This window comes from Actinobacillus porcitonsillarum, from assembly GCF_003101015.1.
GTDB lineage: Bacteria > Pseudomonadota > Gammaproteobacteria > Enterobacterales > Pasteurellaceae > Haemophilus_A > Haemophilus_A porcitonsillarum.
On sequence record NZ_CP029206.1, the window covers coordinates 230,687 to 288,357 of the forward strand.

Genomic DNA, 57,671 nt, shown 5'->3' on the forward strand with positions numbered 1-57,671 from the left:
TCACAATACGCTCTTGTGCCATGGCTACGGTTGATAGTATTACTGTTGAAGAAACGAGAAATAATTTTTTTACGAATTTCATATCAACCTCCTTTTTGTTGATAATAATTCGTAATTAGATTTAGATCAAGTATTTTATGTTATCGATTTGTTAAAAATAAACGGATAAAGAGGAATGAGAGCCAAATAAAATAGCTATAAAACCCATAAAAAAATCCTGATAAAGCCAATAGCCTTATCAGGATTAGAAACATTGAATCGGAAAAATTACGCTTTCGCTTTTTCTGCCGCTTTCACGATAACTGCAAATGCAGGTGCTTTTAATGATGCACCACCAACTAATGCGCCATCAATATCCGGTTGGGTGAATAATTCTGCCGCATTCGCATCGTTCACAGAACCGCCGTATTGGATAATGACTTGATCCGCAACCGCTTGTGATTTTGCAGCGATATGACCACGGATAAATGCGTGAACTGCTTGTGCTTGCGCTGGAGTTGCAGATTTACCTGTACCGATTGCCCAGATTGGCTCGTATGCAATTACCGCACCGTTAAATGCTTCAACGCCTAAAGCATTGATTACTGCATCAATTTGTTTTGCACATACAGCTTCTGTTTGACCCGCTTCGTTTTCAGCTTCAGATTCACCGATACATAATACCGGCACTAAACCAGCTTTTTTGATTGCTTCAAATTTTTTTGCAATAAATTCATCGCTTTCTTTGTGGTAAGTACGGCGTTCAGAGTGACCGATAATGATATATTTCGCACCAAAATCTTTTAACATTTCAGTTGAAATGTCGCCAGTAAATGCACCTTGCACGTTAATATCAACGTTTTGTGCACCTAAAGAGATGATTTTTTTCGTGCCACAATCGCAACCACAGCTTGCTAATGCTGCTTCCGCTTCTGCTAAATACATTACCGGTGGTGCAATTGCAACATCACAGCCAGTTACGCCATCTAATTCACGTTTTAAGCCTTCAACTAATTCTTTAGTGAATGCTTTGCTACCGTTTAATTTCCAGTTACCCATTACAAGTGGACGACGTGCCATTTTGGTTTCTCCTATTAGATATAAAAAATTAAGCCAATCAAGTGTACCAAATTTTATAAGGTTTCGCATAGCGATTGCGAGTGTTATCTATGATTTATTTGATTTAGCTAAAATTCTCTGGATAAAAACACTTTACTGTATATTAAATCAATAGTAGTATATATACAGTAAATTTTTATTCAGGTGTTTTTTATGCTTACTCAACTGACTATCAATAATTTTGCGATTGTCCGCCATCTTAATCTTGAACTCAACGAAGGCATGTCTGTTATCACTGGGGAAACAGGGGCTGGTAAATCTATCGGAATTGATGCATTAGGATTGTGTCTTGGCTATCGTTCCGAAAGTAGTATGATCCGAAATGGGGCAGATAAAGCGGATATTACGGCAACATTCCAAATGCAGCCTGATAGTCCCGCTTATTTATGGCTTAAAGAACAAGAGTTATTGGATGAAGATAATCCTCACGAGTGCATTTTACGCCGCATGATTAACCTTGAGGGGCGTTCAAAAGCCTTTGTAAATAATCGTCCATTACCCGTTTCTCAGCTACGAGAACTCGGGCAATACCTTATTCACTTAAACGGGCAACATGCGCCACAACTATTACTAAAAAGTGAATACCAGCTAGAAATTGTTGATAACTATGCAAGCATTCAGCCTTATTTAGCTCAAATGCAAACCCAATATCAACAATGGCGCAAACTTCATCAACAGGTTAAAAATTTCCGCCAGCAATGCCAAGAAAATGAAGCGCGCCGACAATTGCTTCAATATCAAGTTGATGAGCTCGATGAATTTGCCATTAAAGAAGGCGAATTTGAAGAAATGGAAGAAACGCATAATCGTTTATCTAATGCAGAATCCCTAACCGAGCTCTCACAATCTGTACTGGATTTATTAAGCGAAGATAGTGTTAATGCTGATTCTCTAATTTATAAAGCCATTCGTCATTTAGAAGATTTAGTTGAAGTGGACACACAGTATCAGTCAGCCTTGGATATGCTCAATGAAGCATTGATTCAAGTGCAAGAAGCGAGCTCTGAAGTACATCAATTAGCTAATCATATCGAACAAGATCCTGAGTTACTCAGCGAGTTAGATGAACGTATAGCCAAAGCAATGAGCCTAGCGAAAAAACATTATGTCTCGCCTCATGAACTTTGGCAACATCATCAAGTTTTACAGCAAGAGCTACAAGCTTTAGTGGATTTTGAAGAGAATGAAGAAAAACTCATTGAAGACGAGCAAAAAGCACATCAGGCTTGTTTAACTCTAGCGGAACAGATTTATCAGCAACGTTTAGCTGCCGCACAGAAACTGGCGGAACAAGTCACCCAGCAAATCAAACAGCTTTCTATGGAAAATGGTGAATTTTTTATTGATGTACAACATGATCCGAAAAAATTAACACCTCACGGCGCCGATTTTGTCGAGTTTAATTTGCGCAGCAATCTTGGGCAAACGGCTCAACCCTTAGCCAAAATTGCTTCGGGAGGGGAGCTTTCTCGCATTTCTTTAGCAGTTCAAGTTTTAACGGCTAATAAACTTTCAACACCAACCATTATCTTTGATGAAGTGGATGTCGGTATTAGCGGTGCCGTTGCAACTACGGTCGGCAAATTGCTCCGCCAGCTTGGTAATAAATGTCAGGTGTTATGTGTAACGCACTTACCTCAAGTGGCAAGCTATGGGCATCACCATTTTAATGTTCAAAAATATGTGCAAGATAACCAAACAGAAACGCAAATGAGCTTACTGTCTGAGAAAGAGCGTGTACACGCCCTTGCTCGTTTACTTGGAGGAAGCAAAATTACCGATGCGGTTTTAGCTAATGCTCAAGAGATGTTAGATTTAGCGACAGCTGAATAATCAAGCGGTTAAGCGATATCCGCTTCAGCTAAGTAATGACCAAAATCAACGGGAATCTTCCATGTTTGCAACAATTTGTTGTCATGTTGCTCTAATTCGGCTAATAACGTAATGGCATCAGCCATACTCCAAGCGGTTGGTTTTTGATAAAATTTTGCAAAAAAATCGGCTAATCCAACCGCTTGTTTGCCGTCCTGTCTTGAGTGCGTAGTAGCGCAAGTTTGAAGAAGCATCAAGAGCAACTGTTGTAAATTTTGTTCACGTAACCCTTTTGGTACGGCACTCATAGAAAGTCTTACTTTACCTTGCCAATTTTTTTCACTGATTTGGAAGCCCCATTTCGCTAGCTCCTCTTTGAGCTGGAACCAAACTGCGCTTTGCTCTTCTTCCAAAGTAAGCGTGAGTGGAATCAGCAATGATTGACTTTCGCCTGATTTAAGTCGCTCTAACCAATGCCACTGCCCCAATTTGGCTAAAGGGAGGAGAAAAAAGCTTTCATGCTCTTTTAATAATGCCGCTTGTTGTTGCACAATCGCTAAAACAGTTGCATGTGAATGAGGAACAGATATCGTTTCCGAATTTAATGGTAACGTTCGTTCAACATGGGTAGATAAGCTTTCGGGCTCCCCCTGCTTTGCCGTATCTTGGTAAAAAATTGCACTGGGCTGATGAAAATCCTCTTTCTCACGCTTTTCTGTTGTGATGAGCTCGTTATACCAACGTTGTGCCGAAGGCGAAGATGATTTTGTTGGAATATGCGATGAAAATGTTGTTCGTCCGCCATTCCTAACAGAATGTCCGTGGTATTTGGTGGAGGAAGTCAGTTGCCCGGCAAAAATATTTTCGCCGGCGGCAGCTCGGTTTGTATCTTGTGAATAAGCAGGAACCGCCTCATGAATTTCATCAACTCGGTTTTCTAGCGTCAAGGCAAGTGGCGCTTGCTGCTGTAATGCTTGATGTACACCTTGCAAAATAAAATCATGCACTAAACGTCCTTGATGAAAACGCACTTCGTGTTTTGCCGGATGAACATTCACATCCACATGGCTTGGGTCTAAATCTAAAAAAATAACAAATGCCGGATAATCGCCTTGTGCAATGCTGTCGCCATACGCTTGACGAATGGCGTGGTTAATGGTTTTATCCCGCATCATTCGCCCATTCACATAGCTATAACATAAATCATTTTGCGTACGAGCAAGCGTTGGCATGCCAATCCAGCCATGCAAATGTAAATCGCCATGTTGCCAATCAATATGAGTAGCTTGCTGAATAAATGCATCGCCACAAATCGCTGCTATACGTTTTTGTTGCTGCTCGACCGAATTATCTAATACCTTACGATATTGTCGAACCACTTTGCCATTATGAGACAAAATAAAGGTAACATGCGGTTTAGCTAATGCAATTCGGCGAATCACCTCATCAATATGCTGAAATTCCGTTTTATCAGTACGTAAAAATTTACGGCGTGCCGGTGTATTAAAAAATAAATTGGCAACCGATACCGTTGTCCCTACGGGATGAGAAGCCGGCTGAATTTCTACCGTCATCTCTCGCCCCTGTGCATAAGCTTGCCACGCCTCAGTCTGACCTTCAGGACGTGAAGTTAATGTTAAACGAGAAACAGAGCTGATACTTGCCAAGGCTTCGCCACGAAAGCCCAAACTCAAAATACATTCTAAATCTTCTAAGGTTGCAATCTTACTGGTTGCATGGCGAGCCAATGCTAAAGCAAGATCTTGCTTAGCAATGCCACAACCGTTATCTCGAATCTTAATCAGCTGAGCACCACCTTTTTCAATCTCAATGTGAATTTGGTTTGCGCCGGCATCTAAACTATTTTCAACAAGCTCTTTAACCACTGATGCAGGGCGTTCGACCACTTCTCCTGCAGCGATTTGGTTAGCTAATTGTGGTGGCAAGATATGAATAAGATTTTTCGTCATATTTTATTGAGAGAATGATTGCAATTTCAAAGATTTTAGCATAATTTGCGAATAATTTATGTTTAGTCAGAAATAGGATCACTTAATGAGTTCACTCACATCAGATATTCTCCAAATCGCACAGCAAGCCAAACTTGCTAGCGTTGAAATGGCTCAATTTGGCAACGTGCAAAAAAATCACGCACTTTTAACCATTGCAGATACTCTAGAAGCACGATCTGCGGAAATTTTGGCTGCCAATGCTAAAGATATTGAGTTTGCTCAATCGCAAAGCATCTCCGCAGCCATTATTGATCGCCTATTACTCACAGAAAGCCGCTTACAAGGCATTGCAAATGATGTACGCCATGTTGCCAAACTTGCCGATCCTGTGGGGCAAATTATTGATGGCGGCGTACTGAATTCAGGCTTAAAAATTGAACGCCAACGCGTTCCTCTCGGGGTTATTCTAACCATTTACGAAGCTCGCCCAAATGTTACCATTGATGTCGCTTCGCTCTGCTTAAAAACAGGTAACGCAGTCATCTTACGTGGTGGAAAAGAGACCAAATTTACCAACGCAATTTTAGTTGAAGTCGTACAACAAGCCTTAGAAACAGCCGGACTTCCTAAATTCGCCGTACAAGCCATTACAAATCCGGATCGAGCATTACTCCTTGAGCTGCTCAAACTCGATCGCTACATTGATATGGTTATTCCTCGTGGTGGTGCCGGTTTACATCAATTCTGTAAAGAAAATTCAACCATTCCGGTAATTGTCGGCGGAATCGGGGTTTGTCACTTATTTGTGGAAAAAAGCGCAGACCAAGACAAAGCGCTTGATGTGATCGCCAATGCGAAAACACAGCGACCTAGCACGTGTAATACACTCGAAACTCTCTTAGTTGATAAAGCGATTGCTGATAGCTTCTTACCAAAATTGGTTGAACGCATGAAATCTCTCGGAGTAACACTGCATACGGATGATTTGCAAAAAAGCGAAGGAATTGAACCGCTTGATCCAGCAAAACTGCGCCAAGAATGGCTCTCGCTGGATTTAAATCTTGTTGTTGTAGAAGGCTTGAGTGCTGCAGTGGAACATATCCGAGAGTATGGTTCCCAACATTCTGAATCCATTTTAACCTCTGACTATCAGCTCGCCCGTCAATTTGTCGCACAAGTGGATGCAGCAGCGGTATACATCAATGCAAGTACACGCTTTACCGATGGTGGCGAATTTGGTTTAGGGGCAGAAGTCGCAGTAAGCACCCAAAAACTCCACGCCCGAGGTCCAATGGGCTTAGAAGCACTTACCACATATAAATGGGTATGTGAGGGAGATTATCTTTCAAGAGCCTAGACGCATACCATTAAAAACGCTTTCCGGAATTAGCTTAAAGTGACTTAAAACCATCTAAAGCTGACGAAAAACCCGACATTTCTGTCGGGTTTACTCTACTTAGCAAACTGTTCCCATTTATCTAAAACAATTGCTTTGGCTTGTTCCGGTGCTAAGCTGTCTAACCACGTTAATTCACTCTGCCAGCTTCGTAGCCACGTAATTTGGCGTTTGGCTAATTGACGGGTAGCACAGATACCTTTGAAAATCGCTTCGTCTAATGAAATTTCGCCTTGTAAATACTCCCATATTTGACGATAACCAACACAACGGATAGAAGGCAGATCAATATGCAGATCCGGACGCTCATATAACTTTTTCACTTCCTCCTCAAAGCCAAGTGCTATCATTTTATGAAAACGTTGTTCAATGCGTTCGTGTAAAACAGCTCGTTCTTGTGGTGCAATGGCAAATTGTAGAACATCATAAGGCAAACTTTCCCCTTGCTCTGCGGTCAATTCCGTCATTGTTTTACCGGTAATGTAAAACACTTCAAGCGCCCGATTGATCCGCTGGCTGTCATTTGGGTTGATCCGTGTTCCTGCCACAGGATCAATTTTTAACAATTCCTGATGAAGTGCTGCCCAACCTTGTTGTTCTGCACGTTGTTCAATTTCTGTCCGAATATTTGGATCTGCTGAAGGCAATGGCGAAAGCCCTTCAATAAGAGCTTTGTAATATAGCATTGTGCCGCCAACTAATAACGGAATTCGACCGCTTGCCGTAATATCCGCCATTTCTTTTAGCGCATCGGCTCGAAAGTTCATGGCCGAATAACTTTCTGCCGGATCTAAAATATCAATTAAACGATGAGGAGCAAGTGCTAACTCAGCTTGGCTCGGTTTAGCCGTGCCAATATCCATGCCTTTATAAATTAACGCTGAATCGACACTGATAACTTCGACTGGCAAGGTTTGACGCAAAGCAATTGCCAAATCGGTTTTCCCCGAGGCAGTCGGCCCCATTAAAAAAATAGCTTGAGGTTTTTTATGCATATTTTGTTGTTCAATTTTCTGTTTGAGTATTGGGTCTTAGTGACATTTCGCCAATCCCAAAAGCATTTATCTCATTGCCCTGTTTCAGCAGTAGCTCTCCCTGTTCGTTTATACCTTGGGAGATACCGTGGATTTCTTGCCCTTCCGTCACTAATTTAACCGCTTGACCGTGAAAAATATCAAAGGATTGCCAACGTTCAACGTAATGAGCAAAGCCTACAAGCGGGTAGATTTTAAGATTTTTTTGCAATTCATAAGCAAGACGACATACCAAGGCATTGCGGTCAAAATGGTAAGCGGAAAGATCAGCCCACGCTTGATTGACAATCTTCTCATCAACCTTTGTCATTCCTAAATTCAAGCCAATACCAATGACCAAATGTACGCCATTTTTATCCACCTTCGTTTCAATCAAAATGCCGCCCATTTTTTTACTTTGGAAATACACATCATTCGGCCATTTAATTTGAATATCCTTTACCCCTTGCGCTTGTAAGCTTTCGGCAATAATCAATGCGACCACAAGACTTAAAGAAGAAACCTGTTCCACTTCTTCCTTAGGATAGTGCCACAAAATCGAAAAATAGACATTTTCACTTTGCGGCGAATACCAAGTTCGCCCCCGTCTTCCTCGCCCGGAAGTTTGACTTTCTGCTAGGCAAACTGAACCTTGTTCTAATTCTTGATAATGATTGAGTAAAAAAGCATTGGTGGAGTCAATTTCCTCAAAAACGAGGGCTTGACCACATAATAATGCCTCTTGAATTTGGGATTGGTTGAGTTTCATTTGCCACCTTAGCGCGTTATCGCTTCGCTATCAATTTCGCCATTTCTGCCCATAAAGCGAACTTCTGGGTGTAATTCCACACCAAATTTTTCACGCACACGTTGGCGAACCGCTTTTGCTAAATGCACAATATCCATCCCCGTTGCATTTTCTTTGTTGATTAAAACCAACGCTTGCTGGGTATGCACCGCGGCGCCTCCCACTTGAAAGCCTTTCAGATCGCATTGATCAATCAACCAACCTGCGGCTAATTTTACACTACCATCAGCTTGTGGATAGTGAGGGATATGAGGGAAACTTGCCTGTAATTGCGCAAAATCTTCCGCACTAATCACCGGATTTTTGAAGAAGCTCCCTGCGTTGCCAAATTCATCAGGGTTTGGTAGCTTGCTTGAACGCACAGCACAAACTTCATCGAAAACTTGTTGTGCCGTTACGCTTTGGGGATCAAATTGGGTTAAAGAACCGTAAGTCAGCACAGGTTTCCAAACTTTAGGTAATTTTAATCCCACCGAAATAATCGCAAAACCCTCTTTATATTCGTGCTTAAAAATACTTTCACGATAACCAAATTGGCACTCATCTTTTGTTAGTCGAGAGACTTCGCCTGTTTGCAAATTTACCACTTCGACAAAATCACACACTTGAGCAAATTCCACGCCATAAGCCCCGATATTTTGGATTGGCGCAGAGCCTGCTACACCGGGAATTAGAGCCAGATTTTCTAGCCCATAAATGCCCTGTTTAAGCGCCGATTGCACTAATGCGTGCCAATTTTGACCGCCTTGAACGTGTAAATAATGGAAATCTTGGTCTTGATGATGAACAAAACCAGTCATTTTATTGATCAATACCACACCAGCAAAATCTTCCGTGAACAATACGTTAGAGCCTTGTCCTAGAAGCAAAATCGGTTGTTTGGCTTGTTTTGCGCTTTGCCACGCCGTTAATAATTGCTCAACGTTCTGATACTCAATAATGCTGTTTGCATTGACCGGCAAATGAAATGTGTGAAAAGGGGTTAAACTTTGCATAATAATTAATTGATTTGTTAAAAACGGCTGCTATCTTAGCATAAATAAGCGGTCGAATTTGCAAGCTGTTTTACAAAACCGACCGCTTGTGAAAATGGAAAAGGCTTATGCTTTCAGAAGTTTATCGTGATAAATCACAATGGTTTTGCCGTGGGCTGAAATTAAACCATCATCTTCTAACATTTTTAAAATGCGCCCTACGGTTTCTCGAGAGCAGCCCACCATTTGCCCGATTTCCTGACGGGTAATTTTAATTTGCATACCATCAGGGTGTGTCATCGCATCAGGCTGTTTGGCTAAATTCATCAATGTTTGTGCAATTCGTCCTGCCACATCTAAAAAGGCTAAATTGCTCACTTGGCTTGATGTTTGGCGTAAACGGCGTGCCATTTGAGCTGCAAGATACATTAAAATATCCGGATTTAAATGCACGATTTGCTTAAATTTTTTGTAAGAAATCTCGGCAATTTCACAGGTTTCTTTGGTTTTTACCCACGCTGTTCTCGGCTGCACTTTTTCTTCAAACAAGCTAATTTCGCCTAAAAATTCACCTTGCCCCAAATGGGTTAAAAGCATCTCTTTATGCTCATCATCTTTCACAAAGACAGAAACCGAACCGCTTACAATGTAATACAATGATTCCGCATTTTCGCCTGCGTGAATTAAGGTATATTTTGCCGGATAGCGATGCACGTGGCATTGCGTTAAAAACCACTCAACCACAGGATCGTGAATTGAAGGAGAAGGCGTTAAATCCCCAAGAGGTGGGGTACTCAGCGTCATATCTTGCATAAAAATCCTTTCTATCAAACTTATCTAACTATTCTAGTTTGATTGTACTATATACGCTCAAACTAACCTAAAAACGAGTTTTTGTCTTTTATATCAAGGCTCTCGTGTAGCTCCGACCACACAATGACCACCTTATCAGCCTTGAGTTGTGCTAATAAACGCTCTCGTTTTTCTTCCAGAGAAAGCTCTCTTGTTCCATAATCCGTGCCTTCTCTTAAAATAAAGGAATCCAGCACATTATAAAGCGTGCTTTCTTCCAATTCTTGCCAAGGAATAATCATATCGCCTCTAATCAAATAAAGGTTTAATCATTGCCCACTGTTTATCAAAATGTTGGTGCTGATTATAACTAAAGTTTGAACGAACTAAACGTAAAAACTGCCCTTCGCAGAAATTTACTAAATAGCCTGCCAATGCACGTTCATCTTCAAACGATTTACCGTCTTTTAATTTGCTCATTTGCAAAATATTGGCAAATTGAAATTCCAAACCATCAAAGAATTTTGACACTCGGGCTTTTAGCGTGTCATCTTCAAACATAAGTGCATGACCGGTTAAAATACGAGTAACTCCCGGGTTTTTGCGGGCAAACTCAATCACGGTATAAAGGATAGATTTTATCGCTAAAGCAGTCGTATTTTCTTTGCGTTTACTAGCGGCAATATAACTCGTTAAGGTTTGTTCGATCCGTTCAATCAATGCTTCAAACATCTTGGTTTTACTCGGGAAATAGCGATATAACGCCCCTTCCGACACCCCAACTGCTTTGGCAAGGCGCTCCGTAGTAACACGTTGCATTCCTTCTTCCGAATTCAGTAAACCAATTAAGACTTCAAGCACTTGCTGCTGTCGCTCTTTTACCGACTTTTTCGGCATCTTGATTACAGGTTCTGTCATTTTCTACCCTATTGTTTACCTGAATGACCAAAACCACCTTCGCCACGATCGGTGGCGGTAAATTCTTCTACGATATTAAATTGTGCTTGCACCACAGGCACGAAAACGAGCTGGGCGATACGATCACCCACTTCAATCGTAAACGGTTTATCACTACGGTTCCAAAGGGAAACCATTAGCGGACCTTGATAATCGCTGTCGATTAAGCCAACCAAGTTACCCAATACGATCCCGTTTTTATGTCCAAGCCCTGAACGAGGCAAAATTACCGCTGCTAAGTTTGGATCGGCAATATAAACCGAAATCCCCGTTGGAATTAACACCGTCTGACCTGCTTCTACGGTTAAAGGTTGCTCAATCAATGCACGTAAATCTAATCCTGCTGAACCTGTTGTTGCATAAGTTGGCAAAGGGAATTCTGTACCGATACGTTTATCTAAAATTTTTAAGTCGATTTGTTTCATTTTTATCCTTTTTAATTAAAGCGTTAATTTGATACTCCCAAGTGGGAGATTGACAATATTGTCCCAAGATAGTTGATGATAAGCTCGAAATAGCGCTATCACAGCCATTACATTCTCATCAGAGGACGAAACATTCCCAAGCGGTTTATTTGGGCCGGTAAAATGCAAAATATAAGGAGCTGTTTTACCCCTCCCATCTGTCTGTTTTTTATACAAAATATGATCAAACTGAAAATTTGATAAATTATCTAACTTCAACCAATTGTCCTGAAAATACACATTCAAAATATCTTGATCGCCAAAGATAATTTGATTTTTTAAGTGCTCTGTTAATTTAATCAAGTCTGTTTTTATGCCTCGACATCGATTTGCCTCAAAATAAAGAATGCCGGCATTAAAATAATCTTGATGCTTATAAGGGTGATCGGCAATGCTGTTTACATACGGATCAGACACCGCAGCCAGTGCACATTTAGAGGCTTTAAGCGACTTAAATGGCAATGTAATGTCGCCGTTAATTGCAATATCGCAATCTAAATATATCCAATAAGGTGTTGAAGCATATTGGAAAAGATCCTCAATATAATACCTTAAATAAGTCGCCCTACTGATATAACCGTTATCTTCAAAATGATTTAAGGAGGCTTGATTTAAATAACAAAGTTTTAGTTCTGAACGGCGTTGTGCAAAATAAGGTTGTAAATTTTCCGCCCAATCAAGCGGAATATCTCCCGTATTTAACACAAAGACGGATAAATTTTCATTATGTGCTAATAAAGATTTTAATGAACATTCCAAATAGGGAAGATAATTTTTATCTGTAGCAAATAATACATTAACTTTATCCATTCAGCCCTTTTTCCTTATAGCGTAGCTGTATTTCTTCGACCAACCCTTCCGCCAATTTCCCTTTCTCTGCAAGCGGTAAAATTTTCTCACCATTTTGCCAAAAGAGATGAAGTGTATTTTGATCTTGCCCGAACACCTGTCCGCCAGATACATCATTGGCACAGATTAAATCCAAATTTTTACGTTGTAGCTTATCTTTCGCATAATCAGCCACATTTTGCGTTTCGGCAGCAAAACCTACGACGAAAGGACGATTTTGAGTAAGATGGGCTACTGTTGCAATAATATCGGGATTTTTTACCAATTTTAAAATGAGTTCATCATTATCGCCTGTTTTTTTGATTTTTTGCTCCGCAATCTGTTCGACACGGTAATCTGCGACCGCCGCACAGCCAATAAAAATCGCATTTTTCTGTGCCAAATTGACCGCTTGTTCTGCCATCTGCTGTGCGGAAATCACATCAATACGGCTAACATTTTGCGGTGTAGCCAAATTAACAGGGCCAGCGATCAAGGTAACTTTTGCCCCTCGTTTAGCAAAGGCTTCTGCTATCGCAAAGCCCATTTTACCTGAGCTGTGATTGCTGATATAACGCACAGGATCGATCGCTTCACGCGTTGGGCCTGCGGTAATTACCACACTTAAATCAGCAAGATCTTGCGATTGCGAAAAATGATCTTCAATCGCTTGGAAAATCTCACTCGGCTCAGACATTCTGCCTTTGCCAACATCGCCACAGGCTTGGAAGCCAGCGTTAGGCCCAATGATCGAAACACCTTGCTCAGCCAAACTTTGCAAATTTTCCTGCACAATCGACCGCTTGTACATCTGCTGGTTCATTGCAGGTGCAAGTAAGATCGGCGAAGCGGTCGCAAGACAAATGGTCGAAAGAAGATCATTGCCCATTCCGATACGCAACCGTGCAATAAAGTCTGCTGTCGCAGGGGCAATCACCACTAAATCTGCCCATTTCGCCAATTCAATATGCCCCATCGCTAATTCTGCTTGGGGATCGAGTAAAGAGGTTGAAACCGCATTACCTGAAATAGCTTGTAACGTCAGCGGTGTGACAAAAGCATCTGCCGCAGGGGTCATTGCCACTCGCACTTCTGCCCCAGCCGTTTTTAATAAACGGATAAGTTCAATGGTTTTGTAAGCAGCGATACCACCGGTAATACCAATCAGGACTTTTTTATTGGTTAGCATTTTCTATCCTAATTCCATAATAAGTGGCTTGATATTTTACGCAACTAGGCACTCACTCACAACAAAAACTTTTTTAATTTGTTTTGCGACACGCTTCGAAAATTTTGATTTTGGCTTTTGATTCTTTCTCCGTTTTTTCTTACCCTTGCGCTGGTTAAAAAAGGAGTAATTAAATATGCATAAAACAATGATGCCACGTGAAAAATTATTGCAGCAAGGTGTTGAATCATTAAACGATCAAGAACTGCTTGCGATTTTCTTACGTACGGGAATTAAAGGAACGCCGGTCATGGAACTTTCTGCAAATGTACTTACCGAATTTGGTTCACTACGGGGGCTTTTAACGGCTCCTTTAGAGGAGTTTTGCCAAGTGAGAGGGCTGGGGCAAACGCAATACATTCAACTACAGGCGACCAAGGAAATGACCAAACGCTATCTTTCTCAACAAATGCAAGCGAATGAAACTATTAATGATCCTTATGTCGCTATCATGTATTTCCAATCTGAGCTCGAACACTGGGAAAGAGAAGTTTTTATGGTGCTCTTTTTAGATAACCAAAACCGCCTCATTCGGACTGAAAAAATGTTTTTTGGCACCATCAACCAAGCGAGCGTTCATCCAAGAGAAGTGATTAAAGCAGCGCTAAAATGTAATGCGGCTGCCATCATTATTGCGCATAATCATCCCTCTGGCGAATGTACGCCGAGCGAAGCGGATCGCCATTTAACTCGCCGCATCGAAATGGCATGTGGTTTAGTGGATATTCGTTTTGTGGATCACATTATTGTCGGGAAAGGCGATTATTTTTCCTTTGAAGAAGAAAAGCTTGAGACACTCTAATATTCTTAGTTAAAAAAAATGCTACTTTATTAAAGTAGCATTTTTTCTTTACTCTTTGATATGCGCATGCCCAACACGTTCTAAACGATTTTCATGGTCTATTCTTAACAAAATGGCTATCGCAATAGACATTATTACCAAACTTGAACCACCATAACTGACTAATGGGAAGGTTAAACCTTTTGTTGGTAACAAACCAGACGCAACACCTAAATTCACAAAGCCTTGTAAGAAGATCCACATCGCAATCCCAAAAGCAAAAAAGCCTTTAAAGCGTTCTTCCATTATCAATGACTCTCGGCTAATTTTTAAAGCACGCAGTGAAAGTAAAACCAATAAGGTAATCACAAAAAGAATACCCACAAAGCCAAATTCTTCCCCAATTACCGCCATGACGAAATCGGTATGCGCTTCAGGTAAATATTCTAATTTTTGGATGGAATTTCCTAAACCTTGTCCCCAAAATTCGCCCTGTCCAAATGCCATTTGAGAGTTTGAAAGTTGGAAACCACTACCATAAGCATCAGCAAAAGGATCCATAAAGGAGGTCATACGCTTTAAACGATATTCAGACATTAAGACTAAAATAGCAAAGCCAATAATAGCTCCCGTACCTAAAACCAGAAATTGCATGAGCTTAGCGCCCATTACAAATAACATCGCAAATGTCAGCACAAATAATACAAAAGAGCTTCCCATATCCGGCTGCTGTAATAATAACCCACCAAAAATAAGCAAAATCAGTAGTGGGCGGAAAAAGCTCCACGACTGTGTACGCATTTCATCAAATTTACGTACGTAAAAGCTAGAAAAGTAGCAAATAATCGCTAATTTAGCTAACTCTGCCGGCTGGAAATTCATAACACCAAAAGGAATCCAACGTTTTGAACCGTTTACCTCTTTTCCGATAATCAGTACGGCAACTAAACAAGCTACCGCAAAGAAAAATAAGAGAATGTTATATTTTTCCCATTTCTCCATCGGAATTTGTACAAAGAAGAGGCAGGCACAAATGGAGGTAATCACATAAAAGCCGTCTTTGATCGCAAATTCAAAAGGTGCATCATTTAAGCGGGTACTCACAGGAATGGAGGCTGAAGTTACCATCACAAATCCAACCGTTAATAATCCTAAAAACAACCAAATGAGCGCACGATCATAAAGGGCATTATTAGGCGTAATATTTACCCAATTACCCCATTCTGTTTTTATCTTTTCCCACATTAAACCGCTTCTCCTTGCGCTAATGCCATAAAGATATTGCCACGTTCTTCAAAGTTTTTGAATTGATCGAGGCTTGCACAAGCCGGTGATAGCAACACCATATCGCCTGTTTTTAATTGCGGGCGAATTTGCTCTACTGCTTCTTGCATAGTGGCAACCAATACGCTTTGAGTAGATAATTTGGCGAGTTGTTCGCCATCTTGCCCAAAACAGTAGCAAACGATATTGGCTTTATTTACTAAAGGAATTAACTCTGAGAAATCAGCCGCTTTGCCATCGCCACCTAAAAGTAAGTAAAGCGTACCGGCAACTTCTAAGCCATTTAACGCTGCTACTGTACTTCCAACATTCGTGGCTTTCGAATCATTTACCCAACGCACGCCATCATTGGTGGCAACCGCTTGGAAACGGTGTGGCAAGCCGCCATAAGTTTGTAAGGCTTTTACAATGCCTTCTCGAGGAATACCAGCCGCTTCGGCTAATGCCATTGCAGCTAACGCATTCATTTCGTTATGGCGACCACGAATTAACATCTGTTTTATACCGATAACCGCATCATCATAAGCATATAATGTGTCGTTCTTTTTCGAATATTCTGCATTTTGCTCTGCAAAACGAATTAATTTTTCGACCGCTTGTGTCGGATAAGTTAGCGGATCTTCGCCATTTACAATAATATTTTCTGCATTTTGATAGATACGTAATTTCGCCGCACGGTATTCTTCAACGGAATTATTGTAACGATCCATATGATCTTCACTGATATTTAAAATGGTCGCCGCTTTCGCTTTTAGGGAATAGGTCGTTTCTAGCTGGAAGCTCGATAATTCCAACACATAAAGTTCGTAATCGCCTTTTAATAAACTTAAGGCTGGCACACCGATGTTACCGCCCATACCGACTTTTATGCCTGCTTGTTTTGCCATTTCCGTTGTTAAAGTGGTTACAGTACTTTTGCCATTTGCTCCTGTAATCGCAATGATAGGAGCTTTGGCTTCACGGCAGAACAACTCAATATCGCCAACCACTTCCACACCGGCTTGAATAGCTTGCTGAATTTCAGGCGTTGCTAAGGCAAGCCCCGGGCTAATCACAATTAAATCGGAGCTTAATAACCACTCAAGGTTTAAACTACCGGTATGCAGTGGAATGTCCTTCGATAATTTATCCGCTCCTGCCGGATTAGCTCGGGTATCAATCACTCGCACTTGAGCCTGTTTGTCCGCAAAAAATTCGACACAAGATAAGCCCGTTGTGCCTAAGCCGATAATCGTGATGGTTTTGCCTTGATATTGATTTTGCATTTTGTTGTTCTCTAGAAACGGTACATTTTTCATATGTAGGGACACACTGCATGTGTCCGCTTTATTTTCATTATTGCTCGGTTGGTAAAATTGTAACGGACACACGCAGTGTGTCCCTACATTGATTAACTAACGTAACTTCAACGTTACCAATCCAATTAACACCAACATTAAGGTAATAATCCAGAAACGCACGATAACACGTGGTTCCGGCCAGCCCTTAAGTTCAAAATGGTGGTGAATAGGTGCCATACGGAAAATACGTTTTTGGCGGAGTTTGTACGAACCAACTTGTAAAATAACCGATAAGGCTTCAACCACAAAGACACCGCCCATAATCACTAATAACAATTCCTGACGTACTAACACCGCAATAGTTCCTAATGCGCCACCTAAAGAAAGTGAACCCACATCGCCCATAAAAACCTGTGCCGGGTAGGTGTTATACCATAAGAAACCTAAGCCAGCGCCAACAATTGCGGTACAAAGGATCACAAGCTCGCCGGCCTTAGAGATAAAAGGAATATGTAAGTATTGTGCAAAATTATAGTTACCCGTTGCCCAAGCAATAAGTGCAAAAGCACTTGCCACCATAATGGTTGGCACAATCGCTAAACCGTCTAAACCATCGGTTAAGTTTACGGCGTTACTGGTTCCCACAATGACGAAATAAGACAATACGATAAAGAAAACACCAAGTTGTGGCATAAACTCTTTAAAGAATGGCACAACAAGTTGCGTTGCGGCTGTATCTTTCCCCACAGCGTAAATACCAAATACGGCAACTAGTGCAATCACAGATAGCCAAAAATATTTCCAACGTGCGATTAAGCCATCTGTATTTTTACGTTTAATCTTCCAATAGTCGTCCACAAAGCCCACAACACCGTAGCCAAATAGCACAAAAAGCACGAACCAAACATAGCTATTACGTAAATCCGCCCAAAGCAAGGTACTAATACCGATTGAAGCTAAGATCATCACACCGCCCATCGTTGGAGTACCACGCTTTTTGAAATGGCTTTCCGGGCCATCATTACGGACTTCTTGTCCAAATTTTAACAGTTGTAAACGGCGAATGACTTCTGGCCCAATCCATAAACCAATCCCCATTGCGGTTAATAACGCCATTATTGAGCGGAAAGTAATGTACGACACCACGTTAAACGCTGTGTTGTATTGCACCAGATATTCAGCGAGCCACACTAACATAAGCTAATCCTTAAAAAGAAACATCAAAAGAACGACATAAGGAAGCGATTACTTCTTCCATTTTTTGGCTACGAGAGCCTTTTGCTAATAATACAAGCGGTTGGTTTTGTTCGATTTTTTGCAAAATAATCGGAAGCAAAAACGCCGCCATTGCGGTTTTATCATTAAAGTGGTGAGCTGAATTACCGCTAATCACCTCACTCTCTTTGCCGAAGCTGACGACTAAATCTAACTTCGCCTGTTTAACGAAATCAGCAACTTCTTGGTGGCAAGCTGGGCTGTCTTTACCAAGTTCCGCCATATCACCCACCACAAAAATGCGGAAAGCCGGATACTGTTTTAACACCGATACGGCAGATTTCATTGAGTCCACGTTTGCATTATAACTGTCATCAATAAACAGCACATTGTCTTTAATTTCAATCGGATACAAACGCCCTTTAACCGCTGAACGCTGTTCTAATCCAGCTTTAACCGCCGTTAAATCCGCTCCGACTGCCATTGCCAATGCCGTTGCCGCTAACGCATTACTCACATTATGTTCGCCTAAATAAGGCAGATTGATCTCAATTTCGCCTTGTGGGGTATGCAAAGTAAAGCGTGAACCATTGAGATGTAACTCAACATTTTCCGCCCAGAAATCTGCATAACTGTCTTTATCTTCGCCTGTGTAACAGAAGGATTGCAACTCGTGATCGCCAATCTCTTTTTGCCATTCAGGGTAGTAATGGGCTAAATTGACAATAGCTTTACCGCCCACTTTCAAGCCTCGATAAATCTCGCCTTTGGCTTGAGCTACACCAGCCAATGAACCAAAGCCTTCAAGATGAGCAGATGCAACATTATTGACCAAACAAGCATCAGGTTGTGCTATTTCGGTGGTATAAGCAATCTCGCCGATATGGTTCGCCCCCAGTTCCACCACGGCAAATTTATGTTCAGGGGTTAAGCGTAATAGGGTCAATGGCACACCTAAATCATTGTTTAAATTGCCAAAGGTATAAAGTACCTGCTCTTCACAAGCGGTTACTTTTTGCAAAATTTTTGCGGTCATTTCTTTGACGGTGGTTTTACCCGAAGAACCTGTCATTGCCACGGTTTTAGGGTTAATTTCCGCTTTCAGCCATTTCGCCAACTGCCCTAACGCCAAGCGAGTATCTTCCACAATAATTTGTGGTACATTCACTGCCAATTCACGCTCAACGACTAACGCAACACAGCCTTGTTCAATCGCTTTTTCCACATAATCGTGAGCATCAAATTTTTCGCCTTTTAATGCAAAAAATAAACCTTTTTCGACCGCTTGACGAGTGTCTGTACTGATGTTTTCAACAATAATCTCACCACTACCGAGTAGTTTACCCTTTAGGGTTTGGGCGAGTTGTTGAGTTGTTTGTTTTATCATTTATTATCCTTATATTTACCCAACCATACTAGATATGGTTCGGTAGAAATTAAATGCATAGTTCATGCCGTAGGTCATTACCATCATAATAGCGACAATATTAATGACAAAAAAGAACATGACGACTTTAGCATTTCCTTCTTGCCACAATAGTTTCACCGTTTGCCAAAAACTAAGCGGCGCACTGACTTCTATATTCTGCAATTCTTGCAAAGCTTTTAGTGCTTTCTTCGCAAATGAAACGATATTAACCGCCATAGCGCTGATTGCAATAAAGAGTGATCCTAAAGAAAACAACACCATGCCTACTTTTTCAAGGCTCCAATTTGGATTCTCTAATTCAGGCAATCCAAAAAACGCCAAAGAAAGAAAAAGTACCGTTGGAGTAAGATTCCTTAAAAATCCTAAATAATCGTCACCTAATTTAAAAATAAAGGCAGTAATCGTAATTCTTTGTTTATTCATAGATCCCTAGCCAAGAAATTTTTTCGCCCACTCTTGATCCGAAAAATGATATTTCTTCGTGCCGATAATTTGGTAATCTTCATGCCCTTTACCGGCAATTAAAATCACATCTTTTGGTTCGGCCTGAGCAATCGCTTGTTCAATAGCATATTGGCGAATATGCATAGACTGTACCGCTTTTGGTTTGCGGAAACCTTTCATAATATCGTTAAAAATCACATCAGGATCTTCGGTGCGAGGGTTATCATCCGTTACAATTACTTTATCCGCTAACTGTTCGGCAATGCGTGCCATTAATGGGCGTTTACCTGTATCACGGTCGCCACCACAACCAAAGACACACCACAATTCGCCTTCACAATGCAAACGTGCGGCATCTAAGGCTTTTTCTAAGGCATCGGGGGTATGGGCGTAATCGACAATCACCATCGGGCTTTCTTCAGGATTTTCTTCGCTGATTAAACATTCCATACGTCCGCATACGCCGTTCAACAGCGGTGCGGTTTCGATTAATTTTTGCAAATCGTAGCCCAAAGCCAATAAACCGGCAAAAGCAGTTAATAAGTTGCTGACATTAAATGCCCCGATTAAACGACTTTTAAGTTCGCCGTTGCCCCAGCTACTTTCAACTTCAATGGTCGCACCTTGTAAGGTAAATTGTACCGCTTTGGCTTTGACCCAACGGGCTTGTTGTGGTTGGAATTGGCTGTCGGTGCTGACGGCGACGGCTTCAGGTAATTTTGCTAACCATTCACGCCCGATTTCATCATCAGCATTAATCACTTGTTGTTTTGATGAAAGCTCGCCAAATAAGCGGAATTTCGCTTGGGCGTATTCTTCCATTGTGTTGTGATAATCAAGGTGATCACGGCTTAAGTTAGTGAAAATCGCCAAGTCAAAGGCGAGAGCTTCGGCACGATATTGAGCCAAGCCGTGAGAAGAGACTTCCATTGCACAGAAATCTGCCCCTAATTCGACAAAGTTCGCAAGGTTGCGTTGAATTTCAACGGCAGAACCTGTGGTATTTACCGCTTCTTGTACTTGCCCGTATAGCCCGTTGCCGATGGTTCCCATCACCGCTGACTTACAGCCAAGCAAGTTTCGCCATTGGGCAAAAAGTTGTGCTGTGGTGGTTTTGCCGTTAGTACCTGTAATGCCGACAAGGGTTAATTTTTCTGACGGATTGCCATAAAATGCACCTGCAATCGCCGAAAGTTGTTTCGGTAAATTCGGCACTTCCAACACACAAGCGGTCTGATTTTCATGATTTTTTGCAAATTTTTCTGCCAACCTTACCGCTTGCACATCGTCATCTGCTTCGGCTAAAACTAAAGAAGCGCCTTGTTCAATCGCTTTTTCAATAAATTGACGACCATCGACTTGATGTCCTTTTAAGGCAACAAACAGATCGCCCTTTTCAACTTGGCGACTATCTAAGGTCATTTTGTTTAAGGTTTTTAATTCTGCCCAGCTTTCAAGTGCCGGGAAAAATGAAAGTAAACGTTTCATACTATAATCACTTAATGAGTTTCTGAAAGATTATCCGGTTTAATATTATACGCTTTTAACGTATACCCCATGATTTTGGAGAATAATGGCGCGGATACGGCACCACCATAATAATTGCCTGCTTTAGGTTCGTTGATCAACACGACTAATGCAAAGCGTGGATTACTTGCAGGCGCAATACCTGCAGTGTAGGCAAAATATTTTTTAACGTATTGCCCTTTTTCTAACTTACGGGCTGTACCTGTTTTTACTGCTACACGGTAGCCATCAACCATTGCTCGTTGTCCGCCTTCGCCTTTTTGCGCAACGCTTTCCATCATCTTCACGACATCACGCGTTATCTTTTCTGGTAATACTCGATCCCCTAGCACCGGCGGATCGACCTTCGTAATAGAAAGAGGACGGTAAACCCCAAAGCTTCCTAAAGTTGCATAAGCTCGAGCTAATTGCAATGGCGTTACATTTAAACCATAACCATATGCCATCGTTGCACGTTCAATATCCGCCCAACGTTTACGATCCCCGTTTGTACCACGCTGCTCGCCAAGCCCTAGCCCTGTATCTTTACCAAAGCCTACTTTGCTGTAAGTATCAACTAACGCTGTACTTGGCATTCTCAGTGCTAAGCGGCTTACCCCCACGTTACTAGATTTTTGTAAAATCCCGGTAAGCGAAAGACTTTCTCGAGGTGAAACGTCTTTAATGGTGTGACCATTAACCGTAAAAGGTCGTGTATTAATAATTTCATCACGGTAAGTTGCCCCATTTTGTAATGCAGTAAGTACAACCAAAGGTTTTACCGTGGAACCCGGTTCGAAAGTATCGGTAATCGCACGATTTCGCATTAACTCAGGCTTAAATGTATCCCGCTTATTAGGGTTAAATGAAGGTGCGTTTGCCATTGCAAGCACTTCGCCGGTAGTCACATCAACTAAAACAGCCGTACTCGATTCCGCATCATTTTCTTTTACCGCTTTCTTAATTTCGCTATACACCATGGACTGTAGCTCTTCATCAATGCTCAGTACAACATCTTGTGGATCGTATTGTTTTTCATCGCGTACATTTTCGATGACATTACCTCGTGCATCTTTACGGATGACTTGCTTACCACTTTTACCAATCAATAATGAATCAAAGCTACGTTCAAGCCCCTCCGCACCGTGTTTGTCATCAATATCGGTAAAGCCAATCAGTTGTGATGCCTCTTCTACGAGCGGATACATCCTACGAGATTCCGCTCGAATGACAATCGCTTCCAATTTCAACTCTTTAGCGTAATTGGCAATACTTTCTTCTTCTCTTCGTGCAAGGTAAACAAAACGCTGACGAGCTGATTTGTATAATTTATCCATCAACTCGCTATAAGATTGCCCAGTGCTTTTGGCTAAGGCTTTCCATTTTTCACGCTCAATATTAGCTTGTTCTGTTTCCATCGCAATAAAAGCAGAATTTGGATTATTACGTACTTTTTCAATCAATAAGTTATAATCTAATCCTGTAGTTTGAGCTAAAAGCGTCCAATAACTCCCATCTTTCACGTTTAAGATTGCACGCGGATCAAACTCGACTTTTTCTTTAGACTTATTCTTTTTATCGATAAAGTTACTCACACCTTTTTCAATTTTACTCTTTGAACTCTCGGTTTCCATTGCTAATGCTTTCCAAGCTTCAGGTGAGCGTTTTAATTTACTATCAAAATACTCTCTCGGATCAATCGTAATGGAGTACATTGGTACGCTTAATGAAAGAAAGCGTCCATTACGGTCCAGTATTCTTCCTCGCGTAAAAGGCAATTCTGTAGAACGAAGCGAACGGTTATTCGCTTCTTTTATCAAGCGATCAGAGTCAATCAATTGAATATAAGCCGCTTGCCAAATCAAACCAGCAACAGCGAGACAAATAAATAGTCCCACAAAAATAAAACGCCATGGAAGAAAACTCGGTTTTGTCGATAATTCCGAGGATTTCATTTTTTCTTGTTGGTTTTTATCTTCTTTTTTGGCAAGTGGTGTTCGCTTTTTTCTTTTTAATTTGACTGCCTTTGTCATAATATTGTTTAACTCTACTTACTTTGAATCAAAATAATTTCTTGATCTTTATGAATTGGGCGTAACCCAAAATTAATTGCTTTCTCATCCACTTTGTCTCTATGCCCTAGAGTGTATTCTTCTAGCTGTAAGTGGATATATTGATTCTCTAACCTACGATTCTGTTTAACTAACGAACCTTGTTCCGCTGTTAATAAACGTGTTTGATGAGTAATCCAGATAGTGGCAATTGCTGTTGCAATGACCAAAAATAACAACAATAATGCCAACTTATTACTGCTGGTTAAATCATCTAAAATAATCTGCCGTAATGGGTAACGCTCACTACTTGCCATATATATCCCTATTTTTATCCTCTTTTCTCCGCCACTCTCAACACGGCACTGCGTGAGCGAGGGTTTGCTTCAATTTCCGCCTCACTCGGCATTATTGCTTTGCCAATCGTTTTTAACGGAATATCTTTATTTAAGTCCGCTTCTAAAATAGGTAACCCACGTGGGACTTCTTTACCTTTGCTGTTTTTCTTCATAAATTGTTTGACCATACGATCTTCTAACGAATGGAAACTAATAATCGATAAACGACCTTCCGGTGCAAGCACACTTAATGCGGAATTAAGTGCTTTTTCCAACTCATCTAATTCGCTATTGATAAAAATACGGATCGCTTGGAATGAACGTGTTGCAGGGTGTTTATGCTTATCTTTAAAAGGCACTGCATCACTAATAATTTGCGCTAATTGCAAAGTACGGGTAATTTTTTGACCGCTTGTTTTATTAAAATTCACAATTGCTGTCGCAATGCGTTTGGCAAAACGTTCTTCGCCAAATTCTTTTAATACCCAAGTTAAATCTTCAACAGACACTTGCTCTAACCACTCTGCGGCAGAAAGCCCTTTACTGGTATCCATGCGCATATCGAGAGGTCCATCACGCATAAAGCTAAAGCCCCTCTCGGCATCATCAAGTTGTGGAGAAGATACCCCAAGATCTAACAAAATACCGTCAATTTTGCCGATTAAATCGAGATCTTCACACACTTGTGGAATAGCTGAAAAAGCCGTATGAACAATTTGAAAACGAGGATCTGTAATCGTGTGAGCCTCTGCAATCGCACGGGGATCACGGTCGGTAGCAATTAAGCGACCTTGCTCGCTTAATTTAGAAAGGATAAGTCGAGAATGCCCACCACGCCCAAAAGTACCGTCAATATAAATGCCATTGGGTTTAATGGCTAAACCTTCAACAGCTTCATGGAGTAGTACGGTAATATGTTTATGGAGTGTGTCGCTCATTCTGCTTTCCTAAATAGAAGTATTATTTTAGAGAGTATTGGCTTAGAGAAAAGTTCCCTAAAGGGTACAAATTTTATCGGTTCGTCCTAGAGGGAGCAAGCTGTTTTCTAAATTTGTTTAGGATTATTCATAGAAACTTGCTACTATGGCAATTAACGAGGTGATCAAGCGGTAAAATTTGCCGAATATTTTACAAATAAATAATAAGAGAGAAGAAAAATGATCATTGATCCAAATTACCAAGCTGAATTAGAAAAATATGAAAACCCAGTCCCAAGCCGAGAATTTATTTTAAAAACCATTCGAGAATATGATGCGCCAATGAGCCGAGAAGAGCTTCTTGAGGCATTTCACATCTATGATGAAGAACGCACTGAGGGCGTTCGCCGCCGTTTGCGAGCAATGGAAAACGATGGGCAGTTAGTGTTTACCAAAGGTAAACGTTATGCGCTACCTGAAAAAATGGATTTAATCAAAGGAACCGTTATTGGCCATCGAGATGGCTATGGCTTTTTACAAGTTGAAGGCGATGATGACTGGTTTATCCCAAACACACAAATGAGCCGAGTAATGCACGGTGATTTTGTTTTAGCGCAACCTAACGGAACCGATCGTTTTAAACGTAAAGAAGTGCGAATTGTACGTGTATTAGAAGCGCGTAAGAAACAGATTGTAGGACGCTTTTTCCTCGAAAGTGGCATTGGTTTTGTCGTGCCGGATGATAGTCGAATTAGTCAAGATATTCTCATTCCTGATGAACATCGTCTTGGTGCACGTATGGGACAAGTGGTTGTGGTTGAGCTTCAAGAACGTAAAGCGAGTTTTAGCCGCCCTGTAGGTTTTATAACCGAAATTCTTGGCGATAATCTTGCCCCGGGTATGGAAATTGAAATTGCGCTACGTAATCATGACATTCCCCACACGTGGAGCGAAGGAGTAGAAAAGCAAATTCGCCAATTAAGCGAAGAAGTGCCGGAAGAAGCTAAACAAGGGCGTGTTGATTTACGTGATTTACCCCTAGTTACCATTGATGGCGAAAGCGCTCGAGATTTTGATGATGCGGTTTTTGCCCAAAAAGAAGGCGATGGCTGGCGTTTATGGGTAGCGATTGCCGATGTCAGCTATTATGTTCGCCCGAAAACCGCTCTTGATTTAGAAGCAGCTAATCGGGGTAACTCCGTTTATTTCCCAACTCGGGTTATTCCAATGTTGCCGGAAATTCTTTCCAATGGGTTATGTTCGCTTAATCCACAAGTGGATCGCCTCTGTTTAGTTGCCGAAATGACGATTTCAGCGCAAGGCGAACTTACTGGTTATCAATTTTATGAAGCAGTAATGAATTCTCACGCTCGCCTGACCTATACGAAAGTATGGAAAATGCTGCAAGGCGATGAGGAACTACGTGAGCGCTATCAAACATTAGTCCCACATCTTGAAGAACTTTATGCGATGTTCCAAATTTTAGCTAAGGCTCGTCAAGAACGTGGTGCGATTGAATTTGAAACGGTCGAGAACCAATTTGTCTTCAATCCGCAAGGACGCATTGAACGCATTGAACCACTTGTTCGTAATGACGCCCATAAAATCATCGAAGAGTGTATGATTTTAGCCAACATTGCCGCTGCTCGCTTTGTTGAAAATGCCAATGAACCTGCGTTATATCGTATTCACGACAAACCAAGCGAAGAAAAATTAGTCAGCTTTAAATCGTTTATCAATGAATGTGGTTTGATTTGGAATGTTGGGCTTGACCCACAACCTAAAGATTATGCTACATTGATTGAACAGCTTGCCGATCGTCCTGATCGTGAGCTCATTCAAACGATGTTATTACGCTCATTAAAACAGGCAGTTTATGCACCGGATAACATTGGACATTTTGGTTTAGCTTTACAAGAATATGCGCACTTTACTTCACCTATTCGCCGTTATCCGGATTTATTGTTACACCGAGCAATTAAATATCTTATTGAAAAAGAAAAAGGCAACAAGCGCCATTATACCGAGGGTGGTGGCTACCATTATAGCCTTGATGATATGGATCAATTTGGCGATGCTTGCTCTGCCACAGAGCGCCGTGCTGATGAAGCAACCCGTGAAGTTGCTGACTGGCTGAAATGTGAATTTATGCAAGACCATCTTGGTGAAGAATTCGAGGGCGTCATTTCTAGCGTAACCGGCTTTGGGCTATTTGTGAAACTCAACGAACTGCTTATTGATGGTTTAGTGCATATTTCTACCCTCGAAAACGACTACTATCACTATGATGCCGCTCGCCAGCGCTTAGTGGGAGGCTCCGGCGTGATTTATCGTTTAGGCGATCCGGTTAAAGTGAAAGTCATTAACGTCAATTTAGATGATAAGAAAATTGATTTTGCCTTATTGGGTAATTTTCGCAAAGGGATTGCCATCGGCAAGACCGCAAAACAAAAAGCGAAAAAAATGAATGTGGCAGAAAAACCGGTGTTCAAAGAGGTAAAAACTGTAAAAAAAGAGAAGCCGAAAAAGAAACAAGCGGTTAAATTAAAGAAAAAATCTGCAAAACGGAAGGGGAGATAATTCGTATCATAGAGCAGTTGCAGAAGAAATGTGCGGGGACACTAGCGTAGTGTCCCTACTATGCCCCATTATTGCGAAACAAGTAACACAAGCTCTTGCTTTTCTTCATCACTTAGCCCTTGTGTCCGTTCTTTGGCAATTAGAACCTCTACACGTTTTTCAACCAATTTGGTATATAAAAAACTGAGAGTTTCAATAAATTCTTTCTCAAGATTTTCATCACTCACTAAGTGATCCCAGCCCGCCAATCGCTCTAAAATCGTGTAATTAGGTGTATCTCGCCAATGTTCTAACAACGCGCCCATACTCACGCCAACCTGTTCACGGCAAACTTGAACAAGCTCAACAAAGAGGTCAAAACCGGCTTCATCTAATTCTTTCAGTGGCGTTAAATCCGGCACATGTTTAACCAAATCCGGATTTTGCAAGAGTAATGCAATCAACAAGCGCATCGGCGTACGTTTAATGCCCTGTGCTTTTGGCGCTTCTTGCTTAACTTGCAAACGATTTGGCAACAAGGCTTCTAATTGGCTTGGATCCAAAATCCCCAACTTTTGCCCTAAAATGTTTCGTAAATAAACACGTAACATTTCCCCCGGGATACGGTTAATGAGAGGAATTGCCAAAGAGGCTAGTTTGGATTTTCCCTCTTTACTGGAGAGATCCACTTGAACAAGCAGAGAATCAAATAAAAAATCACTTAACGATTTCGCATTTTCTTGCAAATAGTGCTCAAAACCTGATTTCCCCTGAGAGCGAACAAAAGTATCCGGATCTTCCCCATCGGGTAAGAAGATAAATTTTAATTGCCGCCCATCATATAAATAAGGCAACGCATTTTCAAAAGCACGCCAAGCCGCATCACGCCCTGCTCGGTCACCATCATAACAACAGATAATCTGCTCTGTTACCCTAAACATTTGTTGAATCTGCTCACCTGTTGTGGCGGTTCCTAATGAGGCAACTGCATTTTCTACCCCAAATTGAGCAAGCGCAACAACATCCATATAACCTTCAACAACAAAGAGATATTGCGGATTTTCATCAACTTGAAGTGCCTGATACAAGCCATAAAGTTCATTACCTTTATGATAAGTCGCAGATTCAGGTGAGTTAAGATATTTAGGGCGTTCATCTCCCATGACTCGCCCACCGAAAGCAATCACTCGCCCACGTTTATCCCGAATCGGGAACATAATGCGATTGCGAAATTTATCGTAAATCCGACCGCTTTCACTTTCAGAGAGCATACCGGTATCTCGCAATTTCTGGACTTCTTCCGGATTTTTCCCAAATTTTCTTAATACGGCATCGTAAGCGTTTGGCGCAAAACCAATCTCAAAACGGGCGATAATTTCCGGCGAAAGCCCTCGTTGCTGCAAATAGCTTTGGCTAGGAATATCTTGTTGCAGATTTTGTTGATAGAACTGTGTGATCTCTGAAAGCAAACCGTATAAATCACGTTTTGCTTTATAGCCCACTTGTGGAGAACGAGAGTCAGATTGCCTCAAGTTTTCACGAGGCACCTCTAATCCATGCAAAGCCGCTAACTCTTCTATCGCTTCTGGAAATTCAAGTTTGTCATATTCCATCAAAAAACTAATAACATTCCCATGCGCTCCACAACCAAAACAGTGGTAGAACTGCTTAGAAGGGCTTACCGAAAAAGAAGGTGTTTTTTCATGATGGAAAGGACAACAAGCGTGATATTCTCTCCCCGCTTTTTTGAGTTTAACCCGATGATTGATAAGCTCAACGATGTCGGTTCTCGCAATAAGATCATCAATAAATGAACGTGGAATAGTACCTTTCATTGTTCCTCCATTGCAAAATTTGAGAAAAATCTCACCGCTTATAAATAGATTAAAAGGGTAAAAACACTAAAACCGTGATTCCTAGAGGTTTCACGGTTTCAGTAAATTGGCTAAATAGCGAGAGCTAATTAGTATAAACGAGTGTTACGTGCGTTTTCACGAGCATTACGTTTAGCGTGACGTTTAGCTAAAGATGCTTTTTCACGTTTACGAATTGTTGTTGGTTTTTCATAGAATTCACGAGCGCGAACTTCTGCTAAGATACCCGCTTTCTCGCAAGAGCGTTTGAAACGACGTAATGCAACGTCAAATGATTCATTTTCACGAACTTTAATTACTGGCATATGCCATCACCTCAGAAAAATATGATTAAATTAAACCGCACACTAAGTTGGCGGCATAGAACTAAAAAAGGTGGTTAATTCTACCTTAGCCAAAGCTGAAAGTAAAGAGGAGAATTTATCCAGAAAAGAGCTTTATCTAAAATTTTATGGCTTTATCTTTTTATAAGAACCATCAATAATATTCTGCCACCGGATCAGGCTTTATGATTGAAACACCACTATACTTTTGCGGATTCTTGTTTCAAATTTCTCTACCATGAAAATTCTCATTTAGTAAGCGCCACTTCGTTGCCTAACTGCATTTATTGTTTTACATAAAATCGCAATATCATTCCAAAGAGACCAATTTTTCACATACCACGAATCAAAATAAACTCGAGTATCATAATCAACATCATTTCTTCCACTGACTTGCCATAAGCCAGTCATTCCTGGTTTTGCCATTAAATAATAGTCTACATCATCCTTATAATAAGCAAGTTCATCTTCAATAATAGGACGAGGCCCTACAAGACTCATCTGCCCAACTAATACATTAAATAACTGAGGTAACTCATCCAAACTTGTCCGACGAATAAAATGTCCAAGCGGAGTAATACGTGGATCATTTTTCAATTTAAAATCTTTTTCCCATTCAGCTTTAGCCTCAGGGTTATTTTCCAATAACTCATTTAAAATTTGCTCTGAATTTAGCACCATTGAACGAAATTTTAGACAAGCAAACGGCTTACCATTTTGTCCGATACGTTTATGCCCAAATAACGCATTGCCACCATCTTGCTTAATTAGAAAATAAAGTGTAATTAATAAAGGTAATAATAAAATAATTAAACTTAGTGAACCAATAATATCCATGATTCTTTTCATTATTCTAGAAGAACGTTTAGCCAAATTATTATTGACTCTAAGTAACATAACTTCATAGCTAAATAAAAAAGACATATCTGTGCTATAAAGCGGCAAACCTCGTAAAGTTGGAATAACAGAAACAGAACGGTAATATTTTTTAGAAAAATAACGCATCCACTGATCACGTAGTTCTATTTCATCTTCTTCAAGTGCAATAATAAACTGATCAGATTCCTTAGTTACTAGCTGCCAAATACCTTGACGAGTTTCGTTAATTATAGGTATACCCAACATTTTCAATTCATCAACCTGATTAAGGGCAATAAAATATTTTACATTAAATCCAAGGTAAGGCTCACTCATCAGTGCTCGATAAGCATCAATCGCATTCTTTCCACCACCAATAATAATTGTATCTTTTAAATATAATTTTGTCTTAATAAGAAGATTTTTAATTAAAATACGGATAGTAGGAACCAGAACTAAGGTAATACCCCAACTTAACACCCATAAATAACGAGAAAAATAGAGTTTTGAAAAAGCAATCGTAGCCAATTCAATTACTGCAATAATTATTATAGTGCGGAGAATTTCTTTTAATTCAAACCAGAATGGTTTTCGATAAGTATAGTGCCTAAGCCGAATCCAAAACCAAATCACACAAAAAGAAGCCAATCCCAAATGAATTAGAATGGCCTCTTGAAATTGTTCGGTAGGAAAATAACGGTTCAAATCATTCTTCCATAATTGCAAAATCCCTAATGAAAGAACAAAAGAAAAAGAAAGAGAAAAAAAATCCGTTATTCCTAAAATGTATTTACAAAACACTTGTTTTTTCATTGCCAATAACCTTTATGCATACTCATCTTTTTACATAAGAAATAAGGTAGTTTATGCCAATTTATCCCAAATTTAAAACCTAAAAATTTGAATAATGTTGAGAATATTGCCTTAGGTATAATAAGCGGCTGTTTTTTCCATAAAAATTTAAGCTCTGATAACACAAAACGTTTTCCTTCTCCACCCACTTTCCCAAATTTATCCTGAATCCAAGTCTCTTTTTGTTGAAAAACGCCTATATCAAAATAGCGTTTAAATTCCTCTATGAGAGAATAATTATGTGAGTGATAAACTGTCGCTTCAGCAGAATATGCCACTTTATAACCTGCTAAAATCATTCTTGCTGCTAGATGCATATCTTCTGCTAGAATAGTATTCTCAGGAAAACCTCCCAATTCATCAAATACTGATTTACGATAAGCAGAAAAAGAATTAGACATAAATGCAGTTTTAATTCCTAAACTAGAAATATCTGCTTGTGATTTAATTTGGCTTTCAGCAGGATAATTAAATAAACGAGCATGGGTAGCTAGTAAATTGGCATCTAAATGTGGAAGTTGTCTTCCACAAACAGCTACAACTTGCTTATCGTGAAAAGGTTTAAGTAACTCTGCTAATGCAGAAGGAGACGCTAAAATTGCATCTTGAGTAAGGAATATAACAATTTCTGTTTCCTTTTCACAATATTTTATAGCTTGATTGCGTGTCCCCCCATGATTAAAATCGCATTTTGCAATTGTATGCACAAAAAAGCCCGCTTGTTCCGCCAAAATTGCTGTTTGATCTGTTGAAGATGAATCAATAATAATCACTTGTTCTGCTTTTAGTGATTGATGTTGATAAGCTTCAATCCATTTCTGCCAAAGAGAGCCAGCATTATAGGTTGGTACAATTAAAGTTATTTTCATTGTTTGCTTGTTTTAGGTGTTGTTTATCACTTTAATAAAAGTGGATACTTTTATTACGGGTAACAAAAAAACTATTCAGAAATTTTACCTTTTATATTCATTATGCCATCAGAAATTGCTTTTATAAAATATCTAACATACTCTTTTTTCTTTTTAGAGAAAAGAAGAATGATAAGTTGATGTAGAAAAGAAAAAAATATTTCTCTAAAAGCCAGTAATTTAGGAAAATGTTTATATCTCAATAATAGAAAGTTATTTCTTACTCTATAATAACGTCTTAAGGGAGAGTGAACAGGGATTTTAATCCATTTTAAATCAATAAAATTATCGCCTATTGTATGCTCCATAATTGCATTTGTAACTATGAGAGTGGAGTACCCTTTATGACCAGCTCGCAAAAACCATTCAGTATCAACATGATCAATAAAAAGTGAAGAATCCATTTTTCCAACAATGTCAAACATCTCACTTTTAACCATACTTCCTGAAGATATTGCGATATTAGTTGTAAAGTTAGGCATCTCTGGAGATGGGATAATCTTTTTCCGAATCCCCCACTGATCACATTTAATAATTTGATAAAAAAAGTTACCGTTAGGATTATGATAAATTGGTGCAGAAATATATGTATGATTATCTAAGATTGGTTGATAGAGCTTTTTGATTAGATCTTTGTTAATAACAGAATCTTGATCAAAAAAGATTATAGCCTTAGCTCCTTGAGATAAGGCTAGATCAATACCAATATTTTGGGCTTCTGCGATACCTACATTTTTACCTAATTTTCTATATAAATACCCATTTCTATCAAAATGTAGAGATTTATTCTCTGAGTTATCAATAATAATAGGATATACATTCTGTTGAATTAATGATTCAACTAACAAAAATATATTTTCTGTTGGTTCATAACATACAATTACTGAGAAAATATGTTTATTCATCTAAGTTTTTACTAATAGCTTCCGTTGGGTAATTATTAACATCATAGGAAAGGAATGACAAAAGCAAATGAATACCAACTAAGATAAATAAGGCCGAAATCATTATTGTACCTGTTGGTGTTTCAATATTACTAATAGCATTTGTAATCCAGTTATATAAACCAAATATAACGCCAAATGATGTCATTAATGTACCAAAGATTAATTCTACAGAGGCAACATTGAAATCTTGTAAAAAGTATTTATAAAAAATTCTTTTAGAAAAATTTGATAAATTACCTTTTAGAAAAGGAAAGAAAATTTTACTAATTTTCAGATTAGAAACCTCATCACCATATACAGCAACCATTGGAATATCCACTACTTTAGCTGAAATAAGATTTAATCTAAATAATATATCACTTTCAAAAAAATAGCGCTTTTGAATTTTTTCTAAAGGTAGCATTTTTAATGCTTTCACACTAATTGCTGTATAGCCATTAGTCGGATCAAAAATTTTCCAATAACCAGATGATGCCTTGGTTAAAAAAGACAAGGCAATATTGCCAAAAAATCTTACTTTTGGCATATCTGTTACATCAGAAAGATTAAAAAATCGATTTCCTTTTGTATAATCAGCTTCGCCATTAGCAATAGGTAAAATAAACTTATCGGCTAAATGAGGATCCATTTGGTTATCCCCATCAATTTTAACAACGATGTCCATATTATCCAATATAGCCTGCTTATAGCCAGAAATAACTGCTCCACCAACACCTTGATTTTCTTGGTGAAAAATTACTTTTATTCTTGGGTCAACAAGATGTTCTTGTACAAACTGCCCACTACCTTGATCACATTTGTCATCAACAACATAAATCACATCGAAATAATCTGGCATCCTTGCAAGTACTTTTTCAATCTGAGCTAACACACGGAAAGTTGGGATAACTGCCGCAATTTTTTTATTTTGTAACATAAATATCCTTAGTTTATTTATAAACCCACTTATTAGATAATATAAAAGTTACCATGGCAACGATAGGTAACGTAATAATTTTAGCTATAACAATATCAATATCAAATTGTATTTGAATTTTTATTAAGCCTAGTGTTAATAAATAGTTTGCTAATACTACAGTTAAATATTTAACGATATTAGAGTGAGTAATGGATTTATTAAAAGTCAAGTATGTATGACAAAGGTAATTAAATATCAATCCTGCAGTAAAGGCGACAGATACAGACAAGCTCTCACTAACTAATAATAATTTGTTTAAAATATAAAGAGTTCCAACATCAATTAATGCAGAACTACAGCCAACAAATAGAAATATAATTATTTTTTTCATATTTTAACTAAGTAAATATCTATAATTGATGGCTGAGATAGTAAATATACTTGAAGATATTAAAGATAGTAATACTATTATCTTGGCAAGAGATAGTTTTGATCCTCCTAAATGTAGCATATATCCAAATATTATAGCTATAGGTATAAAATATCTACCTTGAACTCCATGAATTACTTTCTCAGTAATTGGTGTCCATGTTAATAATAAAAGAAAGTATGTGAATAATACCAGGGAAAGTAACGTAAACACCTTTAAAAAAACATGTATATTCAATGAAAAGCTATTTAAGGACAATACCATAATGCAAGCCCCATAACAAAGTAATAATGTATATTTTTCTGACGAAAGAGGAGTATCTAACCACCCTAATACACCTATAAATTGTTTTAAGTGAGAACCTATTAATTCAACAGAACTAAATGTATTAACAAAAATTTGGATAAATTCATTTGTATGGGCTAAATAGTACTTGATTTTATCAGTAGTGCCTAATCCATCTTGAGAGAAATGTTCTCCAGAGAGGAAATTAGTATATGAGAATAGAATCCACCCTAGTATGAAAAATATTGTTATAAAAAAGAATCTATACCCACATCTTAATTTACGATGATGACACACCATTAAAATAATTATTAGTATTGGAATTATATTAATTTTCATCGTGCAAATTATAAAGTATGTTATACAAATTAATATAAAATGGGATATTGAAAATTTACTGTCTTGATTTATACCTCTTGAGATGAGCGATCCCAAAACTAAAGATAGAGCAAATATAATTCCATCAGGCGTTGTAGATGACATTTGAAAAATAGTCATTGGTAAAGTTAATATGAAATATACTGCCGGTGTTATTGGATATATTTTATTTGCTACAAAAATTAGAATTAAACAAGAAAAAATCCCTATCAACTTAGATATTCTATATGAATCATAAATTGAGAAATCTAACATATTTCCAATATATATGCCTACCGCTTGTGGAATATATGGAATAGGAAAATAAACAGCTGTGTTAACTAATGAAACATTTTGTGATTCAGAGGACCAATCTAACCTCCGAGCATCAGTTTCTAGTTCAAATGTATTTTTCTTTTCATACTTAAAAGGAAACGAATTGTACAATGATTCAAATTGAAGTAAATTATTATCTACCCTTCCAGTCCCCTTTTTATCTAAAAAAAACTGCCCATTTGCAATAGTATATGCTCGCTCAAAATGTTTAAACTCATCAGGCGATTGAAAAGGCGGTGTCAATATAGACACCATTAAGACTACAAGTGTAAAACCAAATAAAAATAATCGGTTAAAACTATTATTCTCTAAATTAAGTTTCTTAAGCATAATAATTACATTTTAAAAAATTGAATTAATTCATCTTTTTGATCTTTAAAAGTAGAAATTTGAGATTTCTCTAACAGAATTTCTTCCTTTGGATCCCTATTCTGATAAAGTTTAATTACTTTTTCAATCGCTTCTGCTAATTGTTTATAATTACTATCGAATGGAATTATATTACCATTCACTCCTTCAATCACATCTTCCACAGGTCCCCCAGCATCTGTCGTGATTACCCAAACATTACGCATAATAGCTTCTCTAACTGTTAATCCAAAGCTTTCTTTCCATTGCGTTGGGAAGAGCAATACATCAATTGAATTGAAAAAGTCATCAATATTATCTTGTGTATAAGCGGGTAAAATTTCATAACGAGGAATACCGTCAAAATCACTTTCTGGATAAGATTTTTGCCCTAGGTTGAGTAGATTATCCACAACAACTAGTTCTGCATTTTCAAATTTATATTTTTTGAATGCTTCTAGGATTAGGTGTATCCCTTTAATATTTGTTCTACCGCCAACATATCCAAATCGAATAATATTATCTTTAAATTTAGGCAATACCTTATTAGGTTGTTTTATCCCATTTTTGTTACATAAAACTGTTCTATTTAAATTTACTTGATATAAATCAGTAAAATATTGGCTTGGAGCTAGTAATAAGTCTGCTTTATTTAAACTACTCAATAATGTATTACTACGATATAAGTATTCAGATGTACTATTAATACATTTAATACACTGATTTTTGTCAATTTTATATTGATTACAGAATTTTCCATCAGCTTTAATCATAAATTGACGAGGGCATATCCACCAAGCATCATGTAATGTTACTGCTGTTTTAATATTTCGTTGAGTACATGCATCAAGTACGCCAACCCCTAGACCTTGAATACAATGAATATGAGCTAAATCTGGATCTACTAAATCAAGAATATCAGATACAATATTGTATATCTTTTTATTTTCATAGTTATCCATTTCTTCGTTCGGTACACAAATACCAAAGATAGTTGTGTTATTGAGTTCATACCGCATTACTGAATATGGTGTCATAAAACTACTTTGAGGCATTGTAGTAACAGCATATACCTCATAGTCTTGCTCATTAGCGATTAAATCATTAAGTTGTTCAGCAACAATAGTTGCCCCACCAAATGAACGGGGGCGATAAAATACATTAAATGAAATAAGTCTAGGTTTGGTGCCTTTCTTTATTTTTGGTAAAAAATTATTTAATTGTTGTGCAACATATTTAGGTGAGTAACGCTCTAAGACAAAATTATAAGCTGAATTTGCTAAACTATCTCGATAATATTTATCGTTGATGAGCTGATTAAATAATGTATACCATTCATCTTTATTATGTGCAATTAAACCATTTTTACCAGAGTTAATTACCGAGGTAAATGCACTTAATGGTGAAGATATTGAAGCAACTTTTACAATAGAAGCTTCTAAATATTTAATGTTACTCTTAGATTCATTAAAAATATAATTCTCTAATGGTGCAATACTAATATCACATTCAGATAGATAACGTAGGTATTCAGGATATTTACAAAACTCAATTCGCTCAATCTGCGCTTCTAAACCATCAAAATAGTTAGGTAAATCCAATATACCTATAATGCGGAAGATAACATTTTTATTTTCTTTTAAAATTTTAGCTATCGCAGGTGCTGCTTCTTCAAAATCAATATTGTGAGTAGACGTGCCAGAACCATAAACTATTCTAACTTTGTTATCGTTAGGTTTAGATGGTTTAGATAAAACTTCTTTTGCGGTATCTAATGTTTGTTGGTCTAAAGCATTTTCTACAATATAAGCATTCTTCAAACCCGCATTACGCATTTCTTGGGCCAGTCCTGGTGTTGAAGCAATTCCTTCACCACAAGCTAACATTGCTTGACGATATAGTCGAGCCCCCTCTAATAATGAGTCAATTGTTGCTTTGTCTAATGAATTTATAGTTCTACTTTGTTTTAATACTTTCTCATCGAAAATGAGATCATCAACTTCCCAAAAGGTTCTAATTCCTAATCTTCTACATTCTCCAATTAATGATAATACAGAATCATATGCTGGAACTCGATAGAAAATAGCTAGGCTACTTAGAGAAAGTAAGTGTTTGGCTTTGATATAATCTGTCCAAGAAACAACCTCACAGTGAATACCTAACGATTTAAAAAGTTCCTGCTTTTGTGTTACTCTATATTTTGTACATTGAGGAATGCTCATTTCAGCAATAATAACAACCTTAGTATTAAAAATATCATTAGGTTCTTTTTGAATATGAAATAAGAAATCAATATCTTCCTGCTTTGTATTTTGAGAAGAATAAAAAGCATTTTCGGATTGCTGGTGTGTTTTAAATGTTTGAACAGCATAACGTAGATTTTTTAATCCACCTTGGCGTAATTTTGAATAGAGTAGTTTAGAAAAATTAACTACTCCTCCTTTTTTCTTTATGGCAATAGGAAGTAATAGTAATAATTCTTTAGATTTTCTTGCAACTCTACCTATTTTTCTAGCAAATTCAGTTGTTTTCCATGAACGGCTGTTTTCCATTAAAAAAATAATTTTTTCTAATTCTTGAATTTTACTTTCAGAATAAGAGTTAATTTCTTTTAATTGAGATATTTCCTTGTTTAGATTATCTTGAATTTCTTTAGATTCTTTTGATAACTTAAAAAGTTCATAATTTAAAGATTTATTTTTTTCTATTAATGTTTCTTTTTCGATTTTATTCGTCATTTAAAATATTACCTTTTTAGATATTATTTAGATAATTTTCTGAAACTTCTTGGATATTACCTTTAGCTTTAATTTCGCCTTTATCGATCCAAATTGCATTTTGACAGAGTTCTTTTACTTGCTCTATTGAATGTGAGACAAATAAAAGAGTCGTTCCATCACTTAGTAATTCCTCCATTCTAGCTTTACATTTCATTTGGAAACCAATATCTCCTACAGCAAGAACTTCGTCAACAATGAGAATATCTGGTTTAGTTACAGTAGCTATTGAAAATCCTAAGCGAGCCGCCATTCCAGAGGAAAAATTCTTAATCGGAACATCTAGAAAATCTTGTAATTCAGCAAAAGAGACTATTTCTTCAAAGTGATCATTTAAAAATTTTCTACTATATCCAAGTAAGGCTCCATTTAAATAAATATTTTCTCTTGCAGTTAACTCAGGATCAAATCCTGCTCCAAGTTCAATTAATGGAGATATACTGCCATTTACAGTAACTGTTCCTTTATATGGTTTTAAAATACCACTGATTAATTTTAATAGTGTAGATTTACCAGAACCATTATTACCAATTAGTCCCCATGATTCTCCTTTCTTAACTTGAAAATCAATATTTTTAAGAGCAAAGAACTCTTGGAACATGAGTTCGTCTTTGAGTAATTTAATTACATATTCTTTAAGCCCTGTAATATTTTCAGAAGCTTTATTAAAACGAACAGTTACATTTTTCACATCAATAATATAATCACTCATATATACTCTTATATAAATAAAATAAATTGGTCCTGTTTCTTCTTAAATATTAAAGTTCCAATTAAAAATACAACTATAGCCCAAATGCTACCTTGCAAGAGTAAGTCTACAGGTAATGTATTTCCATTTAAGATGACTTCTCTAAATTGTTGAACATAGCTATACATAGGATTAAAATTCTCATAAGCCCAGCGATATTCATTAGGAATAATAGATACTGGATATATAATAGGTGTTAAATACATCCAGATAGAAATGAAAACTCCCCAAAGATACTGGATATCTCTAAAAAAAACAGCCATTGAGGCTAACAATAAACTTAGCCCTAAACAGAAAACGTAAACTTGTAAAATCACTATAGGGAACAGTAATATATTCCATGTTACATTTACTTGTGTAAAAATCATTACTAAAACTAAAGCAATCATTGAGAATAATAAGTTGACTAAAGAGCTAGTAACTTTTGATAAAGTAAAAATATACTGAGGAACATAAGTTTTCTTTAATAAAGAAGCATTACCAGTAATTGAATTTACTGCCATTGATGTTGCTTCAGCAAAAAAACCAAAAATAACTTGCCCAGTCAATAAATATACTGCGAAATTTGGAATATCAAATTTAAATAAATTTGAGAAAACTACAACTAATACAGCCATCATTAGGAGAGGATTTAATATGCTCCACACATATCCCAAATAACTTCTGCGATATTTTAATTTAATATCTTTTAATACTAATTGATGAATTAATTCTTTATAAGAAAATAATTCAGAAATACCGTTTTTCTTATTCATAACAAGGTAATTACTCAAATATAACTGCTTCGGATAATACTTTACCGGCTAAGTCTTTTGCCGACAAACTCGGTTTGCCATCTAACGGCCATTCAATCCCTACTGTTTCATCATCCCAAATTAAAGAATGTTCTGCCTTCGGGTTATAGTAATCAGTACATTTATAGGTAAATTCTGCTGTTTCAGTTAAAACATAGAAACCGTGAGCAAAACCTTCAGGGACCCATAATTGACGCTTATTTTCAGCAGATAGAATTTCGCCTACCCATTGCCCAAAGGTTGGCGAGTTTTTACGTAAATCTACGGCAACATCAAAAACTGCGCCTTGTACAACACGAACTAACTTGCCCTGTGTGTTTTCAGTTTGGTAATGCAACCCACGTAAAACGCCTTTTACTGATTTAGAATGGTTTTCTTGTACAAAAGTACGATCTGCCACATTTTGCTTAAACCACTCATCACGGAAAGTTTCCATAAAAAAACCACGTTCATCACCAAAAACTTGTGGCTCTAATAATTTCACTTCAGGAATGTTTGTTTCAATAATTTTCATGATGCGTATGCCTTAATATTTTTGAGTGCTTTCTGCCAATCACTTGGTTCAATGTTAAACACTTGTTTAATTTTCGTCAAATCCAAACGTGAATTTGCTGGGCGTTTGGCCGGAGTTGGGTAATCACTGGTTGCAATACTGTTTACAAGCGGTAACTTTTCAAGAATATTTTGCAATTCTGCTTCAGCAAAAATCGCTTTAGCAAACTCATACCAGCTCACATAAGGCTTACCGGTAAAGTGGTAAACACCAAAAGCATTTTCTGTGCCAGCAAGAATTTGATTGGCAATTTCAATTAATGCTTTTGCAATATCGCCTGCGTAGGTTGGGCCACCAAATTGATCGCCTACAATACCTAAGCTATCACGATCTTTCGCTAAACGAAGCATCGTTTTGACAAAATTATGTCCGTGTTCGCCAAATACCCAAGCTGTACGTAAAATAATAGAACGAGAATTTGCTTGTTGAACGGCAATTTCGCCTTCTAATTTTGTACGCCCATAAACGCCTTGCGGATTGGTCTGGCCGTCTTCTTTATATTCCCCTGTGCCAGTACCTTCAAAAACATAATCGGTAGAAATATGTAAAATAACGGCACCAATTTCATTTGCAACCTCAGCAAGATATTGTGGGCCTTTTACATTGATTGCTTCTGATAGCTCAACTTCGCTTTCTGCACGGTCAACCGCCGTATGAGCAGCAGCGTTGATAATGACATCAGGCTTAAATGTTTTAACTAAATTAAACACTGCATCTCTATCAGTGATATCTAATTCATCACGATCTACAGCTAAAATCTCAGCTTTGCCTGTTAATTGTTCTGTTAAACAATGTCCAACTTGGCCTTTGGCGCCAGTAATTAAGAACTTCGCCATTATTTACCGCCTTTTACTAAACGTAATAAATACTGACCGTATTCATTTTTTGCCATTGGTTTAGCAAGAGTCTCAACTTGTTCAGATGTGAGCCAGCCATTACGCCAAGCAATTTCTTCTAAGCAAGCCACCTGTAAATTTTGAACATGTTCAATCGTTTTCACAAAAGAAGCTGCTTCGTGTAAGCTATCGTGAGTTCCTGTATCTAACCACGCAAAACCGCGACCCAATAATTGAACATTCAACGTTCCATCGTTTAAGTACATTTCATTTAAGGTGGTAATCTCTAACTCACCACGTGCGGAAGGTTTCACTTGTTTTGCGAACTCTACAACACGATTATCATAGAAATATAAACCTGTTACAGCATAATTAGATTTTGGTTGAGCTGGTTTTTCTTCGATTGAAATCGCCTTAAAGTTTTCATCAAATTCCACCACACCGAAACGTTCAGGATCTTTTACTTGATAACCAAACACTGATGCACCTTTACGGTTTGCATGTTTAGCAGCTTCTTTCAATGTTGCCGTAAAATGCTGACCATAGAAGATGTTATCACCAAGCACCAAACAGACACTATCATTTCCAATAAATTCTTCACCAATCAAGAACGCTTGGGCCAAACCATCTGGACTTGGTTGAATAGCATATTGGAGATTAATTCCAAAATCAGATCCATTTCCCAATAGGCGCTTGAATGCTTCATTATCTTCAGGGGTTGTAATGATTAATACATCACGAATTCCCGCTAACATCAATACTGATAACGGATAGTAAATCATTGGCTTATCATAAACAGGAAGCAATTGTTTTGATACTCCACGAGTAATTGGGTAAAGGCGAGTACCTGAACCACCAGCAAGAATAATACCTTTCATATTTTACCTACTTATTTGTACCTAAACGCTCAAAATTATAAGAACCATCTAACACACGGCTCCACCATTTTTTATTATTTAAGTACCATTCCACCGTTTTACGGATACCGGTTTCAAAAGTTTCCTGTGGCTTCCAACCTAATTCGTTACCAATTTTGGTTGCATCAATGGCATAACGCACATCATGTCCTGGGCGGTCAGTTACATAAGTGATTAAATCTTCGTATTTCGCAACACCTGCCGGTTTATTCGGTACTAATTCTTCCAATAAACCACAGATTGTACGTACAACTTCAATATTAGCCTTTTCATTATGTCCACCGATATTGTAAGTTTCTCCAATAACACCTTCTGTAACAACTTTATATAATGCTCGAGCGTGATCTTCTACAAATAACCAGTCACGAATTTGCATACCATTGCCGTACACTGGTAATTTTTTCCCTTCTAGAGCATTTAAAATCATTAATGGAATCAATTTTTCAGGGAAATGGAAGGGACCATAGTTATTTGAACAATTAGTTACAATGGTTGGTAACCCATAAGTACGCAACCAAGCACGAACTAAGTGGTCGCTTGATGCTTTTGAGGCTGAGTATGGGCTAGATGGTGCATAAGGTGTAGTTTCAGTAAAGAGATCGTCAGTTCCTTCCAAATCGCCATAAACCTCATCGGTTGAAATGTGATGGAAACGGAAAGCCGATTTTCTTTCTTCAGGTAAGTTATTCCAATAAGCACGAGCCACTTCTAATAGGGTATAAGTACCAACAATGTTGGTTTCAATAAATGCAGCTGGCCCATCAATAGAGCGATCTACGTGGCTTTCTGCAGCAAGGTGCATCACAGCGTCAGGTTGATGTTGTGCAAAAACACGTTCTAATGCTGTTTTATCGCAAATATCAACTTGTTCAAATGCATAACGTGGATTATTTTCAACCGCTTCAAGTGATTCTAAATTACCTGCGTAGGTTAATTTATCTACGTTAATAACAGAATCTTGAGTGTTGTTAATTATATGGCGAACGACTGCCGAGCCGATAAAACCCGCGCCACCTGTGACTAAAATTTTCATTATTCCACCTTAGGTATTAAGAAGTTAGTAATTTTTATAATAGTCTAACTCTAACTATTAATTTTTTAAAATATGTGTTAATTATTATATCTACTAAATAAAAATTTTCTATGTAAATTTACTTCATTTTACGCTTCGGAAATATCCTATCAATGTATAATAGACTGTTATATATTCTTATCTATTGCTGTTCAATTCATATTAGTAGATAATGTATAGAATTTTTTGTTTTATGAGATTAAACATGAGCGATATTCAAATCCCTTTAACCTTTACAGATGCAGCGGCAAATAAGGTTAAAAGCTTAATAGAAGGCGAAGACAACCCGAATCTTCGTTTACGCGTTTATATTACTGGTGGAGGCTGTAGCGGCTTCCAATACGGTTTTACCTTTGATGATCAAATCAATGAAGGCGATTTAACCATTGAAAATCAGAATGTTGGGCTTGTTGTTGATCCAATGAGTTTGCAGTATTTAATTGGTGGTACTGTAGATTATACGGAAGGCTTAGATGGCTCACGTTTTGTTGTTCACAATCCTAATGCAAGTTCAACTTGTGGCTGTGGCTCTTCATTTAGTATTTAATTGGAAAAAAATGACCGCTTGTAAATCTATTGAAATTACAAGCGGTCATCTTCTTTTGGAATTTAACCTAATCAACAATATCAGGGGTTACAGCATCAACAACATCAACAGCTGTGCCAACGACACCGCCAACAACAGAGGTAACTAAACAGCCGCTTAATGTTGCGCATAGTGCAAAAACACCTGCAGTTTTTAATACAAATTTCATTTCTTCTCCAATAGTAAAAATGCAGCCTTTCGACTGCATTTCTTATTTTACTTGATTTTGATTATTTTTCATCAGCAATAAAGCGATATGCTAAAGCGCCGATTACCGCACCTACAATTGGTGCAACCCAGAATAACCATAATTGTTCAATCGCCCAGCTACCTTGGAACAATGCTACGCCTGTTGAACGTGCAGGGTTTACAGAAGTATTTGTTACCGGAATACTGATTAAGTGAATGAGTGTTAAACCTAAACCGATCGCAATTGGTGCAAAACCTGCTGGTGCGCGTTTATCTGTAGCACCCATGATGATCATTAAGAAGAACGCTGTTAATACAACTTCAATTAATAATGCTGCAATTAAGCTATAACCGTGTGGAGAGTGTTCAGCATAACCATTGCTTGCAAAGCCTGCTGTCACATCAAAACCTGCTGCGCCAGATGCGATAGTATAAAGTACTGCCGCCGCCGCAATCGCACCTAATACTTGTGATGCAATATATGGTACTAAATCTTTCGCGTTAAAACGACCACCTACTAATAAACCGATAGAAACCGCAGGGTTAAAATGACCACCAGAGATATGACCTACAGCATAAGCCATTGTTAATACGGTTAAACCGAAGGCTAATGATACGCCCATATAACCGATACCTAAATCCGGAATGCCAGCTGCTAATACTGCACTACCACATCCGCCGAATACTAACCAGAATGTACCAAAAAATTCTGCAAAATATTTTTTCATGTTTTTTCCTTTTTAGAGGTTTGAACAACACACCATGTGTTGTTTGCTTTCCGAAATGCTATCAACAGCGATAGCGATTACTCTCAAAGAACGCTTAATTATGTTGGAAATTAAGCACTCTTCTCGAAAACGAGGCATTCTAAAAGATTACAATGCCGAATAAAATCATTTTTACTCAAACTTTACTTTACCTGATGCAACAGCAGAAATATTTTCTTTGCCGGCTTCAAGCGGTATATTATCGGAGTAACTGCTTGCCATTTTTGCCATTCTCATTGGTGCAGCTTCAAAGCGATTGTTGCCATTTGGTGTATTTAATTGCACATCAACCAACAAGTAACGCTTTGCACTTAACCCCTTTTGAATCACTGCTGCTTTATGTTGGAATTGCTGAATGACCTCTAAAGTCATCTCATCTTCAAGTGCTTTCATTTTTTCTGGCGATACGCTAAAACTAATATTTGCAACTGCAACATCTTTGCCTAAGTCATTTAGCACTTTTGCAATTGCATCAAAATTTTTGCTTTTTAAATTGATATAACCTTCCGCTATCCAACCATCAACTTTTTGTTTTTCATTGTAATTTACATAGTTGGTAATGCCTTCTGCTTGAACTTCAATATCTTGGTAAGCCTTTGCTTGCTCAATAACTTTATTTAAATTCGCAGAAACATCTTTCTTTAATGCTTCTAGTGATTTGCCATTTTTTCGGCTGTAAACCGTTGCTTGCATTAAATCTTTTTCAACGGTACGGCTAACTTCCGTAGAGAACTGAAAGGTTGTCGCCTCATTGGTTGATTGCGCTTCAATAGGACTTTCCGCAGAAACACTGAGAGTTGCTACTGCAAGCGGTAAAATTGCGAAGATTTTTTTCAATTTCATATGTTGTTCCTTTTGAGTTTTAAATTATCTCAATAAAAGCCTAGCGTTAGTCATAATAACCCCTTAAAAGTTCAGAACTTTAATCTCTATTACAATTGCTTTACAAATCTCTTGTTCATCAATTTTCCAGCGAACATTACAATCTGCTAAATTCATACCATAAATACGATCCGATTTTTTCCCTTGTTGGTAAGCCGGGCGAGGATCTTGTGCAATCACATCAGAGATAAAGGCTAACGGGTCTTGAATACCAAATTTAGCAAAATTTTTCTGCTTTTTAACCGCTTGCTCAACTTCCGGTAAAAAACTTACCGTTAATTTTGCTTGTGGCTTTTCTTGCGCAAAACCCGAAAAGGCTTCCGGTTCACTATCGGCATAGGCGATGTAAGGTTTTATATCTAAAACCGGAGTGCCATTCACTAAATCAACACTGCCGAGATAAAGCCGCACTTCGCCATCTTTACATTCTATTTTTTCTAATTTGACTTTCGATAAACCAATCGGGTTCGGGCGGTGGGTTGCTCGAGAAGCAAAAACGCCAATGCGTTCATTTCCACCCAACCTTGGCGGGCGAACCGTTGCATGCCAGCTTCGTTCAGGAATTTGATGAAATTGGAAAATAATCCATAAATGACTAAATTGTTCTAATCCTCTTACCGCATCAGGCGAATTATAAGGGGGCAATAAACGTAAAATACCCTTACCTTCTGCCACTAAATTGGGCTGGCGAGGCACAGAAAATTTTTCATCATAGGGGCTTTCGATCACACCAATAGGGGATAAAGTGATTGGACTACACATAACTCATCAGCACAGCTTCGTTTTTCTGTTAAAATAAATCATTCTATTATTTTAAATGAAATACACACAATGAACAAAGATTCGACTTTCTCTATTTGGTTTAGTACGGCTCGCCCTAAAACCTTACCCTTAGCCTTAGCTTCTATTATTATCGGCTCAGCGTTAGCGCATTGGGCTGGGAAGTTCAACGTGGTTACGACGCTTCTCGCTTTTTTAACCACGATTTTATTACAGATCTTATCTAATTTTGCCAACGATTATGGCGATCACGTAAAAGGCTCTGATACACAGGAACGCATTGGCCCACTCCGAGCCATTCAACACGGTGCAATCACTGGCGAGCAATTGAAAAAAGCAGTCATTTTGCTCAGTGTTTTATCCTTTATTTCGGGGGCGACCCTCAGTTTTTATGCTTATGAAGGCATACAAGATTTATTGGTCTTTTTAGGCTTAGGTATCATTTCGATTGTTGCCGCCATTACTTATACTGTTGGCAAAAAAGCCTATGGTTACTTAGGATTAGGTGATCTGTTTGTACTGATTTTCTTTGGTTTTGTCGCGGTTATCGGCGTATTTTACCTGCAAGCGCATAGCTTACCTTGGCTTATTTTTATTCCGGCATTTGGTTGCGGTTTACTATCTGTTGCCGTTTTAAATATCAATAACTTACGTGATATAAATCAAGACAGACAAGCCGGAAAAAATACCTTAATTGTGCGTATTGGCTCAAAAAACGGGCGAATTTATCATGCCTTATTATTGATACTAGCGGTTGTTTCTTATCTGATTTTTGCCATTTCTGAATTTCAACATTGGTATAGCTATCTCTTTTTACTTGCTGTGCCTCTTTTGTTTAAGCACGCACGCTTTGTATATCTACATCAAGATCCTATCGAACTCCGCCCAATTTTAGGGCAAATGGCAGGGTTAGCATTGCTGACGAATTTGTTATTTAGTTTAGGAATTGTGTTGGGGTAATAAAAAAGGCGAAGAACCAAGATCTTCGCCTTTTACATGAAAACTCATTATTTAACGGTCACACGTGCAAACTTACGTTTACCCACTTGATATACGAAAGTGCCTTTTTGTGCATTTTGTTTCACATCATCAACTTTTTCACCGTCAATTTTCACGCCACCTTGCTGTGCGGAACGGATTGCTTCAGAAGTTGAAGGCACTAAGCCTGCTTCTTTTAATAATGTCGCTAAACCGATTTCGCCTTCAAAGGTAAATTCAGGCATTTCGTCCGGCATTGCACCTTTTTGGAAGCGGTTGATAAACTCTTGTTCTGCCGCATCAGCATCCGCTTCAGAATGGAAGCGGGCGATAATTTCTTTCGCCAATAAAATTTTCACATCACGTGGGTTTTTACCTGCTTCCACATCTGCTTTTAACTGTGCAATTTCAGTTAATGGACGGAATGAAAGTAAGTTGTACCAATCCCACATCAGTTCATCAGAAATCGACATAATTTTACCGAACATTTCGTTTGGTGCTTCGGTAACGCCGATGTAGTTACCAAGGGATTTCGACATTTTTTTCTCGCCGTCTAAACCAACAAGCAGTGGTAATGTCATAGCAACTTGCGGTTTTTGACCTGCTGCTTTTTGTAACTCACGACCAATCAATAAGTTAAAGGTTTGGTCTGTACCGCCAAGCTCAATATCCGCTTCTAATGCCACAGAATCGTGCCCTTGCAATAATGGGTAAATAAACTCGTGAATAGCGATAGATTGGTTGTTAGCAAAACGTTTTTTGAAGTCATCACGCTCTAACATACGAGCCACAGTGTAGTTTGATGCTAAACGAATCATACCAACCGTACCTAATTCGCCTAACCAATCTGAGTTGAACACAATACGGGTTTTTTGTGGATCTAAAATTTTATAGATCTGCTCTTTATAGGTTTCTGCGTTGCGTAATACATCTTCACGAGAAAGTGGCGGACGAGTTGTATTTTTACCTGATGGATCGCCCACTGTTGCCGTAAAGTCACCGATTAAGAAAATTACTTCGTGACCAAAATTTTGGAATTGGCGAAGTTTATTTAATACGACCGTATGTCCTAAGTGAATATCCGGTGCGGTTGGGTCAGCACCAAGTTTTACACGTAACGGACGATTTTCTTTTAATTTCTCGATTAAATCAGCTTCTGAATAAACATCTTCTACACCGCGTTTAAGCTCGGCAAGAATGGTTTCAATAGGTTGTGTCATTATTATTCCTTACAAGATGAAACGTAAAAATGCCCGTATTATAGCGACTTTGCGCAAAAAAGGCGAAAAAAAACGCCGTATTTTGTGGGGGAATACGGCGTAAAGAGTTGGAGTGATTACCTATTATTTTTAAATTTTCTATATGATAATAATTCTCAAAAACAATTCAACAAAACTTACACAAATTTACAAATAAGAATAATTATCATGTGATATATTTTAGATAATAAAATTTTTATCAAATCTAGTGAAAAATTTGATTTTCTTAGTCAATAAATCGACAAAATCGAAAAAAAATCCAACATACCTCTCATTTTTAAACATTACTTGCTGATCTCCCTGCAAGAAAACAGTAAAGTATTGCGGTCAATATGAAGGAATCAAGCCATGAACGTTTTTTATCAATTAGGCAAAGATGAACCTGTTGTGAGGTTGCTACAAATTACCGATCCCCATTTATTTTCTGAACCAAGCACTTGTTTGCTCGGTGTGAATACGCACCAAAGTTTACAAGCGGTATTAGCGGAAATTCAGAAAACCAATGTTGATTTTCATGCGATTTTAGCCACCGGTGATCTGATTCAAGATCATCAGGTTCAAGGCTACCATCATTTTGCACGTATGATAGAACCATTTAAAAAACCTGTTTTTTGGGTGGAAGGAAATCACGATGAACAGCCTCAAATGAGCTTATGCCTAGGCGAATACTCTTATATTCAACCCGAAAAACAAATTTTTGCAGGGCGTTATTGGCAAATTCTTTTGCTGAATAGTCAGGTGGCGGAAGCACCGAGCGGCTATCTTTCAAGAGGTCAATTAGCTTGGTTAGAAAAATCCTTATCAGAAAATAGCGATAGATTTAGTTTAATCGTTTTACACCATAATATTTTGCCGACACATTCTGCTTGGCTTGATCAACATTCACTGAAAAATGCAGATAAATTAGCAGAAATTTTGGCTCGATTTCCGAAAGTAAAAGCGATTTTACATGGACATATTCATCAAGAAGTCAATGCGATTTGGCAAAATATCCAAATTTTCGCAACACCTTCAACCTGTATTCAATTTAAGCCTAATTGTGATGAATTTACGTTGGATATGCTCCCTCAAGGCTGGCGTGAAATCAGTTTGTTTGAAGATGGGCGAATTGAAACGAAAGTGAAGCGGTTAAAATCAAATGATTTTTTACCAAATTTAGAGGCTAAGGGATATTAAACGCCTTCAAGACATTAGCAAACATCAACAGGAATAAAAAAATTATAGGGGCAAATCATATTTGCCCCAAACAATCTGATGCCGTTTTTTATGAAAACATACCGAGAATTACTGATAACGCTGATAATTTAACTGCAACCACTGCAAGCCTAGTACCGCAATCACGTTATCAATTTTACCCTCTTGCACCCATTGATATGCCTGTTCACGACTAATCACGTGCACTAAAATGTCCTCATTCTCTTCTTCCAAGCCGTGAACCTCGCCGTTCCCTACTTTTGAGCTATCAACTAAGCCAAGGAAAAGATGTAAACGTTCAAGCTGCCCGCCCGGGCTATCCCATACACTTAAGGCATATTCCACATTTTCGACAACCAAGCCGGCTTCTTCTTTTGCTTCTCGGATAGCAACTTCTGCCGGATCTTCATTTTCTTTATCGATCATTCCCGCCACCAGCTCCAGCAACCACGGCGAACGTGTTGAATTTGGCTCATAAGCCCCAATTCGAACTTGCTCTACTAATACCACATTATCTCTTACCGGATCATATGCGATAAGTGCTGAAGCAGCACCTTTCATCAAAAGCTCTCGAATCACTTCACCACTTACGCCACCAGAGAATAATTTATGGCGAAAATGGATTTTCTTTAGCTCAAAATGCCCTTTATATACCGTTTCTTCTTTTAAAATTTCTAAATCTTGATGCCCGAATTGAAGCACATTACTCATATAAACTCCCTAATTAACACGATAAACAAGCGGTTGAAATTGCTCAATTTTTTGCAACTCTCCCGCTTTCCATTGAAATAAATGATGGACACTTTGTTCGCTTTCTTGCATAAAATAAGCCAAAAAGAAGGGAAATTGATGATAAAACATCAAATACCCTGATGGACTATATGCGCTGTTGATTTGATAATTTGCCGGCAGATGCTGCACTTCTGATAGCTTAACAATACCGACCCCTTGAGATTTTAATACGGCTTCTCGTAAGCACCAACTTAAATAAAAACGAGAGGCTAATTCCGATAACAGAGTCATATTGGTTTCAAGCAGCTGCTCAATTTCCTCATCATTAGCATAATGACGAATTAATGCCTCAAACCGCCGTGTCTTTTGCGGATGCTCTAAATCAATGCCTACGGCTTTCTTTTCATTTGCAAAAGAGTAAGAAAAAATGACCGCTACCCAATCGCCGGAATGGGTAATATTAAAATCAATATGCGGTAAGTCCACATAAGGGCGACCACTTTCTGTACGGCGAATATCTGCTAGCCAATGCTCATCTAAATGATGTTTTTCAAATAATTTTCGCAACAAAAAATTCGCCATTCTACGGCTTTTCCAACGTTTTAATTGCCGTTCGGTTAAATTTGCCGGCGGTAAATTTGGTGCATCAATTAGCTCATCGTGATGAGCAAATACCACATCAAAAATGGTCATAAATTTACCGTTTTAACGCTAACGTTAGCACGCCAGCCGCCACTAAACCAATACCCAACCAATCTTGATTACTCGGTCTTTCGCCTAAAAAGATTACCGCAAAAATTGCGACTAAAACTAAACTGAATTTATCAATTGGCGCAACTTGTGAGGCATTCCCCATTTGCAAGGCTTTAAAATAAGCCAGCCAAGATGCGCCGGTCGCTAACCCTGAAAGCACCAGAAAAAGCCAGTTTTTACCACTCAATGAGCTTAACGGTTGCCATTTTGACGTGTAGGTTAAAAATAGAATAAGCGCCAAAATAATCACAACGGTTCGAATAAAGGTAGCAAAATCCGAATCTACCCCCTGTAAGCCAACTTTCGCAAAAATTGCTGTAAGTGAAGCAAATACCGCTGAAGCTAATGCCCAATAAAGCCATTGGTTTGACATAATTCATCCCTAAGATGCATAAGAAAATAACGGTTGGGTACTAGTTTAGCAAACTTTACACCTGAAATAGCTGATATTTTGCTAAAAAAATGTTATAAGATAAATTAAATTCATTGATGATTAAGCGTAAAAAGGAGTGAAAATGATTAGGCAAATTCAAAATTTTCTTAAAATGGAATCCTCTGGTGGGATTTTATTATTAGTTTCTGCCATTCTGGCAATGATTTTTGCAAATAGCAGTTTAAGTCCACATTACTTTAGCTTTTTACAAACTGAAGTTATCTTAAAAATCGGTACATTTAGCATTGATAAGCCACTTCTCATGTGGATCAATGATGGTTTTATGGCAGTTTTCTTCATTCTTGTAGGGCTAGAAGTAAAACGCGAACTTTTTGAAGGCTCGCTTTCCAGCGTACAAAAAGCGGTCTTTCCTGCTTTTGCGGCGGTGGGAGGAATGATTGTTCCTGCCGTAATTTACTGGTTTATCAATAAAAACCATCCGGAATATCTCCAAGGCTGGGCGATTCCAATGGCAACGGATATTGCTTTTGCTTTAGGTATTGTTGCCTTATTAAGCAAGCAAGTGCCACCGGCATTAAAAATGTTTTTACTTGCATTGGCGATTATTGATGACTTAGGCGCGATTGTGGTTATTGCACTCTTCTTTTCGCATGAGATGAGTACCCTTGCATTAAGCATTGCTGCAATTGCCATTCTCATTTTATTTGCGATGAACCGCTACAAAGTGATCGGTTTAATCAACTATGCAATTATCGGCTCTATTTTATGGGCTTCGGTGCTTAAATCTGGCGTGCATGCTACCTTAGCCGGCGTTATTATTGGTTTTTGTATTCCATTACGTGGTAAAAATGGCGAGACACCGCTTTATCATTTAGAACATATCTTAGCACCATGGTGTTCATTTGTGATTTTACCGCTCTTCGCCTTCTCAAATGCTGGGGTATCTTTTGAAGGAATGAGTCTTGAAAAACTGACTTCTCCATTACCGCTAGGCATTGCATTAGGACTTATTATCGGTAAACCGGTTGGCGTCTTCCTTTTCAGTTATGCCTCTGTTTTACTGAGATTGGCAAAACTCCCTGAAGGTGTGAACTTCAAACAAATTTTTGCGATTGCCGTGTTGTGCGGAATCGGATTTACCATGTCCGTCTTTATTGCCTCTCTTGCTTTTGGCAATAATCAATCCGATGAAACGCTACTACCAATGGCTCAACTAGGTATTCTTATTGGGACAAATATCTCGGCCATTGTGGGATATTTCTTGTTAAAATACACCACCAAGAAAGCTTAAGGTTCTAAATATCAATAAAATAAAGCGGTCGGAATTTGTAATAGATTTACCCATTCCGACCGCTTGTTTTTTGTCTATTTTAAAAGCTCTTCATTCTTCTTGTAGTTCCACTTACTACGAGGTTTATCAATATATTGAAAATACTCGTTCGTAAAAGTACCTTGTGCACAAGTGACTTTATCTCGTCGAGTATTCACCTGTTGATTACCAATTGCGTTATTAAGTGTATCAGGTCCTGTCATCACGAAAACACCGCCTTCAATTCTGCGATTTTCAATGTTGCTGACGATAATTTCTAAAGTCTGCTGCATAATCGGATGACCTTTTTCACAAGCTAAAAAGAAATTTGTGTATTTATCACGGCGTTTAATCAACACTTCGCTATCATTCGGCTGAATAATTTGTGAAAGAGGGAAAACTAAATGCCCGTCAATATCAATATAGATACCACCTTCTTTCCATAGGGTAAATACTCGCCAGAAATCAGCCTGAGCTGCGCCATCAGTTAATTTGCTATACGCGTTAAAAATGCGTTCATCGGCATTTTGTTTGATATAGGCTTCACGCTCTTCTGTGCTCACATAACGATAGTCATAACTCAATGACATTAAACGGTTAAACAAATAGTTACAATACATTGGAAGTGTTACTTTGTTTGAATAATTCGTTTGCCAAATGATTGGGGTAATTTTATCCGTTCTTTTTGATTTCAGCTTTGCAGGGCTAAATTCCGGAATGGTAAAACGTTTTTTGGGAAAAACGGCGTGAAACGGATAACTCAAAATTTTGACAATATTGCCCAATAAACGGAATAAACCATTGCATACCACAATCCATTTTTCATATTTTACTGCCATAATTATTTCTCTTTTTCTAATTGGGAAATCACAAAATCTAGCGCATATTCATACCCTTTTGCGCCTAAGCCACAAATCACGCCTTTTGCTACATCACTTAAATAAGAGTGATGACGAAATGGCTCTCGAGCGTGGACATTTGATAAATGCACCTCAACAAAAGGAATTGCAACCGCTAATAATGCATCACGAATAGCAACACTTGTGTGAGTAAAAGCACCGGGGTTAATGATAATGAAATCGGTATTTTGGAATGCTTGATGAATACGGTTAATAATCGGCTCTTCACCATTTGCTTGAAAATACTCTAAACAATAGCCTCTTGCCTCCGCTAATTGTTGGAGGTGGTTTTCAATATCGGCTAAGGTTTGTGAACCATAAATATGAGGCTCTCGTTTCCCTAGCATATTTAAATTAGGTCCGTTTAATAACAAGATTTTTTTCATGATATTATCCTTACAAGCGGTTAAAAATGAGCAAGATTTTGCAATGTTATCAAATTCTAACCCTCGCCCCTTGTGGGAGAGGGACAGTTTTTGCTTCGTTTAGAAGCAAAAACAGGGAGAGGGGAGAGAATTTAGCTACTTATGTTGTAATTACTTTTATCATTCAACATTTGAACAGCTTAATGGGTATAAATTCAATTTTTCCATCAGCACTCTATCGCCATCTTCTTCTGGGTTTTCCGTCGTTAATAATTTATCCCCATAAAAGATCGAGTTTGCGCCAGCCATAAAACACAAGGCTTGCATGGCTTCTGGCATATTGCTACGCCCGGCTGAAAGGCGAACATAACTTTTTGGCATCGTAATACGCGCAACAGCAATGGTTCTCACGAATTCTGTCCAATCAAGATCTTCTGCATTTTCAAGTGGTGTGCCTGCCACTTTAACCAATTGGTTAATCGGCACGCTCTCTGGTTGAGGATCAAGATTAGCTAAGCTGGCGATAAGTCCGGCTCTTTCCGCTCTTGTTTCATTCATTCCCACAATACCGCCGCAACAGATTTTTAACCCTGCAGAGCGCACTTTACCTAATGTATCCATTCGATCATCGTGAGAACGGGTATGAATGACCTGATGATAGCGTTCCGGATCGGTATCTAAATTATGATTGTAGTAATCCAATCCGGCTTCTTTTAAATCTTCCGCCATACCTTCTTCTAACATACCGAAAGTACCGCAGGTTTCTAAACCTAGGGATTTGACCGCTTTAATGATGGCGGAGACCGTTTCAATATCTTTAGGTTTTGGGCCTCGCCACGCAGCCCCCATACAAAAACGGCTTGCTCCTCGAGCCTTGGCAATTTGGGCTTTCTCAACAATATAGTTCACATCAAGCATACTTTGCTTTTCAACACCCGTGTCATAGCGGGCAGATTGTGGGCAATACTCACAATCTTCAGCGCAACCGCCCGTTTTAATGGAAAGTAGCGTAGAAAGTTGAATGGCATTTGGATCAAAATGTTGTCGATGAATTTCTGCTGCTCGAAAAACTAAGTCCATAAAAGGCAAATCAAAAAGTTCTTCAACTTGGCATTTACGCCAATACTGTGCCGTCGGATGTGGCGTGAGTTCATTCTTGGCTTTTAAACGTAGCGAATAGGTCGTCATACAAGATCTCCAAAAAAGAGGCACAAGCCGTTGCTTGTGCCATTCAGTGCGAAAATTACTCTTCGATAGAACGTAATAAGTCGTTAAGACCCACTTTACCTAAGGTTTTCGCATCCACTTTTTTCACGATCACTGCACAGTATAAGCTGTGTGAACCATCTTTTGCAGGAAGGCTACCTGAAACCACCACAGAGCCAGCCGGTACACGTCCGTAGTAAATTTCGCCTGTTTCACGGTCATAAATTCGTGTTGATTGACCAATGAATACACCCATTGAGATCACACAACCATCTTCAACAATCACACCTTCTACGATTTCAGAACGTGCACCGATGAAACAGTTATCGCCGATAATCGTTGGGTTCGCTTGTAGTGGCTCTAACACACCACCGATACCCACGCCGCCTGATAAGTGTACGTTTTTACCGATTTGTGCACAAGAACCAACCGTTACCCAAGTATCAACCATTGTACCTTCGCCTACGTAAGCACCGATGTTTACGAATGATGGCATTAACACCACGTTTTTCTCAATGTGTGAACCTTGACGAACAACAGCCCCCGGTACAGCACGGATACCATCTGCTTTAAATTGTTCTTCAGTATATTGACCGTATTTTGTTGGTACTTTGTCATAATATTTGGTTTCTGCACCATCGATCACTTCGTTATCGTTGATACGGAATGAAAGTAATACCGCTTTTTTAACCCATTGATTTACGACCCATTCGCCATCAATTTTTTCTGCAACACGTAAAGAACCGTTATCTAAACCTTTGATAACTTCTTCAATCGCAGTACGTGTTTCTGCATCAACCGTTTTTGGGGTAATTTCAGCACGGCGTTCAAATGCCGCTTCAATAATTGCTTGTAAAGACATTGTTGTGTTCCTTAATAACAGATAAATAAAAGGGAAAAGACATCTAGTTTTAACATAGAACGCTATTCTTTTCCACTAGAAATTCAATCTCACTAAACCTGCAACCAAAAAGTCACTGGTCCATCATTTTGCAGACTTACTTGCATATCTGCCGCAAATTCGCCTGTTTGTGTCGTAATTTTTTCTGCCGATTGTTGGCAAAAATATTCATATAATGCGTTTGCCTCGCTCGGATGTGCACCACGTGAAAAACTTGGGCGTAGCCCTTTCTGCGTATCTGCCGCTAACGTAAATTGAGAAACGACCAATACACTGCCACCGGCTTGTTGAACATTCAGGTTCATTTTACCTTGATCATCGGCAAAGACACGATAATGTAGCACTTTTTCTAACAAGCGGTCGGATTTTGCCTGATCATCGCCTTGCTCTACACCTAATAAAACCAATAAACCGTGATTAATTTCGCCCACAATTCGGTCTTCCACCTCGACCTTTGCCCATTTAACACGTTGAATTAATGCTATCATTTTCGTCTTTTTTCTCCTGTTTAATCATTTCGAGTTCTTTTAATACTGCGGCAAATTGCCCTCCCAATAAGACCACTTGCCAGCTGAGGTGTATCCATAACAACATAATGGGTAATACCGCCAATGCACCATAAATCGCCTGATAAGAAGGGAAGGTCGTGATGTACCAAATAAACGCTTGCTTCCCTAAAGTGAAAAAGATCCCCGCAAATAATGCCCCTGCACAAGCGTGTTTAAATTTAACCGTGGTATTAGGGACAAATTTATAAATCAATGTAAATAATAGCCAAATCAGTAAGAAAGGCGTGTAGTTCAGTAATGTTGTGGCGAGCGAAAACGTTGCCACTTCATTAAATAAACTTAACGACATTATGTAAGAGGTGATCGCAATGCTAACCCCGGCAACAAGGGGGGCAAGCACTAAAAGCACAGCATACAGTAAAAATGAGATAAAAATCGACCGCTTGCGAGGCTCGTGCCATAACCCGTTTAATGCTTTATCCACATTATGGATCAACATTAACGCAACCACGACTAAACCAATGGTACTCACAATGCCCATTTGCTTAGAGTTATTCACAAAGCTATCTAAATTTTGTTGAACAACATCGCCTATATTCGGTGCAAAATTATCATAAATAAACGATTTCAGTTGCTCGGTTGCCTCGGTAAAGAATGGAAAAATCGTAAACACCGAAAAAACCACCATAATCAACGGCACCATCGCTAACATCGTATTGTAGGTTA

General features: G+C 38.5%; 58 protein-coding genes (2 of these 58 running past the window's edge). 8 read left to right on the forward strand and 50 right to left on the reverse strand.

Translation table 11 applies throughout. From position 1 onward, the window contains the following. On the reverse strand, positions 1-82 hold the beginning of the coding sequence (locus DDU33_RS01195; RefSeq protein ID WP_108922639.1) for a heme/hemin ABC transporter substrate-binding protein. 752 nt of this gene lie to the left of the window's left edge; only the first 82 of its 834 coding nucleotides appear in the window; its start codon is at positions 80-82; its stop codon lies off the left edge, out of view. Positions 83-267: 185 nt separating this feature from the next. Beyond that, complete coding sequence (tpiA, locus tag DDU33_RS01200; protein ID WP_005817919.1) at positions 268-1,059, reverse strand: triose-phosphate isomerase; 792 nt, start codon at positions 1,057-1,059, stop codon at positions 268-270. A 192-nt stretch (positions 1,060-1,251) separates the two neighbouring features. Between tpiA and recN the strand changes: the two genes are divergently transcribed. Beyond that, the gene (recN, locus tag DDU33_RS01205; RefSeq protein ID WP_108922641.1) at positions 1,252-2,931 is read left to right on the forward strand and encodes a DNA repair protein RecN; all 1,680 of its coding nucleotides are present in this window, start codon (positions 1,252-1,254) and stop codon (positions 2,929-2,931) included. Between the two features lie 8 nt (positions 2,932-2,939). On the opposite strand, the gene mutL is transcribed toward recN, so the two are convergent. Further along, on the reverse strand, positions 2,940-4,880 hold the full coding sequence (mutL, locus tag DDU33_RS01210) for a DNA mismatch repair endonuclease MutL (RefSeq protein WP_108922643.1): 1,941 nt from the start codon (positions 4,878-4,880) through the stop codon (positions 2,940-2,942). An 85-nt stretch (positions 4,881-4,965) separates the two neighbouring features. On the opposite strand from mutL, the gene proA reads away from it, so the two are divergent. Further along, complete coding sequence (proA, locus tag DDU33_RS01215) at positions 4,966-6,219, forward strand: glutamate-5-semialdehyde dehydrogenase (protein WP_108922645.1); 1,254 nt, start codon at positions 4,966-4,968, stop codon at positions 6,217-6,219. Positions 6,220-6,314: 95 nt separating this feature from the next. Here the strand turns inward: proA and miaA are convergent, their stop codons facing one another. The 9 genes from miaA to coaBC form a co-directional block, all read right to left on the reverse strand. Further along, entirely contained in the window at positions 6,315-7,253 is a 939-nt protein-coding gene (gene miaA, locus DDU33_RS01220; protein ID WP_108922647.1) for a tRNA (adenosine(37)-N6)-dimethylallyltransferase MiaA, read from the reverse strand. 10 nt (positions 7,254-7,263) lie between these two features. After that, the gene (locus DDU33_RS01225; protein ID WP_108922649.1) at positions 7,264-8,040 is read right to left on the reverse strand and encodes a biotin--[acetyl-CoA-carboxylase] ligase; all 777 of its coding nucleotides are present in this window, start codon (positions 8,038-8,040) and stop codon (positions 7,264-7,266) included. Positions 8,041-8,048: 8 nt separating this feature from the next. Further along, a complete protein-coding gene (murB, locus tag DDU33_RS01230) occupies positions 8,049-9,074 on the reverse strand; it encodes a UDP-N-acetylmuramate dehydrogenase (protein WP_108922651.1) in 1,026 nt (341 codons plus the stop codon). 105 nt (positions 9,075-9,179) lie between these two features. After that, positions 9,180-9,866 (reverse strand): cAMP-activated global transcriptional regulator CRP, encoded by a 687-nt coding sequence (gene crp / locus DDU33_RS01235; RefSeq protein WP_005817908.1) that lies wholly within the window; start codon positions 9,864-9,866, stop codon positions 9,180-9,182. A 62-nt stretch (positions 9,867-9,928) separates the two neighbouring features. Further along, positions 9,929-10,147 (reverse strand): YheU family protein, encoded by a 219-nt coding sequence (locus DDU33_RS01240; protein WP_005817906.1) that lies wholly within the window; start codon positions 10,145-10,147, stop codon positions 9,929-9,931. Between the two features lie 7 nt (positions 10,148-10,154). Next, positions 10,155-10,763, reverse strand: coding sequence for a nucleoid occlusion factor SlmA (gene slmA, locus DDU33_RS01245; protein WP_005817903.1), 609 nt, complete (start codon positions 10,761-10,763; stop codon positions 10,155-10,157). 8 nt (positions 10,764-10,771) lie between these two features. Next, positions 10,772-11,227 (reverse strand): dUTP diphosphatase, encoded by a 456-nt coding sequence (gene dut / locus DDU33_RS01250; protein ID WP_005817902.1) that lies wholly within the window; start codon positions 11,225-11,227, stop codon positions 10,772-10,774. 15 nt (positions 11,228-11,242) lie between these two features. Then, positions 11,243-12,076, reverse strand: a complete 834-nt coding sequence (locus DDU33_RS01255; protein ID WP_108922653.1) for a glycosyltransferase family 8 protein — start codon at positions 12,074-12,076, stop codon at positions 11,243-11,245. Further along, positions 12,069-13,283: a bifunctional phosphopantothenoylcysteine decarboxylase/phosphopantothenate--cysteine ligase CoaBC gene (gene coaBC, locus DDU33_RS01260; RefSeq protein WP_108922655.1), complete on the reverse strand. Its 1,215-nt coding sequence runs from the start codon at positions 13,281-13,283 to the stop codon at positions 12,069-12,071. Before coaBC ends, DDU33_RS01255 begins: the two co-directional genes overlap by 8 nt. Before the next feature lie 175 nt (positions 13,284-13,458). Here coaBC and radC point away from each other — a divergent pair, with 175 nt between their 5' ends. Next, entirely contained in the window at positions 13,459-14,124 is a 666-nt protein-coding gene (gene radC, locus DDU33_RS01265; protein WP_005822562.1) for a RadC family protein, read from the forward strand. A gap of 48 nt (positions 14,125-14,172) precedes the next feature. On the opposite strand, the gene ftsW is transcribed toward radC, so the two are convergent. The 9 genes from ftsW to rsmH all read right to left on the reverse strand — a co-directional run bounded on the left by ftsW (position 14,173) and on the right by rsmH (position 24,588). Then, a complete protein-coding gene (ftsW, locus tag DDU33_RS01270) occupies positions 14,173-15,348 on the reverse strand; it encodes a putative lipid II flippase FtsW (protein ID WP_108922657.1) in 1,176 nt (391 codons plus the stop codon). Then, positions 15,348-16,652, reverse strand: coding sequence for a UDP-N-acetylmuramoyl-L-alanine--D-glutamate ligase (gene murD, locus DDU33_RS01275; RefSeq protein ID WP_108922659.1), 1,305 nt, complete (start codon positions 16,650-16,652; stop codon positions 15,348-15,350). The genes ftsW and murD overlap by 1 nt, the downstream gene beginning before the upstream one ends. A gap of 129 nt (positions 16,653-16,781) precedes the next feature. After that, positions 16,782-17,864 (reverse strand): phospho-N-acetylmuramoyl-pentapeptide-transferase, encoded by a 1,083-nt coding sequence (gene mraY, locus DDU33_RS01280; protein ID WP_005817893.1) that lies wholly within the window; start codon positions 17,862-17,864, stop codon positions 16,782-16,784. Between the two features lie 10 nt (positions 17,865-17,874). Further along, positions 17,875-19,269 (reverse strand): UDP-N-acetylmuramoyl-tripeptide--D-alanyl-D-alanine ligase, encoded by a 1,395-nt coding sequence (gene murF / locus DDU33_RS01285; RefSeq protein ID WP_108922661.1) that lies wholly within the window; start codon positions 19,267-19,269, stop codon positions 17,875-17,877. A gap of 15 nt (positions 19,270-19,284) precedes the next feature. Beyond that, positions 19,285-19,734, reverse strand: coding sequence for a hypothetical protein (locus tag DDU33_RS01290; RefSeq protein ID WP_108922663.1), 450 nt, complete (start codon positions 19,732-19,734; stop codon positions 19,285-19,287). A gap of 6 nt (positions 19,735-19,740) precedes the next feature. After that, positions 19,741-21,243, reverse strand: coding sequence for a UDP-N-acetylmuramoyl-L-alanyl-D-glutamate--2,6-diaminopimelate ligase (gene murE / locus DDU33_RS01295; RefSeq protein ID WP_108922665.1), 1,503 nt, complete (start codon positions 21,241-21,243; stop codon positions 19,741-19,743). An 11-nt stretch (positions 21,244-21,254) separates the two neighbouring features. Beyond that, positions 21,255-23,294 carry a penicillin-binding transpeptidase domain-containing protein gene (locus DDU33_RS01300; protein WP_108922667.1) on the reverse strand — a complete coding sequence of 680 codons (2,040 nt, stop codon included), beginning with the start codon at positions 23,292-23,294 and terminating at the stop codon, positions 21,255-21,257. 14 nt (positions 23,295-23,308) lie between these two features. Beyond that, positions 23,309-23,629, reverse strand: coding sequence for a cell division protein FtsL (gene ftsL / locus DDU33_RS01305; RefSeq protein WP_108922669.1), 321 nt, complete (start codon positions 23,627-23,629; stop codon positions 23,309-23,311). A gap of 14 nt (positions 23,630-23,643) precedes the next feature. Then, positions 23,644-24,588: a 16S rRNA (cytosine(1402)-N(4))-methyltransferase RsmH gene (rsmH, locus tag DDU33_RS01310; RefSeq protein WP_108922671.1), complete on the reverse strand. Its 945-nt coding sequence runs from the start codon at positions 24,586-24,588 to the stop codon at positions 23,644-23,646. Positions 24,589-24,807: 219 nt separating this feature from the next. Here rsmH and rnr point away from each other — a divergent pair, with 219 nt between their 5' ends. Beyond that, complete coding sequence (gene rnr / locus DDU33_RS01315; RefSeq protein WP_108922673.1) at positions 24,808-27,147, forward strand: ribonuclease R; 2,340 nt, start codon at positions 24,808-24,810, stop codon at positions 27,145-27,147. Positions 27,148-27,215: 68 nt separating this feature from the next. On the opposite strand, the gene dnaG is transcribed toward rnr, so the two are convergent. From dnaG to rfbB, 15 genes are all read right to left on the reverse strand, one after another. Further along, entirely contained in the window at positions 27,216-28,961 is a 1,746-nt protein-coding gene (gene dnaG, locus DDU33_RS01320) for a DNA primase (RefSeq protein WP_108922675.1), read from the reverse strand. Between the two features lie 128 nt (positions 28,962-29,089). Then, the gene (gene rpsU, locus DDU33_RS01325) at positions 29,090-29,305 is read right to left on the reverse strand and encodes a 30S ribosomal protein S21 (protein WP_005817878.1); all 216 of its coding nucleotides are present in this window, start codon (positions 29,303-29,305) and stop codon (positions 29,090-29,092) included. A 270-nt stretch (positions 29,306-29,575) separates the two neighbouring features. Next, on the reverse strand, positions 29,576-30,994 hold the full coding sequence (wbaP, locus tag DDU33_RS01330; RefSeq protein ID WP_108922677.1) for an undecaprenyl-phosphate galactose phosphotransferase WbaP: 1,419 nt from the start codon (positions 30,992-30,994) through the stop codon (positions 29,576-29,578). Continuing rightward, entirely contained in the window at positions 30,991-31,902 is a 912-nt protein-coding gene (locus tag DDU33_RS01335; RefSeq protein WP_108922679.1) for a glycosyltransferase family 2 protein, read from the reverse strand. Before DDU33_RS01335 ends, wbaP begins: the two co-directional genes overlap by 4 nt. Positions 31,903-31,973: 71 nt before the next feature. Beyond that, entirely contained in the window at positions 31,974-32,846 is an 873-nt protein-coding gene (locus tag DDU33_RS01340) for a rhamnosyltransferase (RefSeq protein WP_108922681.1), read from the reverse strand. Next, positions 32,839-33,804 (reverse strand): glycosyltransferase family 2 protein, encoded by a 966-nt coding sequence (locus DDU33_RS01345; RefSeq protein WP_108922683.1) that lies wholly within the window; start codon positions 33,802-33,804, stop codon positions 32,839-32,841. The genes DDU33_RS01340 and DDU33_RS01345 overlap by 8 nt, the downstream gene beginning before the upstream one ends. Before the next feature lie 13 nt (positions 33,805-33,817). Continuing rightward, positions 33,818-34,177, reverse strand: a complete 360-nt coding sequence (locus DDU33_RS01350; RefSeq protein WP_108922685.1) for a GtrA family protein — start codon at positions 34,175-34,177, stop codon at positions 33,818-33,820. A 3-nt stretch (positions 34,178-34,180) separates the two neighbouring features. Then, positions 34,181-35,524: a DUF2142 domain-containing protein gene (locus DDU33_RS01355; RefSeq protein ID WP_108922687.1), complete on the reverse strand. Its 1,344-nt coding sequence runs from the start codon at positions 35,522-35,524 to the stop codon at positions 34,181-34,183. 5 nt (positions 35,525-35,529) lie between these two features. Next, positions 35,530-38,280: a glycosyltransferase gene (locus DDU33_RS01360; protein WP_108922689.1), complete on the reverse strand. Its 2,751-nt coding sequence runs from the start codon at positions 38,278-38,280 to the stop codon at positions 35,530-35,532. Between the two features lie 16 nt (positions 38,281-38,296). Beyond that, a complete protein-coding gene (locus DDU33_RS01365) occupies positions 38,297-39,031 on the reverse strand; it encodes an ABC transporter ATP-binding protein (protein ID WP_108922691.1) in 735 nt (244 codons plus the stop codon). Positions 39,032-39,039: 8 nt separating this feature from the next. After that, a complete protein-coding gene (locus DDU33_RS01370; RefSeq protein ID WP_108925211.1) occupies positions 39,040-39,825 on the reverse strand; it encodes an ABC transporter permease in 786 nt (261 codons plus the stop codon). A 10-nt stretch (positions 39,826-39,835) separates the two neighbouring features. After that, entirely contained in the window at positions 39,836-40,378 is a 543-nt protein-coding gene (gene rfbC, locus DDU33_RS01375) for a dTDP-4-dehydrorhamnose 3,5-epimerase (RefSeq protein WP_108922693.1), read from the reverse strand. Continuing rightward, on the reverse strand, positions 40,375-41,253 hold the full coding sequence (gene rfbD / locus DDU33_RS01380; protein WP_108922695.1) for a dTDP-4-dehydrorhamnose reductase: 879 nt from the start codon (positions 41,251-41,253) through the stop codon (positions 40,375-40,377). The genes rfbC and rfbD overlap by 4 nt, the downstream gene beginning before the upstream one ends. Then, the gene (gene rfbA / locus DDU33_RS01385) at positions 41,253-42,131 is read right to left on the reverse strand and encodes a glucose-1-phosphate thymidylyltransferase RfbA (protein WP_108922697.1); all 879 of its coding nucleotides are present in this window, start codon (positions 42,129-42,131) and stop codon (positions 41,253-41,255) included. Before rfbA ends, rfbD begins: the two co-directional genes overlap by 1 nt. Before the next feature lie 7 nt (positions 42,132-42,138). After that, positions 42,139-43,203: a dTDP-glucose 4,6-dehydratase gene (gene rfbB / locus DDU33_RS01390; protein ID WP_108922699.1), complete on the reverse strand. Its 1,065-nt coding sequence runs from the start codon at positions 43,201-43,203 to the stop codon at positions 42,139-42,141. 244 nt (positions 43,204-43,447) lie between these two features. Between rfbB and erpA the strand changes: the two genes are divergently transcribed. Then, complete coding sequence (gene erpA, locus DDU33_RS01395) at positions 43,448-43,789, forward strand: iron-sulfur cluster insertion protein ErpA (RefSeq protein WP_005823546.1); 342 nt, start codon at positions 43,448-43,450, stop codon at positions 43,787-43,789. Between the two features lie 67 nt (positions 43,790-43,856). Here erpA and DDU33_RS10915 read toward each other — a convergent pair whose 3' ends face one another. The 4 genes from DDU33_RS10915 to tsaA all read right to left on the reverse strand — a co-directional run bounded on the left by DDU33_RS10915 (position 43,857) and on the right by tsaA (position 46,428). Beyond that, positions 43,857-43,997 (reverse strand): hypothetical protein, encoded by a 141-nt coding sequence (locus DDU33_RS10915; protein WP_167390530.1) that lies wholly within the window; start codon positions 43,995-43,997, stop codon positions 43,857-43,859. A gap of 61 nt (positions 43,998-44,058) precedes the next feature. Next, positions 44,059-44,745 carry an aquaporin Z gene (gene aqpZ, locus DDU33_RS01400; protein ID WP_005817852.1) on the reverse strand — a complete coding sequence of 229 codons (687 nt, stop codon included), beginning with the start codon at positions 44,743-44,745 and terminating at the stop codon, positions 44,059-44,061. Between the two features lie 171 nt (positions 44,746-44,916). After that, positions 44,917-45,627, reverse strand: coding sequence for an SIMPL domain-containing protein (locus DDU33_RS01405; RefSeq protein WP_108922701.1), 711 nt, complete (start codon positions 45,625-45,627; stop codon positions 44,917-44,919). Positions 45,628-45,690: 63 nt separating this feature from the next. Then, complete coding sequence (gene tsaA / locus DDU33_RS01410) at positions 45,691-46,428, reverse strand: tRNA (N6-threonylcarbamoyladenosine(37)-N6)-methyltransferase TrmO (RefSeq protein ID WP_005817848.1); 738 nt, start codon at positions 46,426-46,428, stop codon at positions 45,691-45,693. Positions 46,429-46,497: 69 nt separating this feature from the next. On the opposite strand from tsaA, the gene DDU33_RS01415 reads away from it, so the two are divergent. Further along, the gene (locus DDU33_RS01415; RefSeq protein WP_005817846.1) at positions 46,498-47,406 is read left to right on the forward strand and encodes a 1,4-dihydroxy-2-naphthoate polyprenyltransferase; all 909 of its coding nucleotides are present in this window, start codon (positions 46,498-46,500) and stop codon (positions 47,404-47,406) included. A gap of 47 nt (positions 47,407-47,453) precedes the next feature. Here the strand turns inward: DDU33_RS01415 and tyrS are convergent, their stop codons facing one another. After that, positions 47,454-48,644, reverse strand: a complete 1,191-nt coding sequence (gene tyrS / locus DDU33_RS01420) for a tyrosine--tRNA ligase (RefSeq protein WP_108922704.1) — start codon at positions 48,642-48,644, stop codon at positions 47,454-47,456. Positions 48,645-49,031: 387 nt separating this feature from the next. Here tyrS and cpdA point away from each other — a divergent pair, with 387 nt between their 5' ends. Continuing rightward, positions 49,032-49,859: a 3',5'-cyclic-AMP phosphodiesterase gene (gene cpdA, locus DDU33_RS01425; RefSeq protein WP_108922706.1), complete on the forward strand. Its 828-nt coding sequence runs from the start codon at positions 49,032-49,034 to the stop codon at positions 49,857-49,859. 108 nt (positions 49,860-49,967) lie between these two features. On the opposite strand, the gene nudF is transcribed toward cpdA, so the two are convergent. Genes nudF through DDU33_RS01440 form a run of 3 tightly spaced genes read right to left on the reverse strand, consistent with a single transcriptional unit; the run spans position 49,968 to position 51,735 of the window. After that, positions 49,968-50,588 (reverse strand): ADP-ribose diphosphatase, encoded by a 621-nt coding sequence (nudF, locus tag DDU33_RS01430; protein ID WP_108922708.1) that lies wholly within the window; start codon positions 50,586-50,588, stop codon positions 49,968-49,970. 9 nt (positions 50,589-50,597) lie between these two features. Then, positions 50,598-51,302 (reverse strand): 4'-phosphopantetheinyl transferase family protein, encoded by a 705-nt coding sequence (locus DDU33_RS01435; RefSeq protein WP_108922710.1) that lies wholly within the window; start codon positions 51,300-51,302, stop codon positions 50,598-50,600. Between the two features lie 4 nt (positions 51,303-51,306). Continuing rightward, positions 51,307-51,735: an EamA family transporter gene (locus tag DDU33_RS01440; RefSeq protein ID WP_005817836.1), complete on the reverse strand. Its 429-nt coding sequence runs from the start codon at positions 51,733-51,735 to the stop codon at positions 51,307-51,309. Between the two features lie 142 nt (positions 51,736-51,877). Between DDU33_RS01440 and nhaA the strand changes: the two genes are divergently transcribed. Continuing rightward, entirely contained in the window at positions 51,878-53,047 is a 1,170-nt protein-coding gene (gene nhaA / locus DDU33_RS01445; RefSeq protein ID WP_108922712.1) for a Na+/H+ antiporter NhaA, read from the forward strand. A 74-nt stretch (positions 53,048-53,121) separates the two neighbouring features. Here nhaA and DDU33_RS01450 read toward each other — a convergent pair whose 3' ends face one another. The 6 genes from DDU33_RS01450 to DDU33_RS01475 all read right to left on the reverse strand — a co-directional run. Further along, a complete protein-coding gene (locus DDU33_RS01450) occupies positions 53,122-53,904 on the reverse strand; it encodes a glycosyltransferase family 32 protein (protein WP_108922714.1) in 783 nt (260 codons plus the stop codon). A gap of 2 nt (positions 53,905-53,906) precedes the next feature. After that, on the reverse strand, positions 53,907-54,350 hold the full coding sequence (gene aroQ / locus DDU33_RS01455) for a type II 3-dehydroquinate dehydratase (protein WP_005817831.1): 444 nt from the start codon (positions 54,348-54,350) through the stop codon (positions 53,907-53,909). Positions 54,351-54,509: 159 nt separating this feature from the next. Further along, complete coding sequence (gene bioB / locus DDU33_RS01460) at positions 54,510-55,517, reverse strand: biotin synthase BioB (RefSeq protein WP_005711060.1); 1,008 nt, start codon at positions 55,515-55,517, stop codon at positions 54,510-54,512. 55 nt (positions 55,518-55,572) lie between these two features. Beyond that, a complete protein-coding gene (gene dapD, locus DDU33_RS01465) occupies positions 55,573-56,397 on the reverse strand; it encodes a 2,3,4,5-tetrahydropyridine-2,6-dicarboxylate N-succinyltransferase (RefSeq protein ID WP_005823491.1) in 825 nt (274 codons plus the stop codon). A gap of 92 nt (positions 56,398-56,489) precedes the next feature. Continuing rightward, complete coding sequence (gene dtd, locus DDU33_RS01470) at positions 56,490-56,924, reverse strand: D-aminoacyl-tRNA deacylase (protein WP_005817825.1); 435 nt, start codon at positions 56,922-56,924, stop codon at positions 56,490-56,492. Further along, positions 56,899-57,671: the 3' portion of a virulence factor BrkB family protein gene (locus DDU33_RS01475; RefSeq protein WP_108922716.1), read on the reverse strand. The gene runs 82 nt beyond the window's last position; only the last 773 of its 855 coding nucleotides appear in the window; its start codon lies beyond the right edge, outside the window; it ends in the stop codon at positions 56,899-56,901. The genes dtd and DDU33_RS01475 overlap by 26 nt, the downstream gene beginning before the upstream one ends.

Excerpts from the sequence above, each read along its gene's own strand:
- crp (WP_005817908.1), bottom strand. The coding sequence starts at position 9,866 with ATGCAAGATATGACGCTGAGTACCCCACCTCTTGGGGATTTAACGCCT.
- ftsL (WP_108922669.1), bottom strand. The coding sequence starts at position 23,629 with ATGGCAAGTAGTGAGCGTTACCCATTACGGCAGATTATTTTAGATGAT.
- proA (WP_108922645.1), top strand. The coding sequence starts at position 4,966 with ATGAGTTCACTCACATCAGATATTCTCCAAATCGCACAGCAAGCCAAA.
- tsaA (WP_005817848.1), bottom strand. The coding sequence starts at position 46,428 with ATGTGTAGTCCAATCACTTTATCCCCTATTGGTGTGATCGAAAGCCCC.
- ftsW (WP_108922657.1), bottom strand. The coding sequence starts at position 15,348 with ATGTGGGAAAAGATAAAAACAGAATGGGGTAATTGGGTAAATATTACG.
- murB (WP_108922651.1), bottom strand. The coding sequence starts at position 9,074 with ATGCAAAGTTTAACCCCTTTTCACACATTTCATTTGCCGGTCAATGCA.
- mraY (WP_005817893.1), bottom strand. The coding sequence starts at position 17,864 with ATGTTAGTGTGGCTCGCTGAATATCTGGTGCAATACAACACAGCGTTT.
- DDU33_RS01405 (WP_108922701.1), bottom strand. The coding sequence starts at position 45,627 with ATGAAATTGAAAAAAATCTTCGCAATTTTACCGCTTGCAGTAGCAACT.
- nudF (WP_108922708.1), bottom strand. The coding sequence starts at position 50,588 with ATGAGTAATGTGCTTCAATTCGGGCATCAAGATTTAGAAATTTTAAAA.
- rfbB (WP_108922699.1), bottom strand. The coding sequence starts at position 43,203 with ATGAAAATTTTAGTCACAGGTGGCGCGGGTTTTATCGGCTCGGCAGTC.
- DDU33_RS01370 (WP_108925211.1), bottom strand. The coding sequence starts at position 39,825 with ATGAATAAGAAAAACGGTATTTCTGAATTATTTTCTTATAAAGAATTA.
- miaA (WP_108922647.1), bottom strand. The coding sequence starts at position 7,253 with ATGCATAAAAAACCTCAAGCTATTTTTTTAATGGGGCCGACTGCCTCG.
- aqpZ (WP_005817852.1), bottom strand. The coding sequence starts at position 44,745 with ATGAAAAAATATTTTGCAGAATTTTTTGGTACATTCTGGTTAGTATTC.
- DDU33_RS01435 (WP_108922710.1), bottom strand. The coding sequence starts at position 51,302 with ATGACCATTTTTGATGTGGTATTTGCTCATCACGATGAGCTAATTGAT.
- erpA (WP_005823546.1), top strand. The coding sequence starts at position 43,448 with ATGAGCGATATTCAAATCCCTTTAACCTTTACAGATGCAGCGGCAAAT.
- wbaP (WP_108922677.1), bottom strand. The coding sequence starts at position 30,994 with ATGAAAAAACAAGTGTTTTGTAAATACATTTTAGGAATAACGGATTTT.
- DDU33_RS01335 (WP_108922679.1), bottom strand. The coding sequence starts at position 31,902 with ATGAAAATAACTTTAATTGTACCAACCTATAATGCTGGCTCTCTTTGG.
- DDU33_RS01360 (WP_108922689.1), bottom strand. The coding sequence starts at position 38,280 with ATGACGAATAAAATCGAAAAAGAAACATTAATAGAAAAAAATAAATCT.
- tpiA (WP_005817919.1), bottom strand. The coding sequence starts at position 1,059 with ATGGCACGTCGTCCACTTGTAATGGGTAACTGGAAATTAAACGGTAGC.
- recN (WP_108922641.1), top strand. The coding sequence starts at position 1,252 with ATGCTTACTCAACTGACTATCAATAATTTTGCGATTGTCCGCCATCTT.
- tyrS (WP_108922704.1), bottom strand. The coding sequence starts at position 48,644 with ATGACACAACCTATTGAAACCATTCTTGCCGAGCTTAAACGCGGTGTA.
- DDU33_RS01300 (WP_108922667.1), bottom strand. The coding sequence starts at position 23,294 with ATGACAAAGGCAGTCAAATTAAAAAGAAAAAAGCGAACACCACTTGCC.
- rnr (WP_108922673.1), top strand. The coding sequence starts at position 24,808 with ATGATCATTGATCCAAATTACCAAGCTGAATTAGAAAAATATGAAAAC.
- DDU33_RS01340 (WP_108922681.1), bottom strand. The coding sequence starts at position 32,846 with ATGAATAAACATATTTTCTCAGTAATTGTATGTTATGAACCAACAGAA.
- rsmH (WP_108922671.1), bottom strand. The coding sequence starts at position 24,588 with ATGAGCGACACACTCCATAAACATATTACCGTACTACTCCATGAAGCT.
- murE (WP_108922665.1), bottom strand. The coding sequence starts at position 21,243 with ATGAAACGTTTACTTTCATTTTTCCCGGCACTTGAAAGCTGGGCAGAA.
- DDU33_RS01350 (WP_108922685.1), bottom strand. The coding sequence starts at position 34,177 with ATGAAAAAAATAATTATATTTCTATTTGTTGGCTGTAGTTCTGCATTA.
- DDU33_RS01345 (WP_108922683.1), bottom strand. The coding sequence starts at position 33,804 with ATGTTACAAAATAAAAAAATTGCGGCAGTTATCCCAACTTTCCGTGTG.
- DDU33_RS01450 (WP_108922714.1), bottom strand. The coding sequence starts at position 53,904 with ATGGCAGTAAAATATGAAAAATGGATTGTGGTATGCAATGGTTTATTC.
- DDU33_RS01225 (WP_108922649.1), bottom strand. The coding sequence starts at position 8,040 with ATGAAACTCAACCAATCCCAAATTCAAGAGGCATTATTATGTGGTCAA.
- DDU33_RS01255 (WP_108922653.1), bottom strand. The coding sequence starts at position 12,076 with ATGGATAAAGTTAATGTATTATTTGCTACAGATAAAAATTATCTTCCC.
- dnaG (WP_108922675.1), bottom strand. The coding sequence starts at position 28,961 with ATGAAAGGTACTATTCCACGTTCATTTATTGATGATCTTATTGCGAGA.
- coaBC (WP_108922655.1), bottom strand. The coding sequence starts at position 13,283 with ATGCTAACCAATAAAAAAGTCCTGATTGGTATTACCGGTGGTATCGCT.
- DDU33_RS01415 (WP_005817846.1), top strand. The coding sequence starts at position 46,498 with ATGAACAAAGATTCGACTTTCTCTATTTGGTTTAGTACGGCTCGCCCT.
- slmA (WP_005817903.1), bottom strand. The coding sequence starts at position 10,763 with ATGACAGAACCTGTAATCAAGATGCCGAAAAAGTCGGTAAAAGAGCGA.
- rpsU (WP_005817878.1), bottom strand. The coding sequence starts at position 29,305 with ATGCCAGTAATTAAAGTTCGTGAAAATGAATCATTTGACGTTGCATTA.
- DDU33_RS01355 (WP_108922687.1), bottom strand. The coding sequence starts at position 35,524 with ATGCTTAAGAAACTTAATTTAGAGAATAATAGTTTTAACCGATTATTT.
- rfbD (WP_108922695.1), bottom strand. The coding sequence starts at position 41,253 with ATGGCGAAGTTCTTAATTACTGGCGCCAAAGGCCAAGTTGGACATTGT.
- dapD (WP_005823491.1), bottom strand. The coding sequence starts at position 56,397 with ATGTCTTTACAAGCAATTATTGAAGCGGCATTTGAACGCCGTGCTGAA.
- DDU33_RS01290 (WP_108922663.1), bottom strand. The coding sequence starts at position 19,734 with ATGAATAAACAAAGAATTACGATTACTGCCTTTATTTTTAAATTAGGT.
- radC (WP_005822562.1), top strand. The coding sequence starts at position 13,459 with ATGCATAAAACAATGATGCCACGTGAAAAATTATTGCAGCAAGGTGTT.
- rfbA (WP_108922697.1), bottom strand. The coding sequence starts at position 42,131 with ATGAAAGGTATTATTCTTGCTGGTGGTTCAGGTACTCGCCTTTACCCA.
- dtd (WP_005817825.1), bottom strand. The coding sequence starts at position 56,924 with ATGATAGCATTAATTCAACGTGTTAAATGGGCAAAGGTCGAGGTGGAA.
- bioB (WP_005711060.1), bottom strand. The coding sequence starts at position 55,517 with ATGACGACCTATTCGCTACGTTTAAAAGCCAAGAATGAACTCACGCCA.
- DDU33_RS01240 (WP_005817906.1), bottom strand. The coding sequence starts at position 10,147 with ATGATTATTCCTTGGCAAGAATTGGAAGAAAGCACGCTTTATAATGTG.
- DDU33_RS10915 (WP_167390530.1), bottom strand. The coding sequence starts at position 43,997 with ATGAAATTTGTATTAAAAACTGCAGGTGTTTTTGCACTATGCGCAACA.
- aroQ (WP_005817831.1), bottom strand. The coding sequence starts at position 54,350 with ATGAAAAAAATCTTGTTATTAAACGGACCTAATTTAAATATGCTAGGG.
- DDU33_RS01365 (WP_108922691.1), bottom strand. The coding sequence starts at position 39,031 with ATGAGTGATTATATTATTGATGTGAAAAATGTAACTGTTCGTTTTAAT.
- dut (WP_005817902.1), bottom strand. The coding sequence starts at position 11,227 with ATGAAACAAATCGACTTAAAAATTTTAGATAAACGTATCGGTACAGAA.
- cpdA (WP_108922706.1), top strand. The coding sequence starts at position 49,032 with ATGAACGTTTTTTATCAATTAGGCAAAGATGAACCTGTTGTGAGGTTG.
- murD (WP_108922659.1), bottom strand. The coding sequence starts at position 16,652 with ATGCAAAATCAATATCAAGGCAAAACCATCACGATTATCGGCTTAGGC.
- rfbC (WP_108922693.1), bottom strand. The coding sequence starts at position 40,378 with ATGAAAATTATTGAAACAAACATTCCTGAAGTGAAATTATTAGAGCCA.
- nhaA (WP_108922712.1), top strand. The coding sequence starts at position 51,878 with ATGATTAGGCAAATTCAAAATTTTCTTAAAATGGAATCCTCTGGTGGG.
- mutL (WP_108922643.1), bottom strand. The coding sequence starts at position 4,880 with ATGACGAAAAATCTTATTCATATCTTGCCACCACAATTAGCTAACCAA.
- murF (WP_108922661.1), bottom strand. The coding sequence starts at position 19,269 with ATGATAAAACAAACAACTCAACAACTCGCCCAAACCCTAAAGGGTAAA.
- DDU33_RS01440 (WP_005817836.1), bottom strand. The coding sequence starts at position 51,735 with ATGTCAAACCAATGGCTTTATTGGGCATTAGCTTCAGCGGTATTTGCT.